Consider the following 54,507-nt stretch of genomic DNA (forward strand, 5'->3'; position numbering starts at 1 on the left):
ATGTTCTGCAACATGCTGGCCGCGCTGCGCGAACGCGAAGCCGCCCTCGCGGCGATCGCCCCGGAATCCCCGGAATCCCCGGAATCCCCGGAATCCCCGGAATCCCCGGAATCCTCGGAATCCCCTGAACCCCCTGAATCCACGGAATCTACGGAATCCACGGAATCTCCTGCAGGCCCTGCATCCCCGGCCGAGCCCACCGGCACCTCCGCGCCGCCCGACGACCTGGCGCGGCAGGGTTGACCCTTAGGTCGCGTCCGCGCCACGCCGCGAGTCCGCCATGTCGCCATCGCCTATAGTAAAAGCGTGCATGGCCGTTCCGACGCCGCGCCGTGCGCAACTGCGGCGGCCTCGCCATGCATGGCGGTCCGTTGCTATGGTGAAGACCGCCTGACGCGCGTTCCTGTCGAGGAGGTGTCGATCATGCGTTTCCATCCCGATCTTCACTGGCGGCATCTGGCCGAACGGCTGCACCGGCCACCGCACGCGCACAGTGTCGCCCACTCCCACCCCGCCGACGATGAGGCCGACATCGCCAAGGCCACGGTCTACGTCAGCACCGTGGCGCTGGTCCTGCTGCTGATCGTCCTGGCGGCCATCGCTTTCGGTCAGGAGGCCATGCACTGGCTGGGTGTCAAATAACGACCCGCCTGAAGCTACCGCGCCTCCAGCACCGGGCCGGCCTCCACACGGAGGCCGGTTTCTATTTGGGGCTCGCTTCGATCGGGGCTCGCTTTGATCCGGGCTCGCTTCGATCCGGGCTCGCTTCGATCCAGGCTCGCTTCGATCCAGGCTCGCTTCGATCCTGGCTCGCTTTGATCCGGGCTCGGTTCAGTCCGGCCTCGGTTCAGTCTGCGGCACGGTCCGATCCGAAGCTCGATTCGATCAGAGGCTCGGTTCGATCCGGCGCTCAGGAAAGCAGCGCCGCGACATTCTCGGGCGGCCGGCCGATCGCGGCGCGCTGCCCCCGCACCACGATGGGCCGCTGCAGCAGGATCGGATGATCGGCCACAGCCTGCAGCACCTCGGCGTCGCTCAGGCCCGGATCGGCCAGGTCAAGCTCGGCGTAGATCGCCTCGTTGTCGCGCACCATCTGCCGCACCGGCACATCGAGCAGCGCATGCAGCTGCTTGAGCGTGGCCAGCGTCGGCGGCGTCTTCAGGTACTCGACCACCTCGACCGGTTCGCCCAGGCGTTCGGCGGCCTGCTGCACCAGCGCCAGCGTGTCGCGCGACTTGGAGCAGCGCGGATTGTGGTAAATCTTGATCATCGGTCCGTCCCTCGAAACGCAAACGTTGTCATCTGCAAACACGACGGACTATACAAGCTACAAGCAGCGCGGGCGAACCGGTACGCCGCGCGCCCTCCTTCGATACCACGCCAGACGCCATGACCACGAACCAGGCCACCGTTGCCGCGCCGACCGTGCGCGATGCCACCGACGACGACCTCCCCACGATCCACGCCATCTACACCCACCACGTTGTCCACGGCCGCGCCTCGTTCGAGGAAATACCTCCCACGCTCGACGAAATGCGCGAGCGCCGCGCCGCCGTGCTGGACAAGGGCCTGCCCTATCTGGTGGCCGAGCTGCAGATCGACGGCCGCCCGGTGGTGGCGGGCTACGCCTACGCGTCGTCCTATCGCACGCGCAGCGCCTACCGCCATACCATCGAGGATTCGATCTACCTGGACGAGCGCCATCGCGGCCGCGGCATCGGCGCCGTCCTGCTGGCCGCGCTGCTCGCCCGCTGCGAACACGGCCCGTGGCGCCAGATGGTCGCCGTGATCGCCTGCCCCGCCGGCGGCGAAGGCAACGGCTCGATCGCGCTGCACGAACGCATGGGCTTCCGCATGGCCGGCCGGCTGGAGGCGGTCGGCTTCAAGCACGGCCAGTGGATCGATACGGCGCTGATGCAGCGGCCGTTGGGGGCGGGTGCGACGGCGTTGCCGGGGGACGCTCCGGCCGGTTGAGCCGTGGCTGCGCCCGAATGCAAACGGCCCGCGTCAGCGGGCCGTTCGTCCATCCACAGGGCGGTGCCGGCCCCGGGTCAAATCACCACATCAGATCGCGACAGCAGATCACGACATCAAATCCGACAACGCCAGCGCCACCACCTTGGTGGCCCGGTTCAGGTCGTTCAGCCGCAGGTTTTCGTCCGAGTTGTGGCCGCGGGCTTCCATCAGCGTGCGGGGGCCGGCGCCGTACAGCACGGTCGGGATGCCGCGGCTGGTGTAGTGGCGGGCGTCGGTGTACAGCGGCACGCCGTGCACCGGGATGTCGACGCCGAACACTTCCTCGGCGCGGCTCTTCAGGGCGCCGATCAGCTTCTCCACGCCGGGCAGCTCGGACAGCGGCTCGGCCAGGATGATGCGCTCGACCTTGACCTCGATGCCGGGGCGGTCCTTGGCGGCCTTCTCGACCACCGCACGGATCTCGCCTTCCGCGTCGAAGCCGATCTCTTCCGGGATCATCCGGCGGTCGATGCGGAAGGTCACCAGGTCGGGCACCACGTTGGTGTTGATGCCGCCCTTGATCAGGCCGACATTCAGCGTCGCGGTGTCGATGCCCGGCACCTTGGACTTGCGCGTGGCCAGCTCGGCGCGCAGGCCGTAGACGGCCTGCAGGATGTGCGTCGCGGCTTCGATCGCGTCGACGCCGGTATGCGGCATCGCGGCATGCCCCTGCTTGCCCTTGACGGTGACCTCGACGTGCAGGCAGCCGTTATGCGCGGACGTGATGCCGTACGAGAAGCCGGCCGAGATCGCGTAATCCGGCTTGGTCAGGCCCTGGTCCAGCAGGAACTTCGGGCCGATGTCGCCGCCCGTTTCCTCGTCATAGGTGAACTGCAGCTCGACCGTGCCGTTGAGCTTGGCGCCCTGCTTTTCCGCTTCCATCAGCGCCAGCACCGCGTACGTGTAGGTGGCGAAATCCGACTTCGACACCGCCACGCCGCGGCCGTACATCACCGGGCCGTGCTCGCTGTCGGCGATCTCGCCGCCGTACGGATCCTTGGTCCAGCCCAGTCCCGGCGGCACCACGTCGCCGTGCGCGTTCATCGCGATGGTCGGGCCGCCGTTGCCGAAGGTCTTGCGCACGATCAGGTTGGTGGCGCTGATCATGCCGGCCGCCTTGACCAGCTCGTCGGGCACCTTGTGCGCCTCGACCTGGAAGCCCAGGCCTTCGAGCAGTTGCCGTGCGCGCGCGCCGTGGGCGTCGCAGTCGCCGGGGGGATTGTCCGACGGCACCTTGACCAGCTCGGCGAGGAAGGCCTCCTGCGCGGGACGGTTCGCGTCGATGAAGTGGGTCAGCGTGGTTTGCGTGGGGTTCATGTTGTCTCGTGCGGTCATGGCTCTTCGCTGGTTGGCTGAGGGCGCGCTGGGCGCGGGAGTTTGTTCGGAATGAAGGCGGCCGGCATGTGGTCGGCGGGCCGCCCGGATCAAGGACGGGCGCTGAAGTGTTCGACGAAATCGCTGAACACGCGCGCGGCCAGCGCGGCGTCCTCGACCGTCATGGTCTCGGTCGGATGGTGGCTGATGCCGCCGTTGCCGCAGCGCACGAACAGCATCGCCACGTCGGCGATCGCGGCGATCGCCATCGCGTCGTGGCCGGCGCCGGACGGCAGCAGGCGCACCGGCGCGCCCTGGCGCTCGATCGCCGCCGCCCATTGCTGCTGCAGCCACGGCGCGCACGGCACGCTGGCGGCCTCGTGGGTCTTGCGGACCTGCGCGCGGACCTTGCGGCGCGCGCAGACGCGTTCGATCTCGGCCAGCACGTCGGCGACGGCGGCCTGCCGCACCGCGTCCTCGCCGGCACGGATATCGATCGAGAACACGGCGCGGCCCGGCACGACGTTGGCGGCGCCGTTGGGCACATTGAACTGGCCGACGGTGCCGACCAGGCCCGGCGTGCCGCTGCAGCGGCGCTCGATGAACAGCCCGATCTCGGCACCGGCCATGGCGGCGTCGCGGCGCATGTCCATCGGCACCGTGCCGGCATGGCCGGCCAGGCCGTCGAGCTCGACGATGAAGCGGGTCGCGCCGGAAATCGCGGTCACCACGCCGACCGGCAGGTTCTCGTTCAGCAGCACCGGGCCCTGTTCGATATGGACTTCGACGAAGGCCAGCACCTTGTCGCGCGCGTGCGCCGCCGCGGGCAGGCCAGCCGGGTCGAAGCCGGCCGCGCGCATCACCTCGCGCATGGTCTTGCCGCTGTCGTCGACGTTGTCGAGCACGTTGTTGTCGAAGGTGCCGGCGATCGCGCGGCTGCCCAGCAGCGTCGCCTTGAAGCGCACGCCCTCTTCCTCCGCAAAGCCCACCACCTCGATCGCGAACGGAAAGCGCTTGCCCTGGCGGTGCCATTCGGCGACGCAGGCGATCGGCAGGATCACGCCCAGATTGCCGTCGTAGCGGCCGGCATCGCGCACGGTGTCGAAATGCGACCCCGTCAGCAGCGCCGGCGCGCCCGGCTCGGTGCCTTCATAGCGGCCGATCACGTTGCCGGCGGCATCGCGGCGCACCGTCATGCCGGCCGCTTCCATCCACGCCGCCAGCTGCGCGGCGGCGCCGTGGTGCGCGTCGGTCAGATAGGTACGAGTCAGCATGCCCGGCTGCTCGGTGTGGACGGCAAGGGCGTCGGCCCAGGCCATGATGCGCGCGCCAACTTCGGTGCCGGACACCGAGGAGGGCGTTGTGGATGCTGCCATGCGTGTCTCCTGCTGAACGGATCGTGCCGGCTGTACGCCGGCACCCGGGCCCCCGAACGGGGATGCGATGACTGTAGCGCGCTCGCTTGCGGCCTGGCGAGCCTGTTGGGCTGCCCGCCTGGCGCGGTGGCTGTTGTGCTTGTGGTGCGCTGTTCCCCGGCGCCGGGACGCGCACGGGGCCATCGATGCAGACCATGTTAGCACAGTGAATTCAAAAATTGCATACAAAAAAGATATGCACTATATTCCGGTCCAGGTTCCGACAAAGCGCTGCGGACAATCCGGTCCAGACAGTCGTCGGCGTGAATTCCGCCCCAACAGGGGGGCCTTCCACGCGAGCCACGTCCATTGCACCGGGTGTGCCGAACCCGAGACACCGTTGCCCACAGCGGCGCCGGTGGCAGTCCTGAATCGAACAGGGTGAGCCGTCACACCGACACGGACCCGCCCGTCTGGAGACAAGTCATGCAGCAACCCGCCCTGCCCGGCGCCGGCCGGCCGCACACGCCTACCCCCAATCCTGTCCCCCGCCATCCGATCCACCGCTTCACGCGCTCGCTGTTCGGCCAGGTGCTGATCGCGCTGGTGCTGGGCACCGTGCTCGGTCTGGCCTTTCCGGAGTTCGCCGCCAAGCTCAAGCCGCTCGGCGACGCCTTCATCAAGCTGATCAAGATGCTGATCGCGCCGATCGTGTTCTGCGTGGTGGTGGCCGGCATCTGCGGCGCCGGCGAGCTGAAGAAGGTCGGCCGCGTCGGCGTCAAGGCGGTGGTCTATTTCGAGATCGTCACCACCATCGCGCTGGCGCTGGGCATCCTGCTGGCCTATGTGTTCCAGCCGGGCGCCGGCATGAACGTCAACCCGGCGTCGCTCGACGCCTCGGCGATGAGCGCCTATGTCGACAACGCGGCCAAGGTGGCCAGCGGCGGCACCGTCGACTTCCTGCTCAAGCTGATTCCGTCGACCGTGATCGGCGCCTTCTCGTCGGGCGACGTGCTGCAGGTGCTGCTGGTGTCCGTACTGTTCGGCTGCGCGCTGTCGCTGATCGGCGAGCCGGGCCGGCCGCTGGTCCGGCTGATCGACACCTTCTCGCAGACGCTGTTCAAGATGATGGGCTTCATCATCAAGCTGGCGCCGCTGGGCGTGCTGGGCGCGGTGGCGTTCACCGTCGGCAAGTACGGCATCGGCTCGCTCAAGCAGCTGGGCTTCCTGGTGGTGCTGTTCTACGGCGCGGTGGTCGTGTTCGTGGCCGTGGTGCTCGGTACCGTGATGCGGCTGTCGGGTTTCTCGGTGTTCAAGCTGATCAAGTACCTGCGCGCCGAGCTGCTGGTGGTGCTGGGCACCGCCTCGTCGGACAGCGTGCTGCCGCAGATCATGCGCAAGCTCGAGTTCATGGGCATCCGCAAGTCGGTGGTGGGCCTGGTGATCCCGACCGGCTACTCGTTCAACCTCGACGCCTTCTCGATCTACCTGACGCTCGCCGCGGTGTTCATCGCGCAGGCCACCAATACCGCGCTGTCGATGGCCGACCTGCTGGGCATCCTGGCGGTCGCGCTGGTGACCTCCAAGGGCGCGCACGGCATCCCCGGCTCCGCCATCGTGATCCTGGCCGCGACGCTGTCCGCGCATCCGGCGATCCCGGCGATCGGCCTGGTGCTGGTGCTGTCGGTCGACTGGTTCATCGGCATCGCCCGCGCGCTGGGCAACCTGATCGGCAACTGCGTCGCCACCGTGGTGGTCGCGGCCTGGGAGAAGGACATCGACCGCGAACGCGCGCATGCGGTGCTGAACGGCGAGATCCCGGCCGCCGAACTGGACGAGGGACTGAGCGCCCCGGTGCTCGATGGCCTGGACGGGCTGGAGGGTGGCCACGCGGCCCCCGGGTATGCGCCGGTGCCGGGTAAAGCCACGGGACGATAGAATTCGGCATTTCCCCCAAGCGCGCCGCCCGCGCTGCGCCCCATGCCCGAGCATATCGACCCTGCCATGACCGCCGAGGCGATCGCCGACGACATCGTCGCGGCGATCGTTTCGCACCGCCTGCCGCCCGGCACCAAGCTGCGCGAGGAGGCCCTGGCGGCGGTCTACCGGGTCAGCCGTACCAAGGTGCGCGCGGCGCTGCTGATGCTGTCCAAGGACAAGGTGATCCAGATCGTGCCCGACAAGGGCGCATTCGTCGCCAAGCCCAGCGCCGAGGAGGCCCGCGAGGTCTTCGCCGTGCGGCGCATCCTCGAGGCCGCGCTGGCCCGCGAGTTCGTCGCGCGCGCCACGGCCGCCGACTACAAACGGATCGACAAGCATCTGGCCGCCGAAAGAAAGGCGCTGGCCGGCAACGACGCGCAGACCCGCACCCGGCTGCTCAGCGACTTCCATATCCTGCTGGCCGAGGTCGTCGGCAACAAGGTGCTCACCGAGATGCTGCACGAGCTGTCGATGCGCAGCGCGGTGATCACCATGCTGTACCAGTCGCGGCGGGACGCGGCGTGCTCGTCCGACGAGCATCGCGAATTCATCGAAGCGGCGCGCGCGGGCGACGCCGACCGCGCGGTCGAACTGATGGTCGGCCACCTGAGCCATGTCGAGGGCGCGCTGCACTTCGACGAGGTGCCCGCACCGGCGGGCAAGGACCTGGTGGCGGCGCTGCTGGCGTGAGTTCCGCTGCGGCGGCGCGCGCCGTCAACGCCAGCGCCGGCGCGACCACCACCACAGCGCATACACCGCGACATTGATCCCTACCACCAGCGCGCCCAGCCACAGCTGGGTCTCGCGCGTCAGCGCCTGCGGGTACAGCAGCGGCAGCAGGTACTGCTCGACGAAGCCGCCGGCATAGCCCTGTTCGCCCGCCGCATGCCGAAGGCGGTTCTCCAGCGGCGTCAGCGGGCAGATCCAGCCGGTCCATTCGACGGTGGCGCCCCACAGAGCGGCCGGCAGATGCAGCCATGCGACGCGTGGCCAGCGCCACAGCAGCACGCCGCCCGCAACCACGAAGGCGACGAACAGCAGGTGCAGCAGCACCACGGCGTCGGCCAGCCAGGCAGCCATCGGCCCTCCTCTGCAAAACGAGCGCTGCGGGTCCTTACGCGCCGCCGGCGCGCGCGGTCCAGTAGCCCGGGCGGTTGAATTCGGTCTTCAGGTGTTCGATGAAGAAGCGGATCTTCGCCGGGACGGGCCGCTGCTGCGGGTACACCGCCAGGATGTCGTAATCTGGCAAGGCGTATTCGTCCAGCACCGTGATCAGTTCCCCGCTCTCGAGCTGCGGCAGGATCTCCCACGTCGAGCGCCAGCCCAGCCCCAGCCCCTCGCAGGTCCAGCGGTGCAGCAGCTCGCCGTCGTTGCAGTCGAGATTGCCGGTCACGCGCACGCTGACGGCCTTGCCGTGCTGCCGGAAATACCAGCCGCGCTGCTGTCCGCCCTGCAGGTTGAACGCCAGGCAGTTGTGCTGCGCCAGGTCGTCCAGCGTGCGGGGCACGCCGTGCCGCGCGAAGTAGGCCGGCGTGCCGCACACCACGCGCTTGTTGGTCGCCAGCTTGATCGCGACGAAATTCGGGTCGATCGCGCCGCCGATGCGGATGCCGACATCGTAGCCCTCGCGCACCAGGTCGACCACGCGGTCGGTCAGGTTGAACGAGATCTGCACTTCGGGATTGTTGGCGAGGAATGCCGGCGCGTGCGGCGCCACATGCTTGCGGCCGAACGCCGCCGGCGCGGAAACGATCAGATGCCCGGTCGCCTTGTGGCGCCCTTCGGCGATCAGCATCTCGGCGCGGTCCAGGTCCGCCAGCGCCTTCTTGCACTGCTCCATGAAGGCCGCGCCCTGCTCGGTCACCACGATGCGCCGCGTGGAGCGGTGCAGCAATTTGACGCCGATGCGCGCCTCCAGCGCATTGATGCGCCGGCCGATCATCACCGGCGTCACGCCCTGGGTCAGCGCGGCGGCGGCCATGCTGCCCTGCTCCACCACCGAGATGAAGGCCTCGATCTGTTTGAGTTTGTCCAATGTTTGTCTCCTCCCGCGCACGATTGTGCGCCGCGCCGCCATGCCGCGGCATCCGCCGCACGCTATGCCGGCAATGCGCCGCGGCGCATGACGCCGGTGAAGGCAGACGGTGCGCCGGCGCACGCGCCATACGACATCATTCCAAACCTCAGGTATGGAATCAACTGATCTCTCTTCCCTTTATCGCAGCGCCAAGGCGGTAATAGCATCGACTCCAACGGATTGGATCACCCTTGGAGACAGACATGCCGAAGATGAGAGCAGTGGACGCGGCGGTAGCCGTGCTGGAAAAGGAAGGCATCACCGTGGCGTTCGGCGTACCCGGCGCCGCCATCAACCCGCTGTACTCGGCCCTGCGCAAGACGGGCTCGATCGACCACTACCTGGCCCGCCACGTCGAGGGCGCCTCGCACATGGCCGAGGGCTATACCCGCGCCGAGGCCGGCAATATCGGCGTCTGCATCGGCACCTCGGGCCCGGCCGGCACCGACATGATCACCGGGCTGTACTCGGCCTGGGCCGACTCGATTCCCATCCTCTGCATCACCGGCCAGGCGCCGCGCGCCCGCCTGTACAAGGAGGACTTCCAGGCCGTCGATATCGAATCGATCGCCAAGCCCGTGACCAAGTGGGCCGTGACCGTGCGCGAGCCGGCGCTGGTGCCGCAGGTCTTCCAGCAGGCCTTCCATCTGATGCGCTCGGGCCGTCCGGGTCCGGTGCTGATCGATCTGCCGTTCGACGTGCAGGTCGCCGAGATCGAATTCGATCCGGAAACGTACCAGCCGCTGCAGCCGTACAAGCCGGCCGCCTCGCGCGCGCAGATCGAGAAGGCGATCTCGATGCTGAACGCCTCGGCCAAGCCGCTGATCGTCTGCGGCGGCGGCGTGATCAATGCCGATGCCGCCGAACTGCTGGTCGAATTCGCCGAGCTGGTCAACGTGCCGGTGGTGCCCACGCTGATGGGCTGGGGCGTGCTGGCCGACGACCATCCGCTGCAGGCCGGCATGGTCGGGCTGCAGACCTCGCACCGCTACGGCAATGCGAACCTGCTGGCGTCGGACTTCGTGATGGGCATCGGCAACCGCTGGGCCAACCGCCACACCGGCAGCGTCGAGGTCTACACCAAGGGCCGCAAGTTCGTGCACGTCGATATCGAGCCGACGCAGATCGGCCGCGTGTTCGGTCCGGACCTGGGCATCGTCTCCGATGCCAAGCTGGCGCTCGAGCAGTTCGTCGAGGTCGCCCGCGAGATGAAGCAGGCCGGCCGGCTGCCGTGCCGCAAGGCCTGGGTCGCCGAGGTGCAGCAGCGCCGCCGCACCATGCACCGCAAGAGCGATTTCGACAACGTTCCGGTCAAGCCGCAGCGCGTCTATCGCGAGATGAACCAGTACTTCCCGCGCGACGTGCGCTACGTCAGCACGATCGGCCTGTCGCAGATCGCCGCGGCGCAGTTCCTGTCGGTCAACCAGCCCCGCCACTGGATCAACTGCGGCCAAGCCGGCCCGCTGGGCTGGACCATTCCGGCGGCAATCGGCGTCAAGGTGGCCTCGCCCGAATCGGACGTGGTCGCAATCTCGGGCGACTATGACTTCCAGTTCATGATCGAGGAGCTGGCGGTGGCGGCGCAGTTCAAGGTGCCGTACATCCACGTGCTGGTGAACAACTCCTATCTCGGCCTGATCCGCCAGGCGCAGCGCAATTTCGACATGGACTACTGCGTGCAGCTGGCCTTCGACAACATCAACGCGCCCGAGCTCCAGGGCTATGGCGTCGACCACGTCACGGTGGTCGAGGGCCTGGGCTGCAAGGCGATCCGCGTGTTCAAGCCCGAGGACATCGCGCCGGCCTTCGCCGAGGCGCGCGACCTGATGGCCGAATTCTCGGTGCCGGTGGTGGTCGAGGTGATCCTCGAGCGCGTGACCAATATCGCGATGGGCACCGAGATCGACAACATCAACGAGTTCGAGCCGATCGAGGACCGCGTCGACGAAGAGGCCGACACGGCGATCCTGAAGGAAGAAGCGGAAACGGCCTGACGCGCGCGCAGGCGGAGGCGGGCTTGTTCACACAGCCATGCTTCCGCCGCCCCGATGGCCACACCGACAACCCTACCCAGACTCTGGAGACATTCATGCCGAAACTGGCTGCCAATCTGACCATGCTGTTCAACGAGATCGGCTTCCTCGACCGCTTCGAAGCCGCCGCGCGCGCGGGCTTTCGCGGCGTCGAGTTCCTGTTCCCCTATGCGTTTCACGCCGACCAGATCGCCGATCGGCTCAACCGCTTCCAGCTCGACCTGGTGCTGCACAACCTGCCGGCCGGCAAGTGGGAAGCGGGCGAGCGCGGCATCGCCTGCCATCCGGATCGGGTCGGCGAATTCCAGGACGGCGTCGGCGACGCGATCCAGTACGCCAAGGTGCTGGGCGTGCAGCAGCTGAACTGCCTGGTCGGCATCCTGCCGCAGAACATCCGGCGCGAGCAGGCGCAGGAGACGCTGGTCGAGAACCTGCGCTTTGCCGCCCGCAAGCTCGCCGCCGAGAAGATCGACCTGCTGATCGAGCCGATCAATACCTTCGACATTCCGGGCTTCTTCCTGTCGCGCACCCAGCAGGCGCTGGATCTGATCGACCAGGTCGGCGAGCCCAACCTGTACGTGCAGTACGACATCTATCACATGCAGCGGATGGAAGGCGAAATCGCCGCGACGCTGAAGGCCAACCTGCCGCGCATCAAGCATGTACAGCTGGCCGACAACCCGGGCCGCAACGAGCCGGGCACCGGCGAGCTGAACTACGGCTTCCTGTTCTCCTGGCTCGACCAGATCGGCTACACCGGCTGGGTCGGCTGCGAATACAAGCCGCGCACGAGCACCGAGGCGGGCCTGGGCTGGCGCGCGCAGTTCGGCGTGCAGTGATCGCGCCGGACCGCAACGGCGACAGAACCAGAACAGATTTCATTCATCACCATTCCAAGGAGACTCACCATGGCAAACCAACGCAACGTCGGCTTCATCGGCCTGGGCATCATGGGCGCGCCGATGGCCGGCCACCTGCGCGCGGCCGGCCACACGCTGTTCGTCCATGACGTCAACCCGGCCCCGCAGGCCCTGGTCGACGCTGGCGTCACGGTCTGCACCAGCGCCGAGGAGGTCGCCAAGCGCGCCGACATCGTGATCATCATGGTGCCCGACACCCCGCACGTGGAAAGCGTGCTGTTCAGCGAGAAGGGCGTGGCCGCCGCGCTGAAGGCGGCCGGCAAGGAAGCCTCGCACAGCAAGATCGTGGTCGACATGAGCTCGATCTCGCCGATCGCCACCAAGGACTTCGCGGCGCGCATCAACAAGCTGGGCGCGGCCTATCTCGACGCGCCGGTGTCGGGCGGCGAAGTGGGCGCGAAGGCCGCCACGCTGACCATCATGGTCGGCGGCCCGGCCGAGGCCTTCGAGGAGGTCAAGCCGCTGTTCGAGCTGATGGGCAAGAACATCACGCTGGTCGGCGGCAACGGCGACGGCCAGACCACCAAGGTCGCCAACCAGATCATCGTCGCGCTGAACATCCAGGCCGTCGCCGAGGCGCTGCTGTTCGCCTCCAAGGCCGGCGCCGATCCGGCCAAGGTACGCCAGGCGCTGATGGGCGGCTTCGCGTCGTCGCGCATCCTGGAGGTGCACGGCGAACGCATGGTCAAGCGCACCTTCGATCCGGGCTTCCGCATCGAACTGCACCAGAAGGACCTGAACCTGGCACTGCAGGGCGCCAAGGCACTGGGCGTGGCGCTGCCCAACACCGCGACCGCGCAGGAGCTGTTCAACACCTGCGCCGCCAATGGCTTCGGCAAGCAGGATCACTCGGCGCTGTGCCGCGCGATCGAGCTGATGTCGAACCATACGATCGCGAAGTAAGCCGCGAAGCAAGTCGCAATGGCGCGTGCGAGCGATCCACGCGCCCGCCTCGTCCGCGCCGTGTTCGCCGGCGCGGACGCTCACCGCCACGCCATCCCGCCATCCCATCGCGCACCGCCATGCATTCCGATTCCCACGCCGCCCTGCTGACGCCGACGCGTCGCGACAGTCTTGCCGATCCGCGCGCGCTGCTGCGCGAGCTGTTCGACACCGCGGTCGCCGCGGTCAGTCCGGGCCAGTGCCTGCCGCCGCAACTGCCGGCTCCGCCGAAGGGCCGCACCGTAGTGATCGGCGCCGGCAAGGCCGCCGCGTCGATGGCGCAGGCGGTCGAGGCCAACTGGCAAGGGGAACTGTCCGGACTGGTGGTGACGCGCTACGGCCACGGCGCGCCGTGCTCGCGCATCGAGGTCGTCGAGGCGGCGCATCCGGTGCCCGATGCAGCCGGGCAGCAGGCCGCGCAGCGCATGGTCGAGATGGTCAAGGGACTGAGCGCCGACGACCTGGTGCTGTGCCTGATCTCGGGCGGCGGCTCGGCGCTGCTGGCCGCGCCCGCACCGGGGCTGACGCTGGCCGACAAGCAGGCCGTCAACAAGGCGCTGCTGCGCAGCGGCGCCAACATCGGCGAGATGAATTGCGTGCGCAAGCATCTGTCCGCGCTAAAGGGCGGCAGGCTCGCGCTGCAATGCGCGCCGGCGCGCGTCGAGACGCTGCTGATCTCCGACATCCCGGGCGACGATCCGACGCTGATCGCCAGCGGTCCGACCTTGCCCGACGCCACCACCTGCGCGGATGCGCTGGCGGTGATCGACAAATACGGCATCGAGGTTCCGGCGGCCGTGCGCGCGCATCTGCAGAGCGGTGCCGGTGAAACGCCCAAGCCCGGTGATCCACGCTTCGAGGGACATCGCAGCGTGACGCTGGCCACCGCGCAGCAGGCGCTGGAAGCCGCCGCCGCGCGCGCCCGCGCGCTCGGCATCGAGGCCCACATTCTTTCGGATTGCATCGAGGGCGAGGCGCGCGAGGTCGCGCTGGTGCACGCGGCGCTGGCACGCCAGGTCGCCCAGCGCGGCCAGCCGTGGCGCAAGCCCTGCGTGCTGCTGTCGGGCGGCGAGACCACGGTCACCGTGCGCGGCAACGGCCGCGGCGGACGCAACGCGGAATTCCTGCTGTCGCTCGCGGTGGCGCTCGACGGGCTGCCCGGCGTGCATGCGATCGCCGCCGACACCGACGGCATCGACGGCTCCGAAGACAACGCCGGCGCGCTGCTGTCGCCCGACACGCTGGCGCGCGCCGCCGCGCGCGGCGTGTCGGCACGCGCGCGCCTGGCCGACAACGACGGCTACGGCTTCTTCGCCGCGCTCGACGATATGATCGTCACCGGGCCGACGCGCACCAACGTCAACGACTTCCGCGCCATGCTGATTCTCTGACGATGGCGCTGCGTCGTCGTCACGCCTGTCGCCATCGGCAACGTGCACGACCGCAACCACGATCGCGACACGGAATCGCGCGCGGCACGGCAACGTGCCCCATCACAACCGCAATACCGCAACACCGCACCACTGCAAACACCGCAACAGGAGACACCATGAGACGCCAGCGCAAAGCCAAGATCGTTGCCACGCTGGGACCGGCGAGCACCGATATCGCGGTGATCCGGCAGCTGTTCGAGGCCGGCGCCGACGTGTTCCGGCTCAACTTCAGCCACGGCACCCACGAGGACCATCGGCAGCGCTATCAGGCCGTGCGCCAGGTCGAGGCCGAGACCGGCCGTCCGATCGCGGTGCTGGCCGATCTGCAGGGGCCGAAGCTGCGCATCGGCACCTTCGCGGTGGGCAAGGTCGCGGTCAAGGCCGGCGATCCCTTCGTGCTCGACAGCGATCCGACCCCGGGCGATGCGACCCGCGTGCATCTGCCCCATCCCGAGCTGTTCCGCGTCGCCGCGCCGGGGCAGTCGCTGCTGATCGACGACGGCAAGGTGCAGCTGCGGATCGAATCGGTGTCCGCGGGCAGCATCGTCACGCGCGTGGTCAATCACGGCACGCTGTCGGACCGCAAGGGTGTCAACGTGCCGGACGCGGTGATTCCGATTCCGGCGCTGACCGACAAGGACCGCCGCGATCTCGAGTTCGCGCTGTCGCTGGGCGCGGACTGGATCGCGCTGTCCTTCGTGCAGCGCCCGTCGGACATCGTCGAGGCGCGCGAGCTGATCGGCACGCGCGCCGGCGTGCTGTCGAAGATCGAGAAGCCGGCCGCGCTGCAGCAGCTCGACGAGATCGTGCGGGTGTCGGACGCGGTGATGGTCGCGCGCGGCGACCTCGGCGTGGAATTGCCGCCGGAGCGCGTACCCGGCGTACAGAAGCGCATCCTGCGCGTGTGCCGCCAGCTCGGCAAGCCGATCGTGATCGCCACGCAGATGCTCGAATCGATGATCGACTCGCCGGTGCCGACGCGCGCCGAGGCGTCGGACGTCGCGAGCGCGATCTACGACGGCGCCGACGCGGTGATGCTGTCGGCCGAATCGGCCAACGGCCGCCACCCGGTACCCGCGGTCGCGATGATGAACCGCATCATCACCGAGGTCGAACGCGACCCGCTCTATCGCAATCTGCTCGACGCCCAGCACGAGGCGCCGCTGTCGACGCGGCAGGATGCGATCTGCGCGGCGCTGCGCGAGGTCACGCAGATCATCGGGGCGGCGGCGACGGTGACCTATACCTCGTCGGGCGCGACCGCGCTGCGCGCCGCGCGCGAGCGGCCGTGCGCGCCGATCGTCAGCATCACGCCGCATGTCGAGATCGCGCGGCGGCTGGCGCTGGCCTGGGGCGTGCATTCGACGGTCAGTCCGGACGTGCAGAGCGTCGACGAGATGGTCGACGCGGCGACGCGCGCCGCGCTCGCCGAAGGCTATGCCGAGCCCGGCGATCAGATCACCATCGCGGCGGGCATGCCGTTCGGCCAGGGCGGCACGACCAACCTGCTGCGGGTCGCCGAGGTCGGCGGCACGAAGGTGCCGGCCGCCGCGGCGCTCGAAGCTTCGAACGCCGTGCCCGCTTGAAGCCAGGTGCTCTGGCCAGCCTGAGCTGGTGCGCGCCGCCCGCGCAAGCCGGGACCTTCCCGCGTGCGTCGGAGCGCCCACCCCCAAGCCCGGGCTCCCTGCCCGCCTGAAGCCGGCGGGCTTCCCCGCAAACCCGCGCCAGTGCCGCCATTGCTATACTTGGCGGCACTTCGCGGCCGGGCGCCTGTGCCCTCTTCCGTGGCCGCGTACCTGAACCAGCGGAGCCACCATGCGCCTTGACGACGAAGCCGAAAGCCAACATGTGGAAGACCGGCGAGGCGGCAGAGGCTTCGGTGCCGGTGGCAAGACCATCGGCATCGGCACGATCCTGGTCGCGCTCGCCGCCTCCTACTTCTTCGGCATCGATCCCACCGTGATCATGCAGGGCGCCTCGGTGCTGCAGCAGTCCGAGGCCCCGCAGCAGCAGGCCACCCAGGGCCCGCCCGCCACCGATCCCATGTCCGTGTTCGTGCGCAAGGTGCTCGGCAGCACCGAGCGAACCTGGTCACGCCTGTTCGAAACCGAGCTGAACCGGCGTTACGAGCCGCCGACGCTGGTGCTGTTTACCGGCGCCACGCAGACCGCCTGCGGCATGGGCCAGTCCGCGATGGGACCGTTCTATTGCCCCGCCGACCAGAAGGTCTATATCGACCTGGCGTTCTATGACGAGCTGCGCAAGCGCTTCGGCGCGGCCGGCGACTTCGCCCAGGCCTATGTGATCGCGCACGAGGTCGGCCACCATGTGCAGCACCTGCTCGGCGTGGCCGACAAGGTCGACAGCGCGCGTCGCCGCATGGGCGAGGCGCAGGCCAACCAGCTGTCGGTGCGGATGGAGCTGCAGGCCGATTGCCTGGCCGGCGTCTGGGCCGCGGCCGCGCAACGCGCCAATCAGCAGCTGCTCGAACCCGGGGATATCGAAGAAGGACTGCAGGCCGCCGCCGCGATCGGCGACGACCGTCTGCAGCGCCAGTCGCAAGGCTATGTCGTGCCCGAAGCCTTCACGCACGGCACCAGCGAGCAGCGGGTCCGCTGGCTGCGGCGCGGGCTCGAGTCGGCCGATATCGGCCGCTGCGACGCCTTCGCGGCGCGCCAGCTCTAAAGCCGGCGCGCGCGGCAGACAAGGAACTGCGCGGACCTGCGGAATAAAAAACACCCACCCGGAGAGAGAGAGAAGGAGGAAAGGAGGTCAACCGGGCAGGTGGGAGATAAACCGATTAGCCGGTGTGGCCGGCGCGCTTGCGTGGCGGTGGCCTGAGACAGGCCACCGGGGACGCGGCGCCGGCCCGGCATTCAGACGCAAGTCAGACGCGATAGCCGTACAGCGAGCCGTCGCCGCTGCGGGCGTTGTCCAGCGAGCTGGCGGCAATCTCGCCGCTCGGCGCACGGGCGCCTTCGCTGAAGCTGTCGAACTGGCCCTGGCGGGTGCCTTCGCTGTAGGGATCGAACTGCCCCTGGCGAGCGCCTTCGCTGAAGGTATCGAACTTGCCCTGGCGGGCGCCGTCGGTGAAGGTGTTGAACTTGCCGGCGCGTAGCGCATCGGCATAGACGTCGAACTTGCCGACCTTGCTCGAGGTGGCGGGCGCGGCCACGGCGACCGCCGAGGTCGCGGCCACGATGACGGCCAACGCGCCGCCGATGATACGGCTGGTGATCATTTGGGACTCCTTCAACTGAGCTTTATTTATGTGTCAGCTACCTGCTGCCCCTGAGCGATCTATGTCGCCATGTGAGCACGGGTTGAAGGTTAGTCCCTGGCCTTGCGGCCACAAATGGGGCTGCGACGAATGGTGAGTTGCGCGCCGTGAAACGACAAGGTGGCGGAACCAGCGGCGCCCCGCGCGAAGCGCCGCGGCCGGGCCGCCGGCCCTTTCCAGCGTGAACTACAGCGTGAACTACAACGTGAACGGCAGCCTGAACTACAGCGTGAACGGCAGCCTGAACTACAGCGTGAACTGGCCGTTGGCCTCGGGCTGATAGGACAGCTCCAGCACCGTCACCCGCTGCTCGCGGCCGTCCGGCAGCCGGTAGCTGACCGTCTCGCCCGCGCGGGCGCCAAGCAGCGCCTGGCCGACCGGCGAGAACACCGAGATCCGGCCCGCCTCGAAATCGGCGCTGTCCGGGTACACCAGCGTCCACTCGCGCGGCGCCGGGTCGCCCTCCAGCGCGCAGCGCACCGACGAATTCATCGTCACCACGTCCTGCGGAATCGCGTCGGGCGGCACGATCGCGGCGCGGGCCAGCAGGTCGTCCAGCATCTCGGCGATGCCGTTGGCAGGGGCCCGGCTGGCGATGCGCTCCAGTCGGGTCACGTCGAGTTCGGTCAGATACAGCGTGGGCTGCAGCGAAGCGGATGCGGTCATGGCGGCTCCTGTATGGCTTGCGCGCGCTTGGGCGCGCTGGTCTTGCTTGTCTGTTGGATTCGGCCGGATCGGCGTCCGCGAGGTGACGGGGCGGTGGCGCCCGGCGTGCGGCTACTCCGAGCGGCGCGCGTGGCGGGAAAACGATCCGGAAAAGGAGGCTCGGGCCCGGTTCGGCTGGCCCGGCGCGACTGCGGTGCGGCTAGGCTGGGAACCGGGCGGGATCAAGCGGGGTGGAGATTCGGCGCGTGATCCGGCGGGAAGGGACGGCGGCCAGGCCGGCCGCCATGCGCGGTGCGCGCATGCGGGCCGCGTTCGCGATCTGCCGCGCCACGCGCGCGCCAGCCAGCCGGGCAAGGCGGCGGGCCTGGGCGAACGAGACGAAGCGGCGAGCGAACATCGGCAAAGGGTTCGGTTGAGGATTTGGCCCCGGCGGTCCGGTGGCCAGGTCCATGAGGCCAAACGTCGGAATCCGGAAACGGAAAGCGAGGCCTCAAAAAAAAAGCGGGCGCGACGAATCGCGTGACCGGTTATCGGGATGCTAGCACAGCACCGGCAAAGCGGCGTGGCCCCGGGCCGCCACGGCTCAGTGCGGATGGCCCGCTTCGGTGCGGTGGCACTCGCACGGTCCGCCGCCGGCCGCCTGCTGCAGGTTCTGCAGGATGCCGCATTCGCTGGCGCGGTGGCCCTCGTCGCATGTGTGCCGCAGCGCCCGCAGCTGGCTCTCCAGCGCCTCCAGCGCAAGGCGCTGCGCGTGGATCTGCTCTATCTGCCGGTCCAGCAGCGAATTGATGCCGTCGCAGGCCGCGCTCGGATCGCGCGCGAAATCGCGCAGCCGGCGCACATCGGAAAGGCTCATGCCCAGCGAGCGGCAATGGCGCACGAAGTTCAGCTGCACGAGATGGGCGTCGCCGTAGCGGCGATAGCCGTTGTCCTCGCGCTGGGGCGCATCGAGCAGGCCCTCCCGCTCGTAATAGCGGATGGTCTCCGCGTCGCAGCCCGACTGGCGGGCGAGTTCTCCGATTCTCATGACACTCACCTTGTAGCGATTACAGGGTTTTCAAGGGGCAGTGTAGTCCAGCCCGGAGCGGCTTGCCGGTAACCGCTTCCTCGGATGCCGGAGGGACCTCCGGCTCCCCGGTCTTGCCGAGGGCGCCGGCTCCGGTCTTCCGCCGCGCTGGCTCCGGTCTTCCCGAGGCGCCGGCTCCGGTCTTCCCCAGGGCGCACAAATCGAGCGATCTCCCATCGCGAATGGCGCGTTCGCATCTCAGGTAGAATCGCCGCAACCGGGTGCGGCCAGCGTACCCGCCCGGCACTTTTCCATACCCCACTGAATCTCGTGCTGCGCCCCGCCACCTTCGTGCGATCGCTGCAGCGGCTGCTCCGGCTGTCGCTGCTGCCGCTGCTGCTCGCCCTGCTGCCGCTGCATGGCTGGGCAGGCGCCGGCATGCCCGCGGGCGGCACGGCGGTGCATGGGATCGAATCCGTCGAGGTCGCCGAAGTCATCGAGGTCATTGGTGCCTTCGACGCGGTCTTGGCCAGCGGCACCAGTGCCGCCAGTGCCGCCGATGTGCTCGGCCCCCTCTGCGATCCGGCTCCGGACTCCAGCGCGCCAGGCCCCGCCCCGTTTGCCGACGCCGGCGAAGCCGCGCCGTCGGGCGCCGACCTGGCTGAACAGCTGCTGCTCCCCTCGGCGCCCGCGATGACGGACGCCGGCGGCCGCACCGGCCCGCCTGCCTACGCCGCGCTACGGCTGCCCGAACCCGACCTGCCCCTGCTGCCGCGCCCGCCGCGCGGCTGATCCCCGGCCGTCCGCGCCGATTCCGAACCCGAAGCCCCGTGACCGCTCACGGGCCTTCGCCATGCGGCCCTGTCCGCGCCTTTTCCCTGTTGACTGAACCAAGATGAAACGCGTCCTGCTTTTCCTGGCGACCAACCTCGCCGTCATGATCGTGCTGAGCATCACCGCGAGCCTGCTCGGGGTGAATCGCTTCCTGACCGCCAACGGCCTGAACCTCGGCACGCTGCTCGCCTTCGCCGCGCTGATGGGCTTCGGCGGTGCCTTCATTTCGCTGCTGATGTCCAAGACCATCGCCAAATGGTCCACCGGCGCGCAGGTCATCACCCATCCGAGCACCAGCACCGAGCTGTGGCTGATGCAGACCGTCGAGAAGCTGGCGCAGCGCGCCGGCCTGCCGATGCCCGAGGTCGCCATCTACGAGGGCGAACCCAATGCCTTCGCCACCGGCGCGACCAAGAAGAGCTCGCTGGTCGCGGTGTCGACCGGCCTGCTGCAGAGCATGTCGCGCGACGAGGTCGAGGCCGTGCTGGCGCACGAGGTCGCGCACGTGGCCAATGGCGACATGGTGACGCTGACGCTGATCCAGGGCGTGGTGAACACGTTCGTGATCTTCCTCGCCCGCATCGTCGGCTACTTCGTCGACTCGATGCTGCGCCGTAACGACGAGGAGTCGAGCGGCCCCGGCATCGGCTACATGGTCACGGTGATCGTCTGCGAAATCGTGTTCGGCATCCTCGCCAGCATCATCGTTGCGGCCTTCTCGCGCCATCGCGAGTTCCGCGCCGACGCCGGCGCCGCCCGCCTGATGGGCACGCCGTCGCCGATGGTGGCCGCGCTGCGCCGCCTGGGCGGCATGGAAGCCGACGGCCTGCCGCAGAACATGCAGGCGATGGGCATCTCGGGCGGCAAGTCGTGGCTCGCGCTGTTCTCCAGCCACCCGCCGATCGAGGCCCGCATCGCGGCGCTGCAGGGCACGCGCTGAAGTCGAACCGCGGGGACCGCGGGACGCCCGTCGCTCAGGCGGCGGCGTTCACCGGTTCCCGCTGTGACGCTGGCGTCCGAGATTGCGCCTGCGTTTGCGTCCCCTGCGCCCGGAACGCGGCGCGATAGCGTTCCGGCGTGGTGCGCAGATGGCGCAGGAAGGCCTGCCGCATGCCGTCGGCGCTGCCGAATCCCGCCATGCGCGCCACCGTCTCGAGCCGGCGCTCGCTCTGCTCGAGCATCCGCCGCGCCGCCTCGACCCGCTGCGTCTCGACATAGCGGGCGGGCGTCTGCCCCACCTGCTTGGCAAATACCCGCGCGAAATTGCGCGGGCTCATCGCCACGCGCTCGGCCAGCGCACCGACCGACAGGTCCGCGTCGAGATGGTCGGCGATCCATCCCTGCAAATCCCTCAGCTCCGGACTCTGCGCCGCCTGGGCCTGCAGCGCGCTGGAGAACTGCGCCTGGCTGCCCGGCCGCCGCAGGAACAGCACCAGCTCGCGCGCCACCGCCAGCGAGGTGGCGTGGCCCAGATCGTCCTCGACCAGCGCCAGCGACAGGTCCATGCCGGCGGTGACGCCGGCCGACGTGTACAGGCGCCCCGCCTGGATCCAGATCGGATCGGCATCGACCGTCACGCGCGGATGCCGCCGCGCCAGCTTCTCCGCGTGGCGCCAGTGCGTGGTGGCGCGCTGCGTATCGAGCAGCCCGGTGCGCGCCAGCACGAAGGCGCCGGTGCAGACCGCGCCCAGCCGCCGCACGCGCGGCGCCATCTCGCGCAGCCAGTGGATCAGCGCGGCGTTGTCGGCGGCCGCCGCATGGCCGGAGCCGCCCGCCAGCAACAGCGTGTCGATCGGACCGGGCAACGTCTCGGCGATGCGGTGGAACGGCGCGTCGGCGAGCAGCCGGATGCCGCTCTCGGTCCGGATCACCGCATCGTCGCTGACGCTGGCGATGCGGATCTGATAGGCCGGATTGGGCCGTCCCGACAGGCGGTTGGCCTGCCCGAACACTGCCGTTGGACCGGTCACGTCGAGTTCCTGGGCCGGATCCGGCGCGACGATCAGCACCACGCGCGGCGTGTCGGGGACGGAATGCAGATGGCTGGGCATGGACGTGGGCTTAGGCATGTCGGGCAAGGTTCTCGCCAGCGCGAGCGTGAAGGCCGGGATGCGGCCGATCATACCGGCGCCAGCGCCCGGCTGCGCCGCTGCCAGCCCAGCGTGATCAGCAGCGCCACGGCGAGCGCCGGCAGGGCCGCCAGGTTCACCGCATCCCAGCCGTAGTGGTGCAGGATCTGGCCGGCCGCCAGCGTGGCCACCGCCGTCAGCACCGCGGTCGAGAACTCCGCCACCGCCTGCGTCCGCGCGCGCTCCGCATCGCGATAGCTACTGGTCAGCAACGTCGTGCCGCCGACGAACATGAAATTCCAGCCGACGCCCAGGCAAAGCAGCGCGACGTAGAACGCGGGCAGCGAGGTCGAGGCCAGCGCGATCACGCTGGACAGCCCCGACAGCCCGATCCCGGCCATCAGCATCGCCGGATTGCCGAAGCGCTGCAGCAGCCAGCCCGACACGAAGGACGGCGCATACATGCCGACCAGATGCCATTCGATGATCTGCGCTCCCTGCGCGATCGTGTGGTTGCAGGCCACCGCGGCGATCGGCGTGGCCGTCATCACGAACATCATCACCGCGTTGCCGATGCCGTTGTTGGCGAAGGCCGCCAGGAACACCGGCTGGCGCACGATCTCGCCCAGCGGACGCGCCGGCAATTGCGACTCGGGGTTGCTGCCGGCCGGCGGCGGAGGCGGCTCGCGATAGGCAAACGCCAGCAGCAGCACCGTCGCCACGCCGAACGCCGCGACCACGGCGTAGGAACCGGCGAATGGCAGCGGACTCATCAGGTCGGTGGACCAGGCGGCGATGGCCGGACCGCAGACCGCGGCGACCACGCCGCCGGTCAGCACGGCGGAGATCGCGCGCGGCTTGTCGGCAACCGGCGCGGCATCGGCGGCGGCCAGCCGATAGAAGCGGGCAAAGGCCTGGAATACGCCGACCAGCGCGGTGCCGGCGCAGAAGGCCAGGAAATCGTGATGGGCGATGGCCCAGACCGAGATCAGCCCGCCCGCGGTGCAGGCGATGCCGCCCAGGCAGAAGGCCAGCCGCCGCCCCAGCCGCTCGATCAGAAAGGCCGCGGCGATCGCGGTCACCGCCGAGGCCACCGTGATCAGCGCGAAGGGCACGGTGGCCAGCGCCTTGTCGGGCGCCAGCGTGTAGCCGACCAGGCCGGTCAGCGTCAGGTCGACGGACAGTGCGGAGGTGAACAGCGCCTGGCAGATCGCCAGCACGCGGGCATGGGTCATCGGGGACATCGGCTTCATCGGGACTTTCCTCGGGATTCCCCGGCCATTCGCAGGGATGCCGTCGAGCTTAAAAGTCCTGCGGCCTGGCCTTCGGACAACGATCCGTGGATTTCTGCCAAAGGGCTGGGTAGGTGCGAAGGCCGAGGGCGAAGAGCCGAGGGGCGGACGAAGGGCCGAAGGGGCGACGGCGAAGGGCCGAGGGCGCGAGGAGCGACGCGGTGAGGGAGAAGCGCCGAAAGCCCGAGGGGTGAGGGGTGAGGGACGAGGGCCGCGGGTGCGAGGGGCGAGAGGTGAGGCGGCGAAAGAGCGGGGAGTGAGAAACGTGCCGCCGCCCTACTCCGCCACCCGCCCGCGCAAGGCCTTGATCTGGCTGCGCTGGGTCTTGCCCTCCAGCCGCCGCAGCTTCGACGCGAACGTCGGCCGCGTCGGACGCCGTACCGCCGGCGGCACGGCGACGCTGTCGACCAGCTCATGCAGCCGCCGCACCGCTTCATCGCGATTGAGTTCGAGGCTGCGATGCTGCTGCGCCTTGATCACGATCACGCCGTCGCGGGTGATGCGGTGGTCGTGCAACTGCAGCAGGCGCTGCTTGTGGTCCTCGGCCAGCGAGGACGCGCGGATATCGAAGCGCAGATGCACCGCGTTCGACACCTTGTTGATGTTCTGCCCGCCCGCCCCCTGGGCGCGGATCGCGGTGATCTGGTACTCGTGGTGGGGGATGACGGCGGGCATGGTCGATCAATAAGGGCAACGCGGCAATGGGGCAATGACGGCGTGACGGCGCGCTTCAAGGTCAGGCCGGCGCGCATTGGGCAAAGTTCCGGCCAGGACGGTGGCTGGCCTTGGCAGTGAGCCCGCTACCCCCGCATCCTTGCGGTCCAGTCCTCGACCGCGCCGCTCTGGCGCCGGCGCTCGAACAGCCGCCGCCACGAATCGACCAGCGGCAACGCCAGCACCGCGTCGAGCAGCGCGGGATCGGTCTCGCGGTCGCGTACCAGGCCGGCCAGGCGCGCCACCGACCAGTCGGCGTGCGGCCGCTCCAGCAGCACCGCGGCGTCGCCGGCCTGCAACTTGCCCGGTTCCAGCACGCGGAAATACCAGCCGATCCGCAGGCTCTGCTGCACCAGCGCCGACATGTCGTCGCGGCCGAACCGCACGTTCAGCTTCCAGCACGGTTGCCGCGGCTGCGATACCTGCAGAGTCACCGAGCCGATCCGCCAGACGTCGCCGAGGCAGACGTCATGCTCGTCGCCGCCCGCCCAGCTCAGGTTCTCGCCGAACGCGCCGGCGCGCTCCAGCACCGGCAAGGGTCCGATGTCGTGCCGCCAGTTCGCGTAGTGTTGCCACGGATAGCAATGGACCGCCTTCTCCGGCCCGCCGTGGATGCGGCGGTCGCCCTGCTCGTCGCCGTGCAGTCCAAGCGTATGCACCGCGACGGGTGCGCCGACGGGATGCTTGTCGATCGCGCTCTGCTTGCCGGTCTTGGCTGGCATGCCGTAGGGCTTGGCGGTGCCGGTCAATACCTCGCGGATCGTGACCTGGGACGGGCTCACGGCGGACTCTCCTTGACGGTGATGGGTAGGGATCGACGCCGGTGGCGCACCGGCAGGCATCGAGCCGGCAAGTGTAGCGCCGAACACAGCAACGCTGCGCGGGCGTTGGGCGTATGTGAATACAGGCGCCAGTGGCAGCGGCACTGCCCGAGCGTGCGCCCGCCGCAGTAGCCAGATGCCTTGACCGCCTTAAGGAAGCCGTTCAGCGAACGGTCGGGGGTCTCGTGGAAAACGCTGCCAGGCTCAGCGTGCTGCTCAGTAGCCGGTCGCCTTCACTGCCTTCAGGAAACCGTTTAACGAACGGTCGGGGGGCTCGTGGAAAACGTTGCCAGGCTCAGCGTGCTGCTCAGTAGCCGGTCGCCTTCACTGCCTTCAGGAAGCCGTTTAACGAACGGTCTGGCGTCTCGTGGAAATGGTCGTCGAGCATCCGGATCGCCCGGCAGCGATCCAGCCGGAAGCTGCGATAGTCCTCGCGCGCGGTGCACCAAGCCGCCAGCAGCCAGACATTGCCCCAGAAGAACAGGCCGAGCGGCTGCACCACGCGTTCCGTGAGTCGCTGCTGTGCGTCGCAGTAATCGAGCCGCAGCAGCCGCTGCTCGCCCATGGCGCCGTGGACGACGTCGAAGGCCTCGCGGACCTTGCTGTCGTGCATATAGGCCGGCGCGAAGACCCGGCTCTGCTGCGCCGACAGCCGGCGCGTCGGCGGTAGCGCCGCCACCAGCTTCTCCAGCGCCGGATCGGCCGCGGCGGCGAGCGCACCACCGCCCCAGGCCTTCAGCATCCGCAGGCCGGCCACCAGCGCCTCGACCTCGATGCCGGAGAACATCAACGGCGGCACGTCGAAGTCCGCCCGCAGCCGATAGCCGATCCCGGCCTCGCCCTCGACCGGCACGCCCGATATCGACAGCGCTTGGATGTCGCGATAGACGGTCCGCTCGGACACGCCGAGCCGCTGCGCCAGCAGCGCCGCCGTGGTCAGGCGGCGGCCGCGCAGGACCTGAACGATCTGGAACAGTCGGTCGGCGCGGCGGCTCATTGGCGTGAGTCAGTGAGTGAGGCAGGGAATCAGTCAGGCGGTTCGGGCGAGTCAGGCCAGGGTCACACGGTCAGCGGTTGGCTGGCACGGGCTCGTGCAGGCCGATCTTGTTGCCTTCGCTGTCGATGATATGGGCGATCCGGCCGATCTCGTCCGGCAGCTCCATCGGCCCGAACACCGTCTTGCCACCGGCAGCGGCCACCCGGCCCAGCAGCTCATTGAGCGCTGGCGTATGCAGATAAGGCAGGCTGCCCTCGGTACTCGGCCGAAAACCCTCGCCGGCCACCAGCGCACCACCCGAATGGGAATGCGGAAAGATTGCCATATCGATCTCGCTCATCGTCTCGCGGCGCAGCTGCGTCTCGAATACCCGCTCGTAGAACTGCACGGCCCGGCCCATGTCGACGACGGGAATTTCCAGCCAGTTGATCAGAACGTTTTGCATGATGCCACCTCGGTGGTCGTTGAAGGAGACCGCAGTTTGCGAGGGGGCTGCTGACAGCGTGGTGTCAGGAGGGATGGTGGCGGTGGGTATCCGACGGATACGCGAGAAGCGAGAAGCGGGAGGCGGGGGCGGGGGCGGGGGGCATCGATCGCACTAAACTGGCACGACCGCGACGACATTCTGGTTTTCATCATGGCGCAGAACATCTACGACAACCCGGATTTCTTTCATGGCTACAGCCAGTTACCTCGCCAGGTGCATGGCCTTGACGGCGCTCCCGAGTGGCCGGCCATCCGGGCGATGCTCCCCGGTCTGGCAGGGAAGCGTGTCGTCGACCTCGGTTGTGGTTTCGGGTGGGCATCGAGATGGATGCGCGGGCAAGGCGCCGCATCGGTTCTTGGACTGGATATTTCCGAGAACATGCTGGCGCGGGCAAAAGCGGACACCACCGATCCCAACATCGAATATCGGATCGCGGATATCGAGACCGTCGAATTGCCAGAGGCGGCTTTTGATTTCGCCTACAGCGCGCTGACGTTTCACTATGTCGAGGACTTCGAGCGGCTGGCCCGGATAATTTATCGCGCCCTCGCGCCAGGCGGATGCATGGTGTTCACCATCGAACATCCGGTTTTCATGGCCGCCTCCAATCCACACTGGATGGTCGATGAGCAGGGTCGCAAGACGTGGCCGGTCAATCGTTATTCGGTCGAGGGCGAACGACGGACCGACTGGTTCGCGAAAGGCGTGTTGAAGTACCACAGGACGATCGGCACCACGCTCAATACGCTGATACGTGCAGGGTTCACGATCCGGGCCGTTGAGGAATTTGCACCGTCGCCCGAGCAAATCGAATCGAATCCCGGCCTGGAAGAAGAAATGGAACGGCCGATGATGCTTTTGGTCGCCGTAGCGCGATAGACGATCGCGCGTCGGTGCAATCCAGGTGCAGTGCAAGTGCATTGCGCCTCAAGGGCAGGACGGAGAAAAAGCGGAAAACCGTTGTGGGACTTGGCGCGCCCGGCTGGGATCGAACCAGCAACCCCTGCCTTCGGAGGGCAGTACTCTATCCATTGAGCTACGGGCGCACGAGATGCGGCGGGAGCCGCGCGGGTCGACTGCGGCGAATGCCGCCGTCGGAAAGTCGCATAGGATACCGCGTTTGCCGTAGCGCGTCCATGCCGGCGCACGTTTTCCCCGGGCCTACGGGTTTCGTCCGAGGCGCTTTTCGCGCCATCGGGAGGGGCTTTACGGCTATAATCGCCCGTTATTTGCGCAAAAGCGGGGCTGCGTCTCGTCCACACGGACGGCGCGCCAGGCGGCATGGGGTGTGGCTGTCAGGCTCGGCAGACTCGGATGCGCGGAGGGGGCGGCAGTCAGGCCCAAGACACGGACCAACGAAAGGCCGCCAAGCGGAGCGGTCACGGGTTTCCTGCAAAATCGAGAGTTCAGCATGAGCGACGTCCATAACGAACACGAGTCTCCCATCAAGACCCCGAAGCAGCTGATCGCTGTGGTGATTGCCGCCTTCGTGGTGCCGATCACCGTGATCATCCTGCTGGTCAGCTTCGTCGGCTACGGTGGCCCGGAAGGCGCCGGCTCCACCGATACGGCGGAAGCGGTGGTTGACCGCATCAAGCCGGTTGCCTCGCTCGAGCTGCGCGATCCCAATGCCCCGCGCGTCTTCAAGACCGGCGAACAGGTCTATACCGCCGTCTGCGCGGCCTGCCACGCCACTGGCGCGGCCGGTGCACCGAAGTTCGGCGCGGCCGGCGACTGGAGCGCCCGCCTCGGCCAAGGCTACGACGGCCTGATGAAATCGGTGATTGCCGGCAAGGGCGCGATGCCGCCGCGTGCCGGCACCTCGCCGGACGACTTCGCCGACTACGAGTTGGCCCGCGCGATGGTGCATCTGGTCAACTCGGCCGGCGGCAAGCTGCAGGAGCCCGCCGCGCCGGCACCGGCCGCTGCGACCACCGCTGCCGCTTCGGAACCTGCCGCCCCGGCGGCTGATGCTGCTGCGGCCGCTCCCGCTGCTGCGGCTCCTGCCGCCGCTGCCCCGGCGGCACCGGCCGCGCCGGCTCCGGCAGCCGCCGCACCGGCACAGACCACGGCTGCGGCCCCCGCCGCCGCTTCGGCCGAGGTGGGCAAGCGCGTCTACGACCAGGTCTGCGCCGCCTGCCACGCCGCCGGCGTCGCCGGTGCACCGAAGGTCGGCGACAAGGCCGCCTGGGCCCCGCGCATCAAGGAAGGCATGGACGCGGTCCACAACTTCGCGCTGAAGGGCAAGGGCGTGATGCCGCCGAAGGGTGGCTACGCCGGCCCCGACGCCGACGTGATTGCCGCGGCGGACTACATGGTCAACGCGTCGAAATAAGCCCGGGGGCGCCGCGCGGCGCTCGCCTCGGCAGGACAAAAAAGCCAGCGGGATCTCGCTGGCTTTTTTTACGTCCGGAGTTCGTCGCGTTAGACCACGCGCGAGTACCCGGGCGGTCGGCACCGTCCCGGAGCGCGATGTCGGCGGCTTCCGCAGCAGCGGGTGCGCCACCGGCTTTGGCGATTTACGTCCGGCGTTCGGCTTCGCTACACCACGCGCGAGTACCGGGCGATGGGCGCCGCGCCGGAGCGGGATGTCGACGGCATCCGCTGCAGCGGGCGCGCCATCGCCCTTTCCGAATCGGGATCGGTATTGGAACCCGAAAGCGGATTCGACAAGGAGTCCGAACCCGGCCGCTCCGCGATCACCCGGTCGTCCCGCAGATAGCGATCGAACACCATCGCCACGCGCCGCACCAGCAGGCGGCCCAGCGGCGTCACCTCGATCCGCGCGTCGGACAGCCGTACCAGCCCCTGCGCGGCCAGCGACGTAAGTTCCGCCCGCTCGGCGGCAAACTCGGCGTCGAAGTCGATGCCGTGCCGGCGCGCGACCTCGGCAGTATCCAGTTCGCCATCGCACATCAGCGCACCGATGATGTCCTTGCGCACCCGGTCGTCGGCGTCGCAGACATGGCCGCGCAGCACCGGCAGCCTGCCGGCATCGAGCGCGCCGTAGTACGCGTCCAGCGTGCGGGCGTTCTGCACGTAACGGCCGGCGACCGCGCCGATCGCCGAGATGCCAAAGCCGAGCTGGTCATGGCCGGCATGGGTCGCATAGCCCTGGAAGTTGCGCTGCAGCCGTCCCTCACGCTGGGCGCGGGCGAGCGCGTCGTCGGGCCGCGCGAAGTGATCCATGCCGATATGGACATAGCCGGCCGCGGTCAGCCGCTCGATGGCCGAGACCAGGATGTCCAGCTTTTCGCCGGCCGACGGCATCGCGGCCTCGTCGATGCGACGCTGCGGCTTGAAGACGTGCGGCAGATGCGCGTAGCTGTACAGCGACAGGCGGTCGGGCCGCATTTCCAGCACCCGCTCGATGGTGGCGCCGAAGCGGGCCGCCGTCTGGTGCGGCAGGCCGTAGATCAGGTCCATGCTGATCGACAGGAAGCCGAGCCGTCGGGAGGCGGCGACCACGCGGCGCGTGTCCTGCACCGGCTGCACGCGATGGATCGCGGCCTGGACCTCGGGATCGAAGTCCTGCACGCCTAGGCTGACGCGGTTGAAGCCGAGTTCGGCGAGCAGCGTCATCCCTTCGTCGTCGACGCGGCGCGGATCGATCTCGATCGAGTGCTCGCCGTCCGGCCGCAGATCGAAGTGCCGATGCAGCGCCGCCATGACCTGCCGCATTTCCCCGGGGTCGAGGAAGGTCGGCGTACCGCCGCCCCAGTGCGATTGCACGACGGCCCGGCGCTCGTCCAACCGGGCCGCCACCAGCGCCATCTCGCGCGCCAGGTAGCGAACGTAGCGCGCGCTGCGGCCGTGGTCGCGCGTGATGATCTTGTTGCAGCCGCAGTAGTAGCAGATGTTCTCGCAGAAGGGGATATGCAGATAGAGCGACAGCGGCGCGGCGGCGCCCCCTGCCCGGCAGTCGTCCAGCGCGGACAGATACCCCTCGTCGCCGAACCCCGCATCGAAGCGGTCGGCGGTCGGATACGAGGTGTAGCGCGGTCCGTTCACGTCGATGCGTTCCGCAAGCGCGCGGAAATCGGCGAGATCGCCGCGGCGGATGGCGGCATGCTGAGCGGCTGGGGAAGCGGCTTCGGCAGGGACTTCGGGAACGGCTTCGGAAGCGAAATGCGGAACGGTCGTTGCCATCGGCGGCCTTCTGAGGAATCCGCTTCGATGCTAGCCAGACCAGCGTGCGCAGGACTTGATCGACATCAAGGGCCGGCGATTCGGCTGTTCTCTCGGCGCTTCGGCGCCACGCGCCTGCGCCCTCAAAGTCCGATCGGCAATCCGCCACCGTAGCAGCCGGATGTTGCAGGCCCTGGCTGCCTTGTATCGACGCCGATACGAAGGGACGGGCGTACCCGGCGCTGCGCCTCAGCCCCTCAGCCCCCTCAGCCCCCTCAGCCGCTTCAGCCGGTGGCGGCCTTGGTGCCGAGCAGCGCCTTCAGGCCCGCCAGCCGGTCCTTCGGGCTCATCGCCGGCGTCTCGTCCTTCGGTGCCGGGGCCTCCTCGAGCTTCATCTCGCCGATGAAGCGCGACGGCTGGCACGAGTAGGTGTCGCGCGCGCGCTTGCGCTTCTTGCACCAGCTGATATGCAGGCTGCGCTGCGCGCGCGTGATGCCGACATACATCAGGCGGCGCTCTTCCTCGATCTTCTCGTCGCTCAGGTCCTCGTCCTCGCGGCAATGCGGCAGGATGCCCTCCTCCACGCCGACCAGGAACACATGCGGATACTCGAGGCCCTTGGACGCGTGCAGCGTCGACAGCCGAACCGCGTCGGGATCTTCCTCGCGGCCTTCGAGCATGCTCATCAGCGCGACGGTCTGCGTCAGCTCCAGCAGGTTCTTGCCCTCGTCGCCAAATCCATCGGCGGTGTCGAAGCCGGTCGCCTCGCCATCGGCGGCCTCCGGCTTGGTGCCCTTGCGCTTGAGCCAGTCGAGGAACTCGAGCGTATTGGTCCATTTGGCCTGGGCCTGGCGCTCGTCGAATGTGTCGTACAGATAGGCTTCGTAGTGGATGCCTTCCATCAGGTCGTCGAGCACCTCGGTGGCCGGGTCGCGCGCGGCGCGGTCCGCCAGCCGCACCATCGCCTCGCAGAAGGTGCGCAGCGGCTCGAGCTGGCGCGGCTGCAGCTTGCCTTCGATGCCGCCCATCATCGCCGCCTCGAACAGCGAGACCTTGGCCTGGCCGGCGAAGGTCCCCAGCACCTCCAGCGTGGTATTGCCGACGCCGCGCCGCGGCGTAGTTACCGCGCGGATGAAGGCGGGATCGTCGTCCGGATTGGCGATCAGCCGCAGGTAGGCGCAGATGTCCTTGATTTCGGCCTTGTCGAAGAAGCTCTGCCCGCCGGACAGCACATACGGGATGCGCTCGCGGCGCAAGATCTGTTCGAACAGCCGCGCCTGGTGGTTGCCGCGATAAAGGATCGCGTAGTCGCGGAACTGCGCGCGCCGCTCGAACTTGTGGGCCGACAGCTTGAACACCACCGACTCGGCCTCGTGCTCCTCGTCGTTCATCTGCGTCACGGAGATCGGATCGCCCATGCCGTGCTCGCTCCACAGCGTCTTGTCGAACAGCTTGGGATTGTTGGCGATCACCGCGTTGGCCGCCTGCAGGATGCGGACCGTGGAGCGATAGTTCTGCTCCAGCTTGATGACCTTCAGGTTCGGAAAGTCGGTCTGCAGCAGGCGCAGATTGTCCAGCGTGGCGCCGCGCCAGCCGTAGATCGCCTGGTCGTCGTCGCCGACCGCGGTGAAGGCGGGCGCGCGCAGATGCGAGCCGCCGGCCAGCAGCTTCAGCAGCTGGTACTGGCAGGCGTTGGTGTCCTGGTATTCGTCGACCAGGAAATAGCGCAGCCGGTTCTGCCACTTGAGCCGCACGGTTTCGTCGCGGGCGAACAGCTCGGCCGGCAGACGGATCAGGTCGTCGAAGTCGACCGCCTGGTAGGCCGCCAGCGTGGCGACGTAGTTGCGGTAGATCAGGGCGGCCTGGTGCTGGTCGGCATCGGTGGCCTCGGCGATCGCGGTTTCCGGATCGACCATGCCGTTTTTCCACAGCGAGATCGTGCTCTGCACGCTGCGGATCAGCTTCTTGTCGGTGGTCGCCAGCTGTTCCTGGATCAGGCCGAAGCAGTCGTCGGCGTCCATGATCGAGAACTGCGGCTTCAGGCCCAGGTGCTCCGCCTCGGCGCGCAGGATCTGCACGCCGAGCGAGTGGAAGGTACAGACGGTCAGCTGGCGCAGCGGAATGCGCTTGCCGTCGCGGGTCTTGCCCTCCATCAGCTTGGCGATCCGCTCCTGCATCTCCTTGGCGGCCTTGTTGGTGAAGGTCACCGCGGCGATATGGCGGGGCTCGAAGCCCTTGTCCTCGATCAGATGCGCGATCTTCTGCGTGATCACCCGGGTCTTGCCCGAGCCCGCGCCGGCGAGCACCAGGCAGGGGCCGTCCAGATAGCGGACGGCTTCGGATTGGGCGGCGTTCAGTCCGTGGGTCATCGGTCGGGGATCGGAGGTCGGGTACAGCCGGAGGTCGGACCGCATCGCAAGGGACGCGGGCCGCAGGCGCGACGCGTTGGGGGACGGGTCGCGAATGGGTCGAAGCCGGCGATGTTAACACGGGGGCGGGTCGGGCCGAGGCTCCGGAACCGACTCCTGCGACGCGCCGCTCTCGCGTTGACAGCCGCCAAGGCTGCGGTTAGAGTCGCGCCATCCGTCCGGGAGAGCGCGCGACTGTATCGTCATTCGCGCCGCCGAAGGGGAATCACCCGAAAACTCTCAGGCACCATGGACCGGGCGGATCGGCATGCAGCATGCACACGATGTATGCCGAACTCTGGAGAGCGACACCCGTCATTCATCAGCTGGATGATGAGCGTGTCCACCGAAGGGGCGCACGGCGTGGCCAGTCAGTCCGACGAGGACGGCAAGCCGGGCCGTAATCTCTCAGGTATCGAGGACAGAGGGGGTCATCCGTCGCGACGGTTCGCACCGAGCCGCGCGACGGATGACCCTTTTTTTGTTTGGCGCGCCGCGCGCGCCGGACCGAACGATGCCACGCTCCGAGGAATCCATGACGCTTCAGGCCACGCCCCTCAACGCCATCCACCGCGCCCTCGGCGCCCGCATGGTCGATTTCGGCGGATGGGACATGCCGGTCAACTACGGCTCGCAGATCGAGGAACACCACGCGGTGCGCAGCGATGCGGGCATGTTCGACGTCTCGCACATGTGCGTCGTCGACCTCACCGGCCCCAATACCCGCGCCTTCCTGCGCGGACTGCTCGCCAACAACGTCGACAAGCTGCAAACCCCGGGCAAGGCGCTGTATTCCTGCATGCTCGACCCGAACGGCGGCGTGATCGACGACCTGATCGTCTACTTCTTCGCCGAGGACCGCTTCCGCCTGGTGGTCAACGCCAGCACCGCGACCGGCGATATCGACTGGATCCGCCAGCGCAACGCCGACACCGGCGCCGGCGTGACGATCACCCCGCGCCGTACCGATAACGCCGCCGAGGGCTCGGCGCCGCTGGCCATCGTCGCGGTGCAGGGCCCGAATGCGCGTGCCAAGGTCTGGAGCGCATTCCCGTCGACCCAGCCCAGCGAATCGCTCAAGCCCTTCAACGCGATGGTGGTCGAGGACCCCGCGATCGGCGAAATCATGGTGGCCCGCACCGGCTACACCGGCGAGGACGGTTTCGAGCTCGTGGTGCCGGCCGACAACGTCGCCGCGGTCTGGGAAAAGCTGCATGCCGCCGGCGTGCGCCCCGCCGGCCTCGGCGCACGCGACACGCTGCGCCTCGAAGCCGGCATGAATCTGTACGGCCAGGACATGGACATCCACACCTCGCCGCTCGACGCGGGCCTGGCCTGGACGGTCGACCTGCAGAGCGAGCGCGATTTCGTCGGCAAGGCCGCGCTGGTGGCCAACGGCCAGCGCCAGCAGTTCGCCGGCATGATCCTGCGGGACAAGGGCGGCGTGCTGCGCGCGCACCAGACCGTGCTGACCGCCGCCGGCGAGGGCGAGATCACCTCGGGCACCTTCAGCCCGACGCTGTCCCAATCGATCGCCTTCGCGCGCCTGCCCAAGGATGTGGCGCTCGGCAGCGAAGTCCAGGTGCTGATCCGCGACCGCAAACTGACTGCGACTGTGGTTAAACTGCCGTTTGTGCGCAATGGCAAGGCACTCGTGAGCTGACAGCTCGCATCGGACATCGTCCACCCGGTCACGCTGCGCCCCGCGGCCCCCTTCATCCCGATGGCACGCGGCGGCGCGACACAAGAATCTGAAATTGGAGAATCTCGATGAATTTCCCCGCTGACCTGAAGTACACCGAGTCGCACGAATGGGTGCGCGTCGAAACCGACGGCACGCTGACGATCGGCATCACCGATCACGCGCAGGATGCGCTCGGCGACATCGTCTTCCTGGAACTGCCCGAGGTCGGCAAGACGGTCGGCGCCGGCGACGCGCTGGCCGTGGTCGAATCGGTCAAGGCCGCGTCGGACATCTACGCGCCGGTGGCCGGCGAGGTGGTCGCCGTCAACGACGCCGTCAAGGACGCGCCCGAGAGCGTCAACGCCAACGCCTTCGACGCCTGGCTGTTCAAGATCAAGCCGGCCAACGGCGACGACGTCAACGGCCTGATGACGGCCGACGCCTACAAGGCCAGCGTCGGCGCCTGAGCCCGGCGCCCCGCCCGCGGCGCCGGGGGCCATGGCTGACCACCATGTCCCGGCCCGCCTCTCCGAGTCACTTGCCATGAACGCTCCCCTGCCCATGAACGCCGCTCAATCCGCTCGCCCTTCGCTGGCCGAACTCGAAGCTCGCGACGCCTTCTCCCACCGCCATATCGGTCCCGACGCCGCCGAACAGCAGCACATGCTGAAGGTGCTGGGCTACGACAGCCGCGCCGCGCTGATGGATGCCATCATCCCGGCCGCGATCCGCCGCCGCGACGGCATGCCGCTGGGCGAATTCACCGAGCCGCTGACCGAGGAAGCCGCGCTGGCCAAGCTGCGCGGCATCGCCGGCAAGAACAAGGTGTTCAAGAGCTTCATCGGCCAGGGCTACTACAACACGCTGACGCCGGGCGTGATCCTGCGCAATATCTTCGAGAACCCGGCCTGGTACACCGCGTACACGCCGTACCAGCCGGAGATCTCGCAGGGCCGCCTGGAAGCGATGTTGAACTTCCAGCAGATGGTCACCGACCTGACCGGCCTCGATATCGCCAATGCGTCGATGCTCGACGAAGGCACGGCCGCGGCCGAGGCGATGACGCTGCTGCAGCGCGTGAACAAGCACGCGTCGAATACCTTCTATGTGGCCGACGACGTGCTGCCGCAGACGATCGAAGTGGTGCGCACGCGCGCGCTGCCGCTCGGCATCGAGGTCAAGGTCGGTCCCGCCGCCGACGCGGCGCAGGCGCATGCCTTCGGCGTGCTGCTGCAATACCCGGGCGTCAACGGCGACGTGGCGGACTACCGCGCGATCGCCGATGCGGTCCACGCGGCCGGCGGCCTGGTGGTCGCCGCGGCGGACCTGCTGGCGCTGACGCTGCTCACCGCGCCCGGCGAATGGGGCGCCGACGTGGCCGTCGGCAATTCGCAGCGCTTCGGCGTGCCGCTCGGCTTCGGCGGCCCGCACGCCGGCTATATGGCCGTCAAGGACGCCTACAAGCGCTCGATGCCGGGCCGCCTGGTCGGCGTCACGGTCGACGCGCAGGGCAACCCGGCCTACCGGCTCGCGCTGCAGACGCGCGAGCAGCATATCCGCCGCGAAAAGGCGACCTCGAACATCTGTACCGCGCAGGTGCTGCTGGCGGTGATGGCGTCGATGTACGCGGTCTACCACGGTCCGCAAGGCCTGAAGCGCATCGCGCAACGCGTGCATCGCCTGACCGCGACGCTGGCCGGCGGCCTGCAGGCGCTGGGCTACGCGCGCAGCAACCAGACCTTCTTCGACACGCTGACCATCGAGACCGGCGACGCCACCGAGGCGATCCACGCCGCGGCCGCCGCGCGCCGCATCAATCTGCGCCGCGCCGGTGCGACGCACGTCGGCATCTCGCTGGACGAGACCACCACCCGCGACGATGTGGTCGCGCTGTGGGAGATCTTCGCGCAGGGCAAGCCGGTGCCGGCCTTCGACGCACTGGAAGCCGCGGCCGATGACGGCTATCCGGCCGCGCTGTCGCGCCAGAGCGCCTACCTGACGCATCCGGTCTTCAACACGCATCACGCCGAGCACGAGATGCTGCGCTATCTGCGCATGCTGGCCGACAAGGACCTGGCACTCGATCGCACGATGATCCCGCTGGGCTCCTGCACGATGAAGCTCAACGCGACCAGCGAGATGATTCCGGTCACCTGGCCCGAGTTTTCGAGCATCCATCCGTTCGCGCCGGACGACCAGACCGTCGGCTACCGCGAAATGATCGCCCAGCTCGAGGCGATGCTGTGCGCGGCCACCGGCTACGCCGCCGTCAGCCTGCAGCCGAACGCCGGCTCGCAAGGCGAGTACGCGGGTCTGCAGATCATCCACGCCTACCACGCGAGCCGCGGCGAGAGCCATCGCAATATCTGCCTGATCCCGTCGTCGGCGCACGGCACCAATCCGGCGTCCGCGCAGATGGCCGGCATGCAGGTGGTCGTGGTGGCCTGCGACGAGGACGGCAACGTCGATCTGGCCGACCTGGAGAAGAAGGCCGCGCAGCACAGCAGGAACCTGGCGGCGATCATGATCACCTATCCGTCCACGCACGGCGTGTTCGAGGAAGGCGTGCAGCGCATCTGCGAGATCGTGCACAGCCACGGCGGGCAGGTCTATGTCGACGGCGCCAACATGAACGCAATGGTGGGCACCGCGGCGCCGGGGCAGTTCGGCGGCGACGTGTCGCACCTGAACCTGCACAAGACCTTCTGCATTCCGCACGGCGGCGGCGGCCCGGGCGTCGGTCCGGTCGCGGTCGGCGCGCATCTGGCGCCGTTCCTGCCGAACCACGCCAGCAGCGGCTACCGCCGCGCGGCAGACGGCATCGGCGCGATCTCGGCCGCGCCCTACGGCTCGGCCAGCATCCTGCCGATTTCGTGGATGTATATCGCGATGATGGGCGCGCGCGGCCTGACGGCGGCCACCGAGAACGCGATCCTGGCGGCCAACTACGTCGCCAAGCGGCTGTCGGACTACTACCCGGTACTGTACACGGGCGGCAACGGCCATATCGCGCACGAGTGCATTCTCGACCTGCGTCCGATCCAGAAGGCGACCGGCATCAGCAACGAGGATGTCGCCAAGCGGCTGATGGACTATGGCTTCCATGCGCCGACCATGAGCTTCCCGGTGCCGGGCACGCTGATGATCGAGCCGACCGAGAGCGAGGCGCTGCACGAGCTGGACCGCTTCATCGACGCGATGATCGCGATCCGCAAGGAAATCGCCCGTGTCGAGGACGGCAGCTTCGACCGCGAGGACAACCCGCTGAAGAACGCGCCGCACACCGCCGCGGTCATCACTGCCAATGAGTGGAACCACAAGTACACTCGTGAGGAAGCCGCTTATCCGGTCGCCTCGCTGCGGACGCAGAAGTACTGGCCGCCGGTCGGCCGTGCCGACAACGTCTACGGCGATCGCAACCTGTTCTGCTCGTGCGTGCCGATGAGCGCGTACGAGGAGTAAGCAGGCAGTCCGCGGGCAGTCGGCACATAGTCGGCGGGCACTGCGGGCGATCCCGGCACGGCGGCTCCATCGCCGCCCGGACGCGGTTCCGCGTCCGGGCCTGAGTTCCCGGCATTCGCGCCGGGGCTGTCATCGGTAAGGAGACTGTCGATGTGGGAGATGAGCGCACCGTGGTGGGAATTTATCGTCCGAGGACTGATCGTCTATTTCGCGCTGCTGATCATGATGCGGCTGGGCGGCAAGCGGCAGATCGGACAGATGACCCCGTTCGATCTGATCCTGCTGCTGATCCTGTCCGAAGGCGTGCAGAACGCCATGGTCGGCGATGACAAGTCGGTATCCGCAGGCCTGATCCTCGCCGCCACGCTGATCGGCATCAACGTGCTGGTCAGCTGGCTCAGCTGGCGCAGCCGCAAGTTCGAGTACGCGGTCGAGGGCCACCCCCAGCTGCTGATCCGCCATGGCAAGGTGATCGACAAGGTCATGCACGGCGCGCGGCTGACCAGCGACGATCTGATGAAGGTATTGCGGCGCGAGGGCTGCGCCAGCCTGGACGACGTCTATATCGCGATCCTGGAGAACGACGGCGCCATCAGCGTGCTCAAGCGCAAGGAACTGCCGGAGGAACCGCCCGGCCCCGGCGTCTCGTTGTGGGAACGCCCCGAGGACGATCGGCCGGTCTAGCCCGTATCGCGCCTGGCCGGACGGCAAGCCGCGGCGGAAGCCGGCAAACCGCCGGCAAACGATAGGAGACCAACGTGGCTGTCAGCGTATTCGACCTGTTCAAGGTCGGCATCGGGCCGTCCAGCTCGCATACGGTGGGACCGATGCGTGCGGCCGGCATGTTCGCGCATGGACTGGAGCGCGACGGCCTGCTGCCGCAGGTGGCCAGCGTGCGGGTCGAGCTGTACGGCTCGCTCGGCGCGACCGGCAAGGGGCACGGCACCGACAAGGGCGTGATTCTCGGCCTGCTCGGCGAGGCGCCCGATACCATCGATCCGGACACCATCGACGCCAGGCTGGCAGCGCTGCGCGCTTCGCGCACGCTGTCCCTGCTCGGCAAGCATCCGATTCCCTTCGTCGAAAAGGAACATATCGCGTTCTACCGGCGCGAAGCGCTGGCCGAGCATCCGAACGGCATGAAATTCCATGCCTTCGATGCCGCCGGCGCGACGCTGCGCGAAGGCCGCTATCTGTCGGTAGGCGGCGGCTTCGTCGTCAGCGCGGGCGCGGCGAACACGCAGGTGCTCGAGGCCGACCGGCAACTGCCGCATCCCTTCCGCAGCGGCCGCGCGATGCTCGACATGGCGAGCAGCAGCGGCAAGTCGATCGCGCAGCTGATGCTCGAAAACGAATGCACCTGGCGCAGCGAAGCCGATGTGCGCGCCGGCCTGTTGCATATCTGGCAGGTGATGCAGGCCTGCGTCGCGCGCGGCTGCCGCACCGATGGCGAGCTGCCGGGCCCGTTCAAGGTCAAGCGGCGCGCGCCGGAGCTGTACCGCAATCTGACCGAGCGCGCCGAACGGACGCTGTCCGACCCGCTGTCGGTGATGGACTGGGTCAACCTCTATGCGATGGCCGTCAACGAGGAGAACGCGGCCGGTGGCCGCGTGGTGACCGCGCCGACCAATGGCGCGGCGGGCATCATCCCGGCCGTGCTGCATTACTACGATCGCTTCGTGCCCAGTGCGAACGAGCGCGGCGTGATCGACTTCCTGCTGACGGCCGGCGCGATCGGTCTGCTGTACAAGCTGAACGCGTCGATCTCCGGCGCCGAAGTCGGCTGCCAGGGCGAGGTTGGCGTCGCGTGTTCGATGGCAGCGGGCGCGCTGGCGGCCGTGCTCGGCGGCACGCCGGAGCAGGTCGAGAATGCCGCGGAAATCGGCATGGAACACAACCTGGGGCTGACCTGCGATCCGGTCGGCGGGCTGGTGCAGATTCCCTGCATCGAGCGCAATGCGATGGCCTCGGTCAAGGCGGTCAACGCCGCGCGCATGGCCTTGCGCGGCGACGGCAATCACTATGTCTCGCTCGATTCGGTGATCAAGACCATGCGCGAGACCGGTGCCGACATGAAGACCAAGTACAAGGAAACGGCGCGCGGCGGGCTCGCCGTCAATATCGTCGAGTGCTGAAGCTCGAACACTAAAGTAGCACGCACTTTTGTGGAATCTCGCGGCCCTTCGGCGCGGCATTCTCTCGGCACCGCAACTGCGATGCGCGAGCCATGCCGAGCCACGATGCCTGTTACAAGCTGTTGTTCTCCACACCGGAATTCGTCCGTGATCTGCTGCGGGATTTCGTGCCGAGCGCGTGGGTCCGCGCGCTGGACTTCGACACCCTCGAACGTATCTCGAGCAACTACGTTACGGACCGCCTTCGCCAGCGCGCCAGCGACATGGTCTGGCGCATCCAGGCCGGCGGCGAGTGGGTCTACCTCTATCTGCTGATCGAATTCCAGAGCACCATCGATCGCCATATGGCGATTCGCATGACGAATTACGTCACGTCGTTGGATCTGGAGCTGATCCGTGGGCGGAATATACTGCCAGACGGCCAGTTGCCGCCGGTCCTGCCGATCGTGGTCTACAACGGGGAAGGCAGCTGGACGGCAAAGACCGATATCGCGGATCTGTCGCCGCGGCTGCCAGATGACTTGTGCCGCTGCCAGCCGCGCTTCGAATATCTTCTGGTGGACGCGCGGCGATATTCAGATGAGGAACTGGCCACGCTCGACAATCTCGTCGCCGCGGTGTTCCGCTTCGAGAACGCGGAGACGGAGACGGCGATGCTCGAAGCGGTTCGCTGGATCAGGCTGCGCGTGGCCGACGACCCGGTCCTGGAGGACACTTTCGTACGATGGCTGAAGCATGTAGGCTCACGGCATCGCCGGGCCGGTTTGTATTTAACGGACATACACAACCTGATGGAGGCTGAAATGTCGCTGTCGACGAATATTGCGCAGTGGAAGGCCAATTACAAGCGGGAAGGCCTGCAGGAAGGTTGGCAGGTAGGACTGCAGGAAGGCCGGCGAGAAGGCCGACAGGTAGGTCTGCAGGAAGGCCGGCAGGCAGGTCTGCAGGAAGGCCGACAGGCAGGACTGCAGGAGGGCCGGCAGGTAGGTCTGCAGGAGGGCCTGCAGCAGGGTCAGGCCATGCTCCTGCGAAATCTGCTTGCCAAGCGCTTCGGCCCTCTGCCAGCCGAACTCGAATCACGGCTGAACAGCGCCCGGCTTGAACAATTGGAAGCCTGGGGAGAAAGACTGCTGAGCGCCCAGCACCTCGCCGACGTATTCGAAGACTAGCGCCAGGCGGCGCTTCGTTAGTATTCCCGCAGATGCAAACCTTCCATCAACTCTTCGACCGCGAGTCCAGTACCTACACCTACCTGCTGATCGACGCGGCGACTCGTGACGCCGTGCTGATCGATCCGGTCGACCGTCAGCTCGAACGGGATCTCGCGCTGGTGCAGCAGACCGCGGTACGGCTTGCCTGGGTCATCGAGACGCATGCGCACGCCGACCACATCACCTCTGCCGGCCATCTCGCGCAACGCACCGGCGCGCATACCGCCGCGCCGTCGGGCTGCGATATCCGGCCGGCGCTGAAGCAGCTGATCGACGGCGACACGATCCCGTTCGGCACGCAAACGCTGCGCGCCATCCATACGCCGGGACATACCGCCGGCAGCATGAGCTATCTGTGGGAAGAGGCGCAGCCGGACGGCGGCGTGGTGCGCCGGGTCTTTACCGGCGATGCGCTGCTGATCGACGGCTGCGGACGCACCGACTTCCAGTCCGGCGACGCCGGCACGCTATACGACAGCCTGACGCGCAAGCTGTTTGCGCTGCCCGACGACACGCTGGTATATCCGGCCCATGACTACAAGGGCCGCACCCATTCGACCATCGGTCACGAACGGGCCACCAACAGCCGGCTGTGCGGCCGCACACGCGAAGAGTTCATCGAGATGATGAAGGGCCTGAACCTGCCGCCGCCGAAGCTGCTGGCGGTCGCGGTACCGGCGAACCAGCGGCTCGGGCTCGGCGACGGCGACAGCATCCCGCACGGGGTCTGACCGCCGCGCCCCGCGATCGCAGCGGTTGCTGTGATCGCAGGGAAGGCAAGGATCGCAGCGGCGCGGCCCGGCACAAAGACTCTCTTACCCTGCCCAGCGCTCGCAGCTCTGCCGCACCGCCTCACGCAGACTGCGCGTATCGGCATCGACCTGGCGCGCCCATTCGGCGTCGCCGCTGCGGCTGGCGGCCAGCATGCGAATATTGGCCAGCGCCTCCAGCGAACCGAGCGCTTCGGCGTGCGGCACCAGCACGTCGCAGATCGACAGGATATGGTCGGCGATCGGCATCCGCGTCAGTTCGTTCGGATGCACGTATTCGCCGTCGAGTCCGAAGCGGCAGGCCTGGAAGCGGTTGAAGGTATAGACCAGGTAGTCGTCCTCTTCCGGCATGAAGGGACGCGACAGCAGCAGATAGCGCGCCAGCGCCTGGATATAGGCCGCAATGTCGCAGGCGCGCGCGACCGTCAGCGGCGTGTCCATGACGCGGACTTCGATGGTGCCGAATTCCGGCTTGGGGCGAATATCCCAGTAGAAGTCCTTCATGCTCTCGATCACGCCCGTCTTGCGCATCTTCTCGAAGTACGCGGTGAAGGCGTCCCAAGTCAGCATGAAGGGCGCGCGGCCGCTCATCGGGAAGGCAGCGACCGAATTCAGTCGCGCGGAAGCGAAGCCGGTATCGACGCCCTGCACATACGGCGACGACGCCGCCAGCGCAATGAAGTGCGGCACGTAGCGGCCGATCGCATGCAGCAGGAACAGCGAATCGTCCGCGGTCGGGCAGCCGATATGCACGTGCTGGCCGAACACGGTGAACTGCTTGGCCAGGTAGCCGTACAGCTCGGAGATGTACTGGTAGCGCGGCGAGTCGGAGATGGTGCGATCGGCCCACTGCTGGAACGGATGCGTGCCGCCGCCGCAGATGCCCAGGTTCAGCGAATGCGAGGCCTCGACCATCAGGTCGCGCATCGTGGTCAACTCGGACAGCGCCTGCGCGTAGTCATGGCAGATGCCGGTGCTGATCTCGATCATCGACGGACTGATCTCCGGCTTGATATCGCCGGCATGCTGGGCGCCCTTCAGCAGCCGCAGCAGATCGGGGGCGAACGGCGCCAGATCGTAGTCATGGCGATTGACCAGCTGCATTTCCAGCTCGACGCCGAAGGTCAGCGCCTCGGATTGCTTGAACGGTTCGAGTGACATCAGCGCCCTCCTCCATTGCCTCTGACCTCGCCGGCATAGCGAAGTGCCCATGCGGCCAATACCGGCGCCGCGATCTGCTCGATCGCCAGCGCGCACAGCACGATCGCGTTGAGCATTTCCCCGGTTTCAGGATAGAGCCGCGCCACATCGCTCATCAGCAGGTAAGCCAGACCCGACATCGGCCCCAGCGCCACGCCAAGCGCCACGCACTGCCGGATGCTCAGGCCCGAGAACGAACCCAGCGACACCACGCCGCCGAGCTTGGCCAGATGCCGCAGCAGCACCAGCACGATCGCGGCGACGCCGGCGATGGACCAGTCGCGCACGGTCACCGGCAGCCCCAGCGACACCACCATCACGATGATCAGCAGCGTACCGGCGCTGCCGAAGTGCGCGGGCCACACGCGCGGCTGATTGTCCTGATGCTTGAAGACGACGCCAGCCAGCAGCAGCGTCAACGGCATCGACAGCTTCAGCAGCCGCGTCAGCGCCAGCGTGAACAGCACGATGCCGACCAGCACCAGAAAGCTGTACTGATCGTCGGCCGGCATCCGCGCATAGACCGCCTGGCTCAGCTTGCCGACGAGCCACGCCAGCACGCACGAGCCGACCAGCAGATACAGCGGATGCAGCAGCGCCGCGCCCAGATTGCCGTATTCCGAATGCAGCCAGCCGGTCGCCAGCTGCACGATTACCGCGGCATACATGCTGTTGAGGGCGGTCATCGCCATCAGCCGTTCGGTGACCTGGCCTTCGGCACGCAATTCGTTCTTCAGCTGCAGCACGATCGACGGCGACGTGCTGACCGCGATGCCGCCGGCGAGGATGGCGACCGTCGGGCTCACGCCGATCCATTGCAGCACCGCGGTGACGAGGCCCCAGGTCAGCAGGCTCTCCGAGGCACTGGTAAACAGCAGCCAGCGATTGGCCCGCAGCCAGACCAGCGACAGGCGATGGCCGAGTTCGAACAGGGCCAGCGCCAGCGCCATGTCGATCAGGATGCGGGTCTGCGCGATCATCGTCTGGTCGACGATGGGGCGGCCCAGCGTGCCGGCCAGCAGGCCGGTGGCGGCATAACCGACGATACGCGGCAATCTCAGATACATCCGGCAAATTTCGCCGGCAAGGCCCGCGCCTACCAGCGCGAGGCCGACCCAGAACAGCCCGCTGGGTGCGAGCGGCCAGGTCGGAAATAGTTGGCTCAATCCATTCATGGGTGACATCCTAACGGAAGGGCCTTTGAACCCGTGTCCGGGTTTGTCCGACAAGGCACGAGTTTTGCTGAGGTTTCCGCCGACGCGCTATCGGATCGCGTCTCCATCGCGTCTCCATCGCGTCTCCATCGCGTCTCCGGCGCGTCTCCGGCGCGTCCACACTCACGCGCGCGGCCTGCACCTCAGGCTTAGACGCCCCACAGTTTCCACGCCGGCCGCGTCGCCTTCAGTGCGTTTTCGACCTTCGCATACAACGCGCGGGTACGCCCTTGCGCGGCCCCACGCGCGCGGGCCTGCAGGAACAGATCGCGCGCCTCCTCGCGCCTCGCCAGACCCAGCGCGGCCTGCGCCGCATGCAGATGCACGTCCGCCTCCCAGTTGTCGCGCACCGCGAAGGCGGCATGGAAGTCGGTCAGCGCCTCGGCGTATTGCTGCGCGTCGAGCCGGATCAGCCCGCGCTGCAGCCGCGCCGCGGCCTGGTCCTCGGCATCGCCCTCGGTCAGCGCGATGGCGCGCTCGAACAGCGGCAAGGCGCGCTCGTTGTCGGCCAGGCCGCGCCAGATGCGGCCAAAGGCGTCGTAGACCCAGGCGTCCTCGACCACCACCGCGCGCGCCTGCAGGGCCTCGATCTCGTCCAGCGCCAGCGCGCGTTCGCGCGCTTCCATCGATCCGGCCGAATTCCCCAGCAGCGTGGCGAAATGCGTGCGCGCATGGGCCATCGACAGCGCCGCCTCGCTGCGTTCCTCGACCGGCAGCGCGTCAAGCCGCGCCTCCATATGGGCGATCGCGGCCCGCGCCGCGCCGATCGCCTCGCTGCCGCCGATCGCCTTCCACGCGTGGATCAGCCGGCTGAACACCCAGGTCACGTGTCCCGCATGGCGATCCAGCGGATAGCGGTTCAGCACCTCGCCGGCGATCTCGACCACCCGCTGATGGCGTCCGGCGGCGTCGTGGCAGGCCAGCAGATCGAGCCAGTGCTCGATGAAATCGCTGACGGCAATGCCCTTCTCATGCAGCGCGATGCGTTCGTCGCGCTGCGCGGCATCGTCGAGATCGAGCCGGCGCGCCAGCCGGTCGCACAGCAGCGAATAGATATGCGGGTCGGCGTCATCGTAGCCGCCTTCCCCGGTGGCGAAATACTGCTCGAAGCGGGCCAGGCCCGTTTGCCAGGCGCGCAGCAGCTGTGGCCGCAGCGCTTCCGCCGCCGCCGGCACGCGCTCGATGAAGTCGGCCAGCGCCAGCCCGGCAAGGTAGTAGCCATGCGCGTCGGTGGCCGCGTCGGTCAGCACGAAGTCGCGCCAGGGCTCGGCCTCGCCGCCCTGATGGCGCCACTCGAGCTCGCGTATCTGCGCCTTCGGGTCCGGCACCTGGCGCTGGTAGACCGCCAGGTCGTCGCGCGCACCGGCGAGATCGCCGGCCCGCAGCCGCAGCGGCGCGAGGATGCGGCGCGCGTGCGGATGGTCCGGGTTCTCGGCCAGCACCATCTGCGCCTGCTGCGCGGCCAGCGCGTCGCCCTGCTCCTCGCTCATCTCCAGCAGATCGGCATTGTCCAGGCCGATGCGGGCCAGGCACAGCCGCAGCATCGGTTCGGCGCGCTGTCCCTCGGACTCGGCGCCCTGCACGTGCGCGGCCGCCAGGCTCAGGATGTCGTGCGCACCCAGGTCCGGCGCGCGATACAGCAGGTCGTACCAATAGCGGCCGGCCTCGGCGAACTGGCGCAGCCGATAGTGCGCCAGCCCCGCATGCAGCTGCGCGCTCCATTCGCCGGTGGCCAGCCCGTTGCGCCGGGCCGCCTCTTCCAGCCAGGGCAGCGCCTCGGCGAAACGCTGCTGGTTCATCAGCAGCATGCCGTAGCGATGCGCCAGCACGCCGCGCGAGGCCCAGCGGTGCGCGGGATGCAGCGGCAGCTCGGGCAGGCGGGACAGCGCCGCCTCGAGCGCGGCCAGCGCCTGCTCGGGCTCGCCCTTGTCGAACAGCAGCCGGGCGCGCAGCGCCTCGTAATCGACGACCTCGGGCCGCTGGCGCGCCAACGCGTCGATCACCGCCAGCGCTTCGTCGTAGCGCTCCTGCGTGGCAAGCTCGATGGCGTGGTCGTAGCTGACTGGCTGCGCGGACACGGGTACTCCTTCAGGGTGATGGGCAAAGAGGGACAACTGGGATAGCGAGGAAACGGCAAGACCGCGATTATGCGCCACGCGGGAGGCAAGGCCGTGGAAGCGGGTCGAGCCGGCCGGATGCCGCCGCCCTGGTGGTCAAGCCGGCGGCCAACGCCGCGGCCCATGCGGTGGTGATGCGGTGGTGATGCGGCGGCCAAAGAAAACGCCACCCCGAGGGGTGGCGTTCCGGACCACAGGCCAACTGTGGGACTGTGGAATTCCGGGACAGTGGACCCAATGTCGACCCGCTGTGGAAAACCCGGGCTTACTTGCCGCCCAGCGTTTCCAGCACGGTCCACTTGCCGCCCACGACCTTGTAGACGGTGATGCCGCCGTCCTTCAGGTCGCCGCGCGCGTCGTACGCCAGCGTCTTGGTGGTGACGCCCGGCATGTTGGTCGCCGCCAGCACCGGCAGATAGCGCGCCGGATCGGCCGAGCCGGCCTTGACCATCGCCGTCATCAGCGCGGTGGCGCCGTCGTAGGCATACGGCGAGTAGGTCTGGACCTTGCTCTTGAAACGCTTCTCGTAGTCCTGCGCATACTTGGCGCCGCCCGGCATCTGCTCCAGCGGCAGGCCGGCCAGCGACACCACCGTGCCTTCCGCGGCGGGACCGGCCAGCTTCAGGAAGTTGTCGGTCTTGGACATCTCGCCCGACACCAGCGGCGACTTCAGGCCCAGTTCCTTGATCTGCTTGGCCATCGGCGCGGACTGCGTCTCGGCGCCGCCGAAGAAGATGATGTCCGGGTTGCTGCGCTTGATGTTGGTCAGCACGGCCTTGAAGTCCACCGCCTTGTCGTTGGTGAACTCGCGGCGCACGATCTTGCCGCCGGCGGCCTTGGCGGCCTTCTCGAACTCGTCGGCCAGGCCCTGGCCGTAGGCGGTACGGTCATCGACGATGGCGATGTTCTTCGCGCCGAGCTTCTTGACCACGTAGTTGCCGAGCACCGAACCCTGCTGGGTGTCGGAGGTCATCATGCGGAAGGTGGTCTTGAAGCCCTGGCGGGTGTATTCGGGCGCGGTCGCCATCGCGATCTGCGCGATGCCGGCGCGGTTGTAGACCATCGAGGCCGGGATGCTGGTGCCCGAGTTGAAATGGCCGAGCATGCCCTGGATGCCGTTGTCGACCAGCTTCTGCGCCACCACCGAGCCGGTCTTCGGATCGGCCTGGTCGTCCTCGGACAGCAGCACGAACTTGACTTCCTTGCCGCCGATCTTGGGCTTGGTGGCGTTCATCTGCTCGATCGCCAGCACCACGCCGTTCTGCATGTCCTTGCCGTACTGCGCCTGACCGCCGGTCATCGGCGCGGCAAAGCCGAGCTTGATTTCCTGCGCCTGCGCGAACGCGGCGGACGCCGCGGTCAGGCCGGCGATCGTCAGTGCGACGGTCAGCGCCGTCTTGTGGAAGTTCGTGTTCATCCGTTCTCCTTGGGTAGCCTGTAGGCCGGTTCACTGCACTCTTGGAAGCGTTCGGCCCGCCCCTGCGGACCACGCTTTCTCGGTGGCGCAGCGAGGGCGGGATCGCCGCCGCACCTGCGCCTGTCTGGCGCCCAACCCGGACGTCCGACCGATACGTCGGACCGGCTCGGGCGGTCAATCGTTGTCGTTGCCGTCGGTCCCCGCGGTCAGCCGATCGTCATCAGGCTCGCGTTGCCGCCGGCCGCCGCGGTATTGACCGACAGCGAGCGCTCCATCAGCAGACGCTCCAGCGCGATGCCGGTGTCGCCGTGGCCCAGCCCCTGCACGCCGACGATCGGACCGGGCCGCTGCGCGGCCTGTTCGCACACCGCGCGCAGCTGGTCCGAATCGCCGTGGTGCAGCACCGCGTCGAAGGCGACGTCGGCCGCGCTCCAGTCGGCAACCAGGCGGACGCGCGATTGTACTGCCTTCGGCAGCCGCGCATACAGGGTCCGCGCGGGCTCGGCGTCCGGGCACAACGCGCCGGCGCCGACCGCCAGCACCGCCGCCAGCTGCGTGGCCAGGTCGGCCTCGTTCGGCGCCAGGCACAGCACGGTGTCGCGCGGCAGCAGCGTGTAGGTATTGCGCTCGCCGGTCGGGCCGGGCAGCGTCACCGTCATGCCCGAGGTCGAGGCCGCGGCAAAGCGGTCGCACTGCTCCACCAGCGCCGGCGCCGGGGCTGTGTCCGATGCCGCCCACTGGCGGAAGGCATCGAAGGCGGCCTGGGCCTCGGGGCGCAGGGCCGCACGCGGCTCCGCAGCCGGCGCGTCGGCCGCCGCGGCCGCACGGGCCACGGCGACGAAGGCGTCCTGCGGGCAGGTCGACAGCAGGCGGTGCAGATAGAGCGGACCGCCGGCCTTCGGACCGGTGCCTGACAGGCCCTCGCCGCCGAACGGCTGCACGCCGACCACCGCGCCGACGATATTGCGGTTGACGTAGAGGTTGCCGACATGGGCGCGCGACACGATGTGCTCGATCGTTTCGTCGATGCGGGTGTGCACGCCCATGGTCAGGCCGTAGCCGGTGGCATTGATCTGGTCGAGCAGCGCATCCAGGCGCGAACGCTGGTAGCGCACCACGTGCAGCACCGGGCCGAACACCTCGCGCTGCAGCTCGCCGATATGGTTCAGTTCGATCAGCGTCGGCGGCACGAAAGTGCCATGGCGGCACGACGGCGACAGCGCCGCGTTGGCATCCGCCTGATGCACGCGACGGCCCTTGGCGCGCATCGCCTCGATATGCTTGACGATGCCGGCGCGCGCCTCCTCGTCGATCACCGGACCGACGTCGGTCGACAGGCGATCCGGGTTGGCCATCGTCAGCTCGGCCATCGCGCCCTTGAGCATCTCCAGCACGCGGTCGGCCACATCCTCCTGCAGGCACAGCACGCGCAGCGCGGAGCAGCGCTGGCCGGCCGAATCGAACGCCGAGCTCACGACGTCGGCGACCACCTGCTCGGCCAGCGCCGACGAATCGACGATCATCGCGTTCTGGCCGCCGGTCTCCGCAATCAGCGGCACCGGGCGGCCGGCGGCATCGAGGCGGCCGGCCAGATTGCGCTGCAGCAGGCGGGCGACCTCGGTCGAGCCGGTGAACATCACGCCCTTGACGCGCGCATCGCCGACCAGCGACGCGCCGACGGTCTCGCCACGGCCCGGCAGCAGCTGCACCGCACCGGCCGGCACGCCGGCCTCGCGCAGCAGGCGCACCGCCTGCGCCGCGATCAGCGGGGTTTGCTCCGCGGGCTTGGCCAGCACCGTGTTGCCGGCGGCCAGCGCCGCGGCGACCTGGCCGGTGAAGATCGCCAGCGGGAAGTTCCACGGGCTGATGCAGACCACCGGACCCAGCGGGCGATGCGAGTCGTTGGAGAAATGCTCGCGCACCTGCACCGCGTAGTAGCGCAGGAAGTCGACCGCCTCGCGGACCTCGGCGATGGCGTTCGAGAACGTCTTGCCGGCCTCGCGCATGATCACGCCCATCAGCGCCTGCATCTGCGCTTCCATCAGGTCGGCGGCGCGCTCCAGCGCGGCGGCGCGGACCTCGGGCGGCGTGGCCTGCCAGATCGGCGCGGCATTGACCGCGGCCTGCAGCGCGGCCTCGACATCGGCCGCGCTGGCCTCGGTGACCTGCCCCACCACATCGCGATGGTCGGCGGGATTTAGCACCGGCGCAGTGTCGCCGCCGCCCACGGGGTCGACGCCCAGCATCGGCTCGGCGCTCAGGCGCTCGGTCGCGCCGTGCAGCAGCGCCGACGACAGCGAGGCCAGGCGATGTTCGTTCGACAGATCGAGGCCCGCCGAATTGGCGCGCGCCTTGCCGTACAGGCCGCGCGGCATCGGAATGCGCGGATGCGGCAGGCCCAGCGTGCCCTCTTCCTTGTGCATCCGTTCGACCTGCGCGACCGGGTCGGCGACCAGCTCGTCCAGCGAGATGGTGTCGTCGGCAATGCGGTTGACGAACGAGGTGTTGGCGCCGTTCTCCAGCAGGCGCCGCACCAGGTAGGCCAGCAGCGTCTCGTGCGTGCCGACCGGCGCGTAGATGCGGCACGGCCGGTTCAGCTTGCCCTCGGCCACCGGGCCGACCACCTGGTCGTACAGCGGCTCGCCCATGCCGTGCAGGCACTGGAATTCGTACTGTCCGGGGTAGTAGCTATGGCCGGCGATCTGGTAGATCGCGGCCAGCGTGTGCGCGTTGTGGGTGGCGAACTGCGGATAGATCGCGTCCGGCACCGACAGCAGCTTGCGCGCGCAGGCGAGGTACGACACATCGGTGTAGACCTTGCGCGTGTAGACCGGGTAACCCTCCAGGCCGTCGACCTGGGCGCGCTTGATCTCGCTGTCCCAGTAGGCGCCCTTGACCAGCCGGATCATCAGGCGATGGCGGCTGCGGCGCGCCAGGTCGATCAGGTAGTCGATCACGAACGGGCAACGCTTCTGGTACCCCTGCACGACGAAGCCGATACCGTTCCACCCGGCCAGCTCGGGCTCGAAGCAGAGCCGTTCCAGCAGGTCCAGCGAGATTTCCAGCCGGTCGGCCTCCTCGGCGTCGATGTTGATGCCGATGTCGTACTGGCGGGCCAGCAGCGTCAGCGACTTCAGGCGCCCGTACAGCTCGCCGAGCACGCGCTCGTGCTGGGCGCGGCTGTAGCGCGGATGCAGCGCCGACAGCTTGATCGAGATGCCCGGGCCCTCGTAGATGCCGCGGCCGCGCGAGGCCTGGCCGATCGCGTGAATGGCCTGCTCGTAGGAGGCCAGATAGCGCTGCGCGTCGGCCTCTGTCATCGCGGCCTCGCCCAGCATGTCGTACGAGTAGCGGAAGCCCTGGGCCTCGTACTTGCGCGCGTTCGCCAGCGCCTCGGAGATGGTCTCGCCGGTGACGAACTGCTCGCCCATCAGGCGCATCGCCATGTCGACGCCCTTGCGGATCAGCGGCTCGCCGCCCTTGCCGATGATGCGCGTCAGCGCGCGGGTCAGGCCGGCCTCGTTATGGGTCGAGACCAGCTTGCCGGTGACCAGCAGGCCCCAGGTGGCGGCGTTGACGAACAGCGACGGGCTCTGGCCGAGGTGCGACTGCCAGTTGGCGCCGCTGATCTTGTCGCGGATCAGCGCGTCGCGGGTGGCCTTGTCGGGAATGCGCAGCAGCGCCTCGGCCAGGCACATCAGCGCCACGCCTTCCTGCGACGACAGCGAGAATTCCTGGATCAGCCCCTGCACCAGCCCTTCGCGGCCGCTGCCGCCCTTCTGCTGGCGCAGGTTCAGGGCCAGCTTCTTTGCCATCGCCAGCGCGGCGTCGGCCTGCTGCTGCGGCAGGCGGGCCTGCTCCAGCAGCACCGGCACGCATTCGGTTTCGGGCCGGCGGTAGGCGGAGGTAATCGCCGCGCGCAGCACCGACTGCGGCTGGATGCTCTGGGCAAATTCGAGGAAGGGCTGTGGCGCGCCCTCGCCGGCCACCGCGTCGAGCGTGTCGGCCCCGTCCGCGTCGGGCTGGCCGCTGCCGTTCGCCTCGTGCGGCGCCTGTCCGCGCTCGATCTGCTCCAGGTAGGAGAAGATCGCCTGCTTGATCAGCCAGTGGGGCGTGCGGTCGATCGACTGGGCAACGCGCTTGAGGCGGTCGCGGGAGGCGTCGTCGAGCTTGACGCCGAGGGTGGTGGTGGCCATGCGAGGAGATCTCCGAGGAACGCGCTTGCCGCCTCTCAATCGCCCGCCGTGGGTCGCTCAATGGAGCCCGGACGGTCGTGCGGAAGTCGCGCGATGTGATGCAAATTGGCGCGATCATACTCCCGGAGAAAGCCAGGGTGCAACTTGGTATAACCCACTAGGTGCAACTGCCATGAAGGCACCGGCTCCATGCGGTTGCACCGCCGGTGTGCCGAGAGGCGATGGCGGGCTTGGTGCGCCCGTGGTCAGATCCGCAACGGGTCGATCTCCAGCTGCCAGCGTACTCCTTTGACGCTCGTCCCGACTTCACTGAAAGTTTGCGTCCACTCTCCGACAAAGCGTTGCAGTGCCATGCGCGATCCGCTTTCGATCAGCATCTGGGCGCGCTCCCGGTTGGCGATTCGCACCATCGACATCGGTACCGGGTCGTGCAGTTGCACCTCGGCGCCCAGCACCATGCCGTCGGCCCGCTCGCGGGCGGCATGCAGGAAGTCCAGGGCCCGTTGCAACTGCCCATGTTCGGCCGTCACCAGTACCTGATGGACGAAGGGCGGCAGCCCGGCCTGGCGCCGTTCGCGCAGCTGCGTGGCCGCAAAGCCGTCGTAGTCGTGGCGTACCAGCGCCTGCAGCGCCGGGGCATCCGGATAGCGGGTCTGGATCAGCACCTCGCCCGCCAGGCCGGCGCGGCCGGCGCGGCCCGACACCTGCATCAGCGACGCGAACAGGTGCTCGGCCGCGCGGAAATCGTGGCTGAACATCGCCGCGTCGGGATGGACGATACCGACCAGCGTCACGCGCTGGAAGTCGTGGCCCTTGGCGATCATCTGGGTGCCGACCAGGATGTCGACCTCGCCGGCGTGGACCTCGTCGAACATCGCTTGCGCACTGCCCTTGCGGCGGGTCGAATCGGCGTCGATCCGGGCAATGCGGGCCTGCGGGAAGCGCGCGGCCAGCGCCTCCTCGATCCGCTGCGTGCCGCGGCCCAGCGGCGCGATGTCGACGTTGCCGCAGTCGGGGCAGTGGTGCGGGATGCGGGCCTCGAGCCCGCAGTGATGGCAGCGCAGGCAGCGCTCGGGGCGATGCAGCACCAGGTACGCGGAGCAGCGTGGACAGCCGGACAGCCAGCCGCAGCTGTCGCAGGCGATCACCGGCGCATAGCCGCGCCGGTTCAGGAACAGCAGGCTTTGCTCGCCGCGGGCCAGGCGCGCCTCGATCGCCTGCAGCAGCGGCGCCGACAGGCCCTCGTAGAGCGGCCGCTGGCGCTGCCGCTCGTGATTCAGGTCGACCAGCCGCACGGTCGGCAGCACCGCGTCGGCCTGGGCCCGTTCGCGCAGCACCAGCTTGCGGTAGGCCCCCTGCTCGGCGCGCCACCAGGATTCCATCGACGGCGTGGCCGAGCCGAGCACCACCGGGATGCCGAGCTGCTTGGCGCGCCAGACCGCCAGATCGCGGGCCGAGTAGCGCAGGCCCTCCTGCTGCTTGTACGAGGTGTCGTGCTCCTCGTCGACCACGATCAGCGCCAGCGTCGGCAGCGACGCCATCACCGCCATCCGTGTGCCCAGCACGATACGCGCTTCGCCGCGATGGGCCGCCAGCCAGTGCAGCGTGCGCTCCTGATCGGCCATGCCGCTGTGCAGGACGGCCAGTGGCGCCGCCGGGAAGCGTGCGGCGATGCGCGCCTGCAGCTGCGGTGTCAGATTGATTTCGGGCACCAGCATCAGCACCTGGGCCGCGGGATCGCGCGCCAGTGCGGCCGCGATCGCGTGCAGATAGACCTCGGTCTTGCCGCTGCCGGTGACGCCGTGCAGCAGGAAGGGGGCGAAGCCGATCGCGGCGGCGATGGCGTCGACGGCCTGACGCTGTTCCGGGTGCAGGGCGGGTGTGGGGGGACGTACTGCGGCCGTCGATTCGGCCGTTGCGGCAGGATCGGCCGGATCGCGGCGGTCGCCACCGCGACCGGGGCCCGAGTCGCCGGGTTCGCCGGGTTCGCCGGGTTCGCCGGGTTCGCCGGGTTCGCCGGGTGCGCCGGGTGCGCCGGAGTGGCGGGGGCCGCCGTCGTGGCTGAGGATGCCGGGCTCGCAGGGATCAGCGGATTCATCGGATCCGCCTGGCTCGGCGGCGGTCAGCAGCGGCCGGTCCACCGTCTCGCAGTTGACCCAACCCGCCTCGACCCATTGCGCCAGCCGCGCCGGCGCGGCGGTGCACAGCAGGCGCGCGGCCTGCTGGGTCAGCCACTGCCCCTGCGAGCCGGCATCGACCAGCGCCTTGGCCAGCGCGCCAACGGAGCGGGCGCGCGGCGGCACCGCGGCCAGCAGCGCCTCGGCGCAGC

General features: G+C 68.4%; 45 protein-coding genes, 1 tRNA gene and 2 riboswitches (1 of these 48 running past the window's edge). Of the genes, 22 read left to right on the plus strand and 24 right to left on the minus strand.

Annotated features, from left to right (window positions below; genetic code table 11):
- On the plus strand, positions 1-243 hold the 3' end of the coding sequence (locus tag F1599_RS01730; RefSeq protein ID WP_150082003.1) for a 3'-5' exonuclease family protein. Its footprint begins 543 nt before the window's first position; 243 of the gene's 786 nt are visible here — the last part of the coding sequence; the start codon falls outside the window, past its left edge; the stop codon is at positions 241-243.
- 180 nt (positions 244-423) lie between these two features.
- Positions 424-642 carry a hypothetical protein gene (locus F1599_RS01735; RefSeq protein ID WP_149317523.1) on the plus strand — a complete coding sequence of 73 codons (219 nt, stop codon included), beginning with the start codon at positions 424-426 and terminating at the stop codon, positions 640-642.
- A 268-nt stretch (positions 643-910) separates the two neighbouring features.
- Here F1599_RS01735 and arsC read toward each other — a convergent pair whose 3' ends face one another.
- Positions 911-1,270, minus strand: a complete 360-nt coding sequence (gene arsC, locus F1599_RS01740) for an arsenate reductase (glutaredoxin) (protein ID WP_149317522.1) — start codon at positions 1,268-1,270, stop codon at positions 911-913.
- Between the two features lie 119 nt (positions 1,271-1,389).
- Between arsC and F1599_RS01745 the strand changes: the two genes are divergently transcribed.
- Entirely contained in the window at positions 1,390-1,974 is a 585-nt protein-coding gene (locus F1599_RS01745; RefSeq protein WP_149317521.1) for a GNAT family N-acetyltransferase, read from the plus strand.
- A 108-nt stretch (positions 1,975-2,082) separates the two neighbouring features.
- Here F1599_RS01745 and F1599_RS01750 read toward each other — a convergent pair whose 3' ends face one another.
- Positions 2,083-3,351 (minus strand): M20/M25/M40 family metallo-hydrolase, encoded by a 1,269-nt coding sequence (locus F1599_RS01750; RefSeq protein WP_150082005.1) that lies wholly within the window; start codon positions 3,349-3,351, stop codon positions 2,083-2,085.
- Positions 3,352-3,440: 89 nt separating this feature from the next.
- Positions 3,441-4,706: an allantoate amidohydrolase gene (locus tag F1599_RS01755; protein WP_150082006.1), complete on the minus strand. Its 1,266-nt coding sequence runs from the start codon at positions 4,704-4,706 to the stop codon at positions 3,441-3,443.
- A gap of 465 nt (positions 4,707-5,171) precedes the next feature.
- Between F1599_RS01755 and F1599_RS01760 the strand changes: the two genes are divergently transcribed.
- Together F1599_RS01760 and F1599_RS01765 are read left to right on the plus strand one after the other, a co-directional pair.
- Complete coding sequence (locus tag F1599_RS01760) at positions 5,172-6,623, plus strand: C4-dicarboxylate transporter DctA (RefSeq protein ID WP_149317518.1); 1,452 nt, start codon at positions 5,172-5,174, stop codon at positions 6,621-6,623.
- Positions 6,624-6,665: 42 nt separating this feature from the next.
- Positions 6,666-7,355 (plus strand): GntR family transcriptional regulator, encoded by a 690-nt coding sequence (locus F1599_RS01765; protein ID WP_150082008.1) that lies wholly within the window; start codon positions 6,666-6,668, stop codon positions 7,353-7,355.
- Between the two features lie 24 nt (positions 7,356-7,379).
- On the opposite strand, the gene F1599_RS01770 is transcribed toward F1599_RS01765, so the two are convergent.
- Both F1599_RS01770 and F1599_RS01775 read right to left on the minus strand, forming a co-directional pair.
- Positions 7,380-7,745 (minus strand): DUF2784 domain-containing protein, encoded by a 366-nt coding sequence (locus F1599_RS01770; RefSeq protein ID WP_150082010.1) that lies wholly within the window; start codon positions 7,743-7,745, stop codon positions 7,380-7,382.
- A 34-nt stretch (positions 7,746-7,779) separates the two neighbouring features.
- Positions 7,780-8,700 (minus strand): LysR family transcriptional regulator, encoded by a 921-nt coding sequence (locus tag F1599_RS01775; protein ID WP_150082012.1) that lies wholly within the window; start codon positions 8,698-8,700, stop codon positions 7,780-7,782.
- A 245-nt stretch (positions 8,701-8,945) separates the two neighbouring features.
- On the opposite strand from F1599_RS01775, the gene gcl reads away from it, so the two are divergent.
- From gcl to ypfJ, 6 genes are all read left to right on the plus strand, one after another.
- A complete protein-coding gene (gene gcl, locus F1599_RS01780; RefSeq protein ID WP_150082014.1) occupies positions 8,946-10,736 on the plus strand; it encodes a glyoxylate carboligase in 1,791 nt (596 codons plus the stop codon).
- A 95-nt stretch (positions 10,737-10,831) separates the two neighbouring features.
- Complete coding sequence (hyi, locus tag F1599_RS01785) at positions 10,832-11,614, plus strand: hydroxypyruvate isomerase (RefSeq protein WP_150082016.1); 783 nt, start codon at positions 10,832-10,834, stop codon at positions 11,612-11,614.
- 69 nt (positions 11,615-11,683) lie between these two features.
- Positions 11,684-12,598, plus strand: coding sequence for a 2-hydroxy-3-oxopropionate reductase (gene glxR / locus F1599_RS01790; RefSeq protein ID WP_149317512.1), 915 nt, complete (start codon positions 11,684-11,686; stop codon positions 12,596-12,598).
- 119 nt (positions 12,599-12,717) lie between these two features.
- Positions 12,718-14,028, plus strand: a complete 1,311-nt coding sequence (locus F1599_RS01795) for a glycerate kinase type-2 family protein (protein ID WP_150082018.1) — start codon at positions 12,718-12,720, stop codon at positions 14,026-14,028.
- 158 nt (positions 14,029-14,186) lie between these two features.
- Positions 14,187-15,656, plus strand: a complete 1,470-nt coding sequence (gene pyk / locus F1599_RS01800; protein ID WP_150082020.1) for a pyruvate kinase — start codon at positions 14,187-14,189, stop codon at positions 15,654-15,656.
- A gap of 229 nt (positions 15,657-15,885) precedes the next feature.
- Entirely contained in the window at positions 15,886-16,755 is an 870-nt protein-coding gene (gene ypfJ, locus F1599_RS01805; protein ID WP_150082022.1) for a KPN_02809 family neutral zinc metallopeptidase, read from the plus strand.
- Positions 16,756-16,957: 202 nt separating this feature from the next.
- On the opposite strand, the gene F1599_RS01810 is transcribed toward ypfJ, so the two are convergent.
- The 4 genes from F1599_RS01810 to F1599_RS01825 form a co-directional block, all read right to left on the minus strand.
- Positions 16,958-17,311, minus strand: coding sequence for a hypothetical protein (locus F1599_RS01810; RefSeq protein ID WP_149317508.1), 354 nt, complete (start codon positions 17,309-17,311; stop codon positions 16,958-16,960).
- 285 nt (positions 17,312-17,596) lie between these two features.
- Positions 17,597-18,016: a nucleoside diphosphate kinase regulator gene (gene rnk / locus F1599_RS01815; RefSeq protein WP_149317507.1), complete on the minus strand. Its 420-nt coding sequence runs from the start codon at positions 18,014-18,016 to the stop codon at positions 17,597-17,599.
- 199 nt (positions 18,017-18,215) lie between these two features.
- Positions 18,216-18,467, minus strand: coding sequence for a hypothetical protein (locus F1599_RS01820; RefSeq protein WP_150082024.1), 252 nt, complete (start codon positions 18,465-18,467; stop codon positions 18,216-18,218).
- A 132-nt stretch (positions 18,468-18,599) separates the two neighbouring features.
- On the minus strand, positions 18,600-19,043 hold the full coding sequence (locus F1599_RS01825; RefSeq protein ID WP_149317505.1) for a Cd(II)/Pb(II)-responsive transcriptional regulator: 444 nt from the start codon (positions 19,041-19,043) through the stop codon (positions 18,600-18,602).
- A gap of 309 nt (positions 19,044-19,352) precedes the next feature.
- Between F1599_RS01825 and F1599_RS01830 the strand changes: the two genes are divergently transcribed.
- Both F1599_RS01830 and htpX read left to right on the plus strand, forming a co-directional pair.
- Positions 19,353-19,814: a hypothetical protein gene (locus F1599_RS01830; protein ID WP_223819425.1), complete on the plus strand. Its 462-nt coding sequence runs from the start codon at positions 19,353-19,355 to the stop codon at positions 19,812-19,814.
- 103 nt (positions 19,815-19,917) lie between these two features.
- Positions 19,918-20,796: a protease HtpX gene (gene htpX / locus F1599_RS01835; RefSeq protein ID WP_149317504.1), complete on the plus strand. Its 879-nt coding sequence runs from the start codon at positions 19,918-19,920 to the stop codon at positions 20,794-20,796.
- A 34-nt stretch (positions 20,797-20,830) separates the two neighbouring features.
- Here the strand turns inward: htpX and F1599_RS01840 are convergent, their stop codons facing one another.
- The 6 genes from F1599_RS01840 to F1599_RS01865 form a co-directional block, all read right to left on the minus strand.
- On the minus strand, positions 20,831-21,907 hold the full coding sequence (locus tag F1599_RS01840) for a GlxA family transcriptional regulator (protein ID WP_150082058.1): 1,077 nt from the start codon (positions 21,905-21,907) through the stop codon (positions 20,831-20,833).
- Between the two features lie 68 nt (positions 21,908-21,975).
- Entirely contained in the window at positions 21,976-23,178 is a 1,203-nt protein-coding gene (locus F1599_RS01845) for an MFS transporter (RefSeq protein WP_190286277.1), read from the minus strand.
- Between the two features lie 315 nt (positions 23,179-23,493).
- Positions 23,494-23,892, minus strand: coding sequence for an alternative ribosome rescue aminoacyl-tRNA hydrolase ArfB (arfB, locus tag F1599_RS01850; RefSeq protein ID WP_150082026.1), 399 nt, complete (start codon positions 23,890-23,892; stop codon positions 23,494-23,496).
- A 125-nt stretch (positions 23,893-24,017) separates the two neighbouring features.
- Positions 24,018-24,713 (minus strand): MOSC domain-containing protein, encoded by a 696-nt coding sequence (locus F1599_RS01855; RefSeq protein ID WP_150082027.1) that lies wholly within the window; start codon positions 24,711-24,713, stop codon positions 24,018-24,020.
- A gap of 346 nt (positions 24,714-25,059) precedes the next feature.
- On the minus strand, positions 25,060-25,749 hold the full coding sequence (locus F1599_RS01860) for a helix-turn-helix transcriptional regulator (protein ID WP_149317502.1): 690 nt from the start codon (positions 25,747-25,749) through the stop codon (positions 25,060-25,062).
- 70 nt (positions 25,750-25,819) lie between these two features.
- The gene (locus tag F1599_RS01865; RefSeq protein ID WP_150082029.1) at positions 25,820-26,194 is read right to left on the minus strand and encodes a VOC family protein; all 375 of its coding nucleotides are present in this window, start codon (positions 26,192-26,194) and stop codon (positions 25,820-25,822) included.
- A gap of 192 nt (positions 26,195-26,386) precedes the next feature.
- Here F1599_RS01865 and F1599_RS01870 point away from each other — a divergent pair, with 192 nt between their 5' ends.
- Positions 26,387-27,115 (plus strand): class I SAM-dependent methyltransferase, encoded by a 729-nt coding sequence (locus tag F1599_RS01870; protein ID WP_150082031.1) that lies wholly within the window; start codon positions 26,387-26,389, stop codon positions 27,113-27,115.
- A 91-nt stretch (positions 27,116-27,206) separates the two neighbouring features.
- Here F1599_RS01870 and F1599_RS01875 read toward each other — a convergent pair.
- Positions 27,207-27,282: transfer RNA gene (locus F1599_RS01875), tRNA-Arg, on the minus strand.
- A gap of 365 nt (positions 27,283-27,647) precedes the next feature.
- Here F1599_RS01875 and F1599_RS01880 point away from each other — a divergent pair.
- The gene (locus F1599_RS01880; RefSeq protein WP_149317500.1) at positions 27,648-28,571 is read left to right on the plus strand and encodes a c-type cytochrome; all 924 of its coding nucleotides are present in this window, start codon (positions 27,648-27,650) and stop codon (positions 28,569-28,571) included.
- A gap of 206 nt (positions 28,572-28,777) precedes the next feature.
- On the opposite strand, the gene hemN is transcribed toward F1599_RS01880, so the two are convergent.
- Both hemN and F1599_RS01890 read right to left on the minus strand, forming a co-directional pair.
- Positions 28,778-30,385 carry an oxygen-independent coproporphyrinogen III oxidase gene (gene hemN, locus F1599_RS01885; RefSeq protein ID WP_150082033.1) on the minus strand — a complete coding sequence of 536 codons (1,608 nt, stop codon included), beginning with the start codon at positions 30,383-30,385 and terminating at the stop codon, positions 28,778-28,780.
- 263 nt (positions 30,386-30,648) lie between these two features.
- The gene (locus F1599_RS01890) at positions 30,649-32,733 is read right to left on the minus strand and encodes a UvrD-helicase domain-containing protein (protein ID WP_150082035.1); all 2,085 of its coding nucleotides are present in this window, start codon (positions 32,731-32,733) and stop codon (positions 30,649-30,651) included.
- 209 nt (positions 32,734-32,942) lie between these two features.
- Positions 32,943-33,039: riboswitch (glycine riboswitch) on the plus strand.
- A 21-nt stretch (positions 33,040-33,060) separates the two neighbouring features.
- Positions 33,061-33,207, plus strand: a riboswitch (glycine riboswitch).
- Positions 33,208-33,307: 100 nt separating this feature from the next.
- On the opposite strand from F1599_RS01890, the gene gcvT reads away from it, so the two are divergent.
- The 7 genes from gcvT to F1599_RS01925 all read left to right on the plus strand — a co-directional run bounded on the left by gcvT (position 33,308) and on the right by F1599_RS01925 (position 41,995).
- Positions 33,308-34,435, plus strand: coding sequence for a glycine cleavage system aminomethyltransferase GcvT (gene gcvT, locus F1599_RS01895; protein WP_150082037.1), 1,128 nt, complete (start codon positions 33,308-33,310; stop codon positions 34,433-34,435).
- A gap of 107 nt (positions 34,436-34,542) precedes the next feature.
- Entirely contained in the window at positions 34,543-34,923 is a 381-nt protein-coding gene (gene gcvH, locus F1599_RS01900) for a glycine cleavage system protein GcvH (protein ID WP_006576219.1), read from the plus strand.
- Positions 34,924-34,999: 76 nt separating this feature from the next.
- Positions 35,000-37,918 (plus strand): aminomethyl-transferring glycine dehydrogenase, encoded by a 2,919-nt coding sequence (gene gcvP, locus F1599_RS01905; RefSeq protein ID WP_150082039.1) that lies wholly within the window; start codon positions 35,000-35,002, stop codon positions 37,916-37,918.
- Positions 37,919-38,068: 150 nt separating this feature from the next.
- The gene (locus F1599_RS01910) at positions 38,069-38,602 is read left to right on the plus strand and encodes a DUF421 domain-containing protein (protein WP_149317494.1); all 534 of its coding nucleotides are present in this window, start codon (positions 38,069-38,071) and stop codon (positions 38,600-38,602) included.
- Between the two features lie 74 nt (positions 38,603-38,676).
- Positions 38,677-40,053 carry an L-serine ammonia-lyase gene (locus F1599_RS01915; RefSeq protein WP_149317493.1) on the plus strand — a complete coding sequence of 459 codons (1,377 nt, stop codon included), beginning with the start codon at positions 38,677-38,679 and terminating at the stop codon, positions 40,051-40,053.
- A gap of 92 nt (positions 40,054-40,145) precedes the next feature.
- Positions 40,146-41,222 (plus strand): Rpn family recombination-promoting nuclease/putative transposase, encoded by a 1,077-nt coding sequence (locus tag F1599_RS01920; RefSeq protein WP_150082041.1) that lies wholly within the window; start codon positions 40,146-40,148, stop codon positions 41,220-41,222.
- A gap of 32 nt (positions 41,223-41,254) precedes the next feature.
- A complete protein-coding gene (locus tag F1599_RS01925; RefSeq protein WP_150082043.1) occupies positions 41,255-41,995 on the plus strand; it encodes an MBL fold metallo-hydrolase in 741 nt (246 codons plus the stop codon).
- Between the two features lie 84 nt (positions 41,996-42,079).
- Here the strand turns inward: F1599_RS01925 and F1599_RS01930 are convergent, their stop codons facing one another.
- The 6 genes from F1599_RS01930 to F1599_RS01955 form a co-directional block, all read right to left on the minus strand.
- Complete coding sequence (locus F1599_RS01930; RefSeq protein WP_150082045.1) at positions 42,080-43,195, minus strand: YbdK family carboxylate-amine ligase; 1,116 nt, start codon at positions 43,193-43,195, stop codon at positions 42,080-42,082.
- A complete protein-coding gene (locus tag F1599_RS01935) occupies positions 43,195-44,418 on the minus strand; it encodes a cation:proton antiporter (RefSeq protein ID WP_187829137.1) in 1,224 nt (407 codons plus the stop codon). Before F1599_RS01935 ends, F1599_RS01930 begins: the two co-directional genes overlap by 1 nt.
- Before the next feature lie 179 nt (positions 44,419-44,597).
- Positions 44,598-46,526, minus strand: a complete 1,929-nt coding sequence (locus F1599_RS01940) for a tetratricopeptide repeat protein (RefSeq protein WP_150082047.1) — start codon at positions 46,524-46,526, stop codon at positions 44,598-44,600.
- Positions 46,527-46,830: 304 nt separating this feature from the next.
- Positions 46,831-47,982, minus strand: coding sequence for a branched-chain amino acid ABC transporter substrate-binding protein (locus F1599_RS01945; RefSeq protein WP_150082049.1), 1,152 nt, complete (start codon positions 47,980-47,982; stop codon positions 46,831-46,833).
- A gap of 206 nt (positions 47,983-48,188) precedes the next feature.
- Positions 48,189-52,178, minus strand: coding sequence for a trifunctional transcriptional regulator/proline dehydrogenase/L-glutamate gamma-semialdehyde dehydrogenase (gene putA / locus F1599_RS01950; RefSeq protein ID WP_150082051.1), 3,990 nt, complete (start codon positions 52,176-52,178; stop codon positions 48,189-48,191).
- Positions 52,179-52,423: 245 nt separating this feature from the next.
- Positions 52,424-54,493 (minus strand): primosomal protein N', encoded by a 2,070-nt coding sequence (locus tag F1599_RS01955; RefSeq protein ID WP_223819427.1) that lies wholly within the window; start codon positions 54,491-54,493, stop codon positions 52,424-52,426.
- Positions 54,494-54,507 lie beyond the last annotated feature (14 nt).

Source organism: Cupriavidus cauae (assembly GCF_008632125.1).
GTDB classification, from domain to species: domain Bacteria; phylum Pseudomonadota; class Gammaproteobacteria; order Burkholderiales; family Burkholderiaceae; genus Cupriavidus; species Cupriavidus cauae.

Bases quoted from the DNA above. Each gene is read 5' to 3' on its own strand.
- glxR (WP_149317512.1), top strand. From the start codon at position 11,684: ATGGCAAACCAACGCAACGTCGGCTTCATCGGCCTGGGCATCATGGGC.
- pyk (WP_150082020.1), top strand. From the start codon at position 14,187: ATGAGACGCCAGCGCAAAGCCAAGATCGTTGCCACGCTGGGACCGGCG.
- F1599_RS01870 (WP_150082031.1), top strand. From the start codon at position 26,387: ATGGCGCAGAACATCTACGACAACCCGGATTTCTTTCATGGCTACAGC.
- F1599_RS01910 (WP_149317494.1), top strand. From the start codon at position 38,069: ATGTGGGAGATGAGCGCACCGTGGTGGGAATTTATCGTCCGAGGACTG.
- F1599_RS01770 (WP_150082010.1), bottom strand. From the start codon at position 7,745: ATGGCTGCCTGGCTGGCCGACGCCGTGGTGCTGCTGCACCTGCTGTTC.
- F1599_RS01735 (WP_149317523.1), top strand. From the start codon at position 424: ATGCGTTTCCATCCCGATCTTCACTGGCGGCATCTGGCCGAACGGCTG.
- F1599_RS01890 (WP_150082035.1), bottom strand. From the start codon at position 32,733: ATGACCCACGGACTGAACGCCGCCCAATCCGAAGCCGTCCGCTATCTG.
- F1599_RS01920 (WP_150082041.1), top strand. From the start codon at position 40,146: ATGCCGAGCCACGATGCCTGTTACAAGCTGTTGTTCTCCACACCGGAA.
- F1599_RS01745 (WP_149317521.1), top strand. From the start codon at position 1,390: ATGACCACGAACCAGGCCACCGTTGCCGCGCCGACCGTGCGCGATGCC.
- gcl (WP_150082014.1), top strand. From the start codon at position 8,946: ATGCCGAAGATGAGAGCAGTGGACGCGGCGGTAGCCGTGCTGGAAAAG.
- arfB (WP_150082026.1), bottom strand. From the start codon at position 23,892: ATGCCCGCCGTCATCCCCCACCACGAGTACCAGATCACCGCGATCCGC.
- hemN (WP_150082033.1), bottom strand. From the start codon at position 30,385: ATGGCAACGACCGTTCCGCATTTCGCTTCCGAAGCCGTTCCCGAAGTC.
- F1599_RS01840 (WP_150082058.1), bottom strand. From the start codon at position 21,907: ATGCCCAGCCATCTGCATTCCGTCCCCGACACGCCGCGCGTGGTGCTG.
- F1599_RS01755 (WP_150082006.1), bottom strand. From the start codon at position 4,706: ATGGCAGCATCCACAACGCCCTCCTCGGTGTCCGGCACCGAAGTTGGC.
- F1599_RS01825 (WP_149317505.1), bottom strand. From the start codon at position 19,043: ATGAGAATCGGAGAACTCGCCCGCCAGTCGGGCTGCGACGCGGAGACC.
- F1599_RS01930 (WP_150082045.1), bottom strand. From the start codon at position 43,195: ATGTCACTCGAACCGTTCAAGCAATCCGAGGCGCTGACCTTCGGCGTC.
- F1599_RS01935 (WP_187829137.1), bottom strand. From the start codon at position 44,418: ATGTCACCCATGAATGGATTGAGCCAACTATTTCCGACCTGGCCGCTC.
- F1599_RS01880 (WP_149317500.1), top strand. From the start codon at position 27,648: ATGAGCGACGTCCATAACGAACACGAGTCTCCCATCAAGACCCCGAAG.
- htpX (WP_149317504.1), top strand. From the start codon at position 19,918: ATGAAACGCGTCCTGCTTTTCCTGGCGACCAACCTCGCCGTCATGATC.
- gcvP (WP_150082039.1), top strand. From the start codon at position 35,000: ATGAACGCTCCCCTGCCCATGAACGCCGCTCAATCCGCTCGCCCTTCG.
- F1599_RS01925 (WP_150082043.1), top strand. From the start codon at position 41,255: ATGCAAACCTTCCATCAACTCTTCGACCGCGAGTCCAGTACCTACACC.
- hyi (WP_150082016.1), top strand. From the start codon at position 10,832: ATGCCGAAACTGGCTGCCAATCTGACCATGCTGTTCAACGAGATCGGC.
- F1599_RS01945 (WP_150082049.1), bottom strand. From the start codon at position 47,982: ATGAACACGAACTTCCACAAGACGGCGCTGACCGTCGCACTGACGATC.
- arsC (WP_149317522.1), bottom strand. From the start codon at position 1,270: ATGATCAAGATTTACCACAATCCGCGCTGCTCCAAGTCGCGCGACACG.
- F1599_RS01760 (WP_149317518.1), top strand. From the start codon at position 5,172: ATGCAGCAACCCGCCCTGCCCGGCGCCGGCCGGCCGCACACGCCTACC.
- rnk (WP_149317507.1), bottom strand. From the start codon at position 18,016: ATGACCGCATCCGCTTCGCTGCAGCCCACGCTGTATCTGACCGAACTC.
- gcvH (WP_006576219.1), top strand. From the start codon at position 34,543: ATGAATTTCCCCGCTGACCTGAAGTACACCGAGTCGCACGAATGGGTG.
- F1599_RS01765 (WP_150082008.1), top strand. From the start codon at position 6,666: ATGCCCGAGCATATCGACCCTGCCATGACCGCCGAGGCGATCGCCGAC.
- F1599_RS01795 (WP_150082018.1), top strand. From the start codon at position 12,718: ATGCATTCCGATTCCCACGCCGCCCTGCTGACGCCGACGCGTCGCGAC.
- F1599_RS01820 (WP_150082024.1), bottom strand. From the start codon at position 18,467: ATGGACCTGGCCACCGGACCGCCGGGGCCAAATCCTCAACCGAACCCT.
- gcvT (WP_150082037.1), top strand. From the start codon at position 33,308: ATGACGCTTCAGGCCACGCCCCTCAACGCCATCCACCGCGCCCTCGGC.
- F1599_RS01750 (WP_150082005.1), bottom strand. From the start codon at position 3,351: ATGACCGCACGAGACAACATGAACCCCACGCAAACCACGCTGACCCAC.
- F1599_RS01845 (WP_190286277.1), bottom strand. From the start codon at position 23,178: ATGAAGCCGATGTCCCCGATGACCCATGCCCGCGTGCTGGCGATCTGC.
- putA (WP_150082051.1), bottom strand. From the start codon at position 52,178: ATGGCCACCACCACCCTCGGCGTCAAGCTCGACGACGCCTCCCGCGAC.
- F1599_RS01810 (WP_149317508.1), bottom strand. From the start codon at position 17,311: ATGATCACCAGCCGTATCATCGGCGGCGCGTTGGCCGTCATCGTGGCC.
- F1599_RS01860 (WP_149317502.1), bottom strand. From the start codon at position 25,749: ATGAGCCGCCGCGCCGACCGACTGTTCCAGATCGTTCAGGTCCTGCGC.
- ypfJ (WP_150082022.1), top strand. From the start codon at position 15,886: ATGCGCCTTGACGACGAAGCCGAAAGCCAACATGTGGAAGACCGGCGA.
- F1599_RS01865 (WP_150082029.1), bottom strand. From the start codon at position 26,194: ATGCAAAACGTTCTGATCAACTGGCTGGAAATTCCCGTCGTCGACATG.